The sequence below is a fragment of the Pseudidiomarina xizangensis genome, assembly GCF_052541995.1.
The window spans coordinates 172,609-220,281 of sequence record NZ_JBOBQA010000003.1; the positions used below are offsets into that span (position 1 = coordinate 172,609).

32 protein-coding genes (1 of these 32 only partly in view) are annotated in these 47,673 nt (G+C 50.7%); 19 read left to right on the forward strand and 13 right to left on the reverse strand.

All coding sequences use genetic code 11. The annotated features are described in order from the left end of the window. The 4 genes from ACQ5ES_RS09260 to ACQ5ES_RS09275 form a co-directional block, all read right to left on the reverse strand. On the reverse strand, positions 1-1,263 hold the 5' portion of the coding sequence (locus ACQ5ES_RS09260; protein ID WP_445016114.1) for a Ppx/GppA phosphatase family protein. It extends 291 nt beyond the left edge of the window; only the first 1,263 of its 1,554 coding nucleotides appear in the window; its start codon is at positions 1,261-1,263; the stop codon falls past the left edge of the window. Next, the gene (ppk1, locus tag ACQ5ES_RS09265; protein ID WP_445016116.1) at positions 1,263-3,323 is read right to left on the reverse strand and encodes a polyphosphate kinase 1; all 2,061 of its coding nucleotides are present in this window, start codon (positions 3,321-3,323) and stop codon (positions 1,263-1,265) included. Before ppk1 ends, ACQ5ES_RS09260 begins: the two co-directional genes overlap by 1 nt. A gap of 92 nt (positions 3,324-3,415) precedes the next feature. After that, the gene (locus tag ACQ5ES_RS09270) at positions 3,416-4,231 is read right to left on the reverse strand and encodes a UDP-2,3-diacylglucosamine diphosphatase (RefSeq protein ID WP_445016118.1); all 816 of its coding nucleotides are present in this window, start codon (positions 4,229-4,231) and stop codon (positions 3,416-3,418) included. A gap of 90 nt (positions 4,232-4,321) precedes the next feature. Continuing rightward, positions 4,322-6,280, reverse strand: a complete 1,959-nt coding sequence (locus ACQ5ES_RS09275; protein WP_445016120.1) for a CHASE domain-containing protein — start codon at positions 6,278-6,280, stop codon at positions 4,322-4,324. A 196-nt stretch (positions 6,281-6,476) separates the two neighbouring features. On the opposite strand from ACQ5ES_RS09275, the gene upp reads away from it, so the two are divergent. The 3 genes from upp (at position 6,477) to ACQ5ES_RS09290 (ending at position 8,645) form a co-directional block, all read left to right on the forward strand. Further along, complete coding sequence (upp, locus tag ACQ5ES_RS09280) at positions 6,477-7,106, forward strand: uracil phosphoribosyltransferase (RefSeq protein WP_445016122.1); 630 nt, start codon at positions 6,477-6,479, stop codon at positions 7,104-7,106. Positions 7,107-7,174: 68 nt separating this feature from the next. Beyond that, entirely contained in the window at positions 7,175-7,600 is a 426-nt protein-coding gene (locus ACQ5ES_RS09285; RefSeq protein WP_445016124.1) for an OsmC family protein, read from the forward strand. A gap of 70 nt (positions 7,601-7,670) precedes the next feature. After that, the gene (locus ACQ5ES_RS09290) at positions 7,671-8,645 is read left to right on the forward strand and encodes an LLM class flavin-dependent oxidoreductase (protein ID WP_445016126.1); all 975 of its coding nucleotides are present in this window, start codon (positions 7,671-7,673) and stop codon (positions 8,643-8,645) included. Positions 8,646-8,678: 33 nt separating this feature from the next. On the opposite strand, the gene ACQ5ES_RS09295 is transcribed toward ACQ5ES_RS09290, so the two are convergent. Further along, positions 8,679-8,873 (reverse strand): zinc ribbon domain-containing protein, encoded by a 195-nt coding sequence (locus ACQ5ES_RS09295; protein ID WP_445016128.1) that lies wholly within the window; start codon positions 8,871-8,873, stop codon positions 8,679-8,681. Between the two features lie 130 nt (positions 8,874-9,003). On the opposite strand from ACQ5ES_RS09295, the gene ACQ5ES_RS09300 reads away from it, so the two are divergent. Next, positions 9,004-9,519, forward strand: coding sequence for a GNAT family N-acetyltransferase (locus ACQ5ES_RS09300; RefSeq protein WP_445016130.1), 516 nt, complete (start codon positions 9,004-9,006; stop codon positions 9,517-9,519). 23 nt (positions 9,520-9,542) lie between these two features. On the opposite strand, the gene ACQ5ES_RS09305 is transcribed toward ACQ5ES_RS09300, so the two are convergent. Beyond that, the gene (locus ACQ5ES_RS09305; RefSeq protein ID WP_445016132.1) at positions 9,543-9,983 is read right to left on the reverse strand and encodes a hypothetical protein; all 441 of its coding nucleotides are present in this window, start codon (positions 9,981-9,983) and stop codon (positions 9,543-9,545) included. Positions 9,984-10,263: 280 nt separating this feature from the next. Between ACQ5ES_RS09305 and ACQ5ES_RS09310 the strand changes: the two genes are divergently transcribed. The 6 genes from ACQ5ES_RS09310 to ACQ5ES_RS09335 are packed head-to-tail and all read left to right on the forward strand — an operon-like array spanning position 10,264 to position 28,061. Then, entirely contained in the window at positions 10,264-12,924 is a 2,661-nt protein-coding gene (locus tag ACQ5ES_RS09310) for a hypothetical protein (RefSeq protein WP_445016134.1), read from the forward strand. After that, positions 12,921-16,157 carry a poly-gamma-glutamate biosynthesis protein PgsC/CapC gene (locus ACQ5ES_RS09315; RefSeq protein ID WP_445016136.1) on the forward strand — a complete coding sequence of 1,079 codons (3,237 nt, stop codon included), beginning with the start codon at positions 12,921-12,923 and terminating at the stop codon, positions 16,155-16,157. The genes ACQ5ES_RS09310 and ACQ5ES_RS09315 overlap by 4 nt, the downstream gene beginning before the upstream one ends. Continuing rightward, entirely contained in the window at positions 16,154-18,556 is a 2,403-nt protein-coding gene (locus ACQ5ES_RS09320) for a hypothetical protein (RefSeq protein ID WP_445016138.1), read from the forward strand. The genes ACQ5ES_RS09315 and ACQ5ES_RS09320 overlap by 4 nt, the downstream gene beginning before the upstream one ends. Then, positions 18,543-19,427: a hypothetical protein gene (locus tag ACQ5ES_RS09325; RefSeq protein ID WP_445016140.1), complete on the forward strand. Its 885-nt coding sequence runs from the start codon at positions 18,543-18,545 to the stop codon at positions 19,425-19,427. Before ACQ5ES_RS09320 ends, ACQ5ES_RS09325 begins: the two co-directional genes overlap by 14 nt. Next, on the forward strand, positions 19,424-23,890 hold the full coding sequence (locus ACQ5ES_RS09330) for a hypothetical protein (protein ID WP_445016142.1): 4,467 nt from the start codon (positions 19,424-19,426) through the stop codon (positions 23,888-23,890). Before ACQ5ES_RS09325 ends, ACQ5ES_RS09330 begins: the two co-directional genes overlap by 4 nt. Continuing rightward, positions 23,880-28,061: a hypothetical protein gene (locus ACQ5ES_RS09335; RefSeq protein WP_445016144.1), complete on the forward strand. Its 4,182-nt coding sequence runs from the start codon at positions 23,880-23,882 to the stop codon at positions 28,059-28,061. Before ACQ5ES_RS09330 ends, ACQ5ES_RS09335 begins: the two co-directional genes overlap by 11 nt. Positions 28,062-28,093: 32 nt before the next feature. Here the strand turns inward: ACQ5ES_RS09335 and ACQ5ES_RS09340 are convergent, their stop codons facing one another. Then, the gene (locus ACQ5ES_RS09340) at positions 28,094-30,010 is read right to left on the reverse strand and encodes a GGDEF domain-containing protein (RefSeq protein ID WP_445016146.1); all 1,917 of its coding nucleotides are present in this window, start codon (positions 30,008-30,010) and stop codon (positions 28,094-28,096) included. A 202-nt stretch (positions 30,011-30,212) separates the two neighbouring features. Here ACQ5ES_RS09340 and ACQ5ES_RS09345 point away from each other — a divergent pair, with 202 nt between their 5' ends. Beyond that, on the forward strand, positions 30,213-30,443 hold the full coding sequence (locus tag ACQ5ES_RS09345; RefSeq protein ID WP_445016148.1) for a helix-turn-helix domain-containing protein: 231 nt from the start codon (positions 30,213-30,215) through the stop codon (positions 30,441-30,443). 97 nt (positions 30,444-30,540) lie between these two features. On the opposite strand, the gene ACQ5ES_RS09350 is transcribed toward ACQ5ES_RS09345, so the two are convergent. After that, a complete protein-coding gene (locus ACQ5ES_RS09350; protein ID WP_445016150.1) occupies positions 30,541-31,683 on the reverse strand; it encodes a DUF819 family protein in 1,143 nt (380 codons plus the stop codon). After that, positions 31,680-32,780, reverse strand: a complete 1,101-nt coding sequence (locus tag ACQ5ES_RS09355) for a mandelate racemase/muconate lactonizing enzyme family protein (RefSeq protein WP_445016152.1) — start codon at positions 32,778-32,780, stop codon at positions 31,680-31,682. The genes ACQ5ES_RS09350 and ACQ5ES_RS09355 overlap by 4 nt, the downstream gene beginning before the upstream one ends. A gap of 166 nt (positions 32,781-32,946) precedes the next feature. Between ACQ5ES_RS09355 and ACQ5ES_RS09360 the strand changes: the two genes are divergently transcribed. From ACQ5ES_RS09360 to ACQ5ES_RS09370, 3 genes are read left to right on the forward strand one after another with little or no spacing between them, the layout of a single operon-like run. Continuing rightward, a complete protein-coding gene (locus tag ACQ5ES_RS09360; protein ID WP_445016154.1) occupies positions 32,947-35,211 on the forward strand; it encodes a TonB-dependent receptor in 2,265 nt (754 codons plus the stop codon). Between the two features lie 22 nt (positions 35,212-35,233). Then, a complete protein-coding gene (locus tag ACQ5ES_RS09365) occupies positions 35,234-36,280 on the forward strand; it encodes an N-acetyltransferase DgcN family protein (protein ID WP_445016156.1) in 1,047 nt (348 codons plus the stop codon). Beyond that, the gene (locus ACQ5ES_RS09370; protein ID WP_445016158.1) at positions 36,270-37,403 is read left to right on the forward strand and encodes a hypothetical protein; all 1,134 of its coding nucleotides are present in this window, start codon (positions 36,270-36,272) and stop codon (positions 37,401-37,403) included. Before ACQ5ES_RS09365 ends, ACQ5ES_RS09370 begins: the two co-directional genes overlap by 11 nt. Here the strand turns inward: ACQ5ES_RS09370 and ACQ5ES_RS09375 are convergent. Continuing rightward, the gene (locus ACQ5ES_RS09375) at positions 37,357-38,028 is read right to left on the reverse strand and encodes a GntR family transcriptional regulator (protein WP_445016160.1); all 672 of its coding nucleotides are present in this window, start codon (positions 38,026-38,028) and stop codon (positions 37,357-37,359) included. The genes ACQ5ES_RS09370 and ACQ5ES_RS09375 overlap by 47 nt on opposite strands. Before the next feature lie 222 nt (positions 38,029-38,250). Here ACQ5ES_RS09375 and ACQ5ES_RS09380 point away from each other — a divergent pair, with 222 nt between their 5' ends. Together ACQ5ES_RS09380 and ACQ5ES_RS09385 are read left to right on the forward strand one after the other, a co-directional pair. Then, positions 38,251-39,795 (forward strand): amidohydrolase family protein, encoded by a 1,545-nt coding sequence (locus ACQ5ES_RS09380; RefSeq protein ID WP_445016162.1) that lies wholly within the window; start codon positions 38,251-38,253, stop codon positions 39,793-39,795. Positions 39,796-39,812: 17 nt separating this feature from the next. Continuing rightward, complete coding sequence (locus tag ACQ5ES_RS09385; RefSeq protein WP_445016164.1) at positions 39,813-41,786, forward strand: serine hydrolase domain-containing protein; 1,974 nt, start codon at positions 39,813-39,815, stop codon at positions 41,784-41,786. 16 nt (positions 41,787-41,802) lie between these two features. Here the strand turns inward: ACQ5ES_RS09385 and yjjJ are convergent, their stop codons facing one another. The 3 genes from yjjJ to ACQ5ES_RS09400 all read right to left on the reverse strand — a co-directional run bounded on the left by yjjJ (position 41,803) and on the right by ACQ5ES_RS09400 (position 43,946). Continuing rightward, the gene (yjjJ, locus tag ACQ5ES_RS09390) at positions 41,803-43,155 is read right to left on the reverse strand and encodes a type II toxin-antitoxin system HipA family toxin YjjJ (protein ID WP_445016166.1); all 1,353 of its coding nucleotides are present in this window, start codon (positions 43,153-43,155) and stop codon (positions 41,803-41,805) included. Between the two features lie 153 nt (positions 43,156-43,308). Then, positions 43,309-43,728, reverse strand: a complete 420-nt coding sequence (locus ACQ5ES_RS09395; RefSeq protein WP_445016168.1) for an SgcJ/EcaC family oxidoreductase — start codon at positions 43,726-43,728, stop codon at positions 43,309-43,311. Continuing rightward, positions 43,728-43,946: a DUF1653 domain-containing protein gene (locus tag ACQ5ES_RS09400; RefSeq protein WP_445016170.1), complete on the reverse strand. Its 219-nt coding sequence runs from the start codon at positions 43,944-43,946 to the stop codon at positions 43,728-43,730. Before ACQ5ES_RS09400 ends, ACQ5ES_RS09395 begins: the two co-directional genes overlap by 1 nt. 71 nt (positions 43,947-44,017) lie before the next feature. Between ACQ5ES_RS09400 and ACQ5ES_RS09405 the strand changes: the two genes are divergently transcribed. The 3 genes from ACQ5ES_RS09405 (at position 44,018) to ACQ5ES_RS09415 (ending at position 47,627) form a co-directional block, all read left to right on the forward strand. Then, entirely contained in the window at positions 44,018-44,584 is a 567-nt protein-coding gene (locus ACQ5ES_RS09405; RefSeq protein ID WP_445016172.1) for a hypothetical protein, read from the forward strand. A 94-nt stretch (positions 44,585-44,678) separates the two neighbouring features. Further along, complete coding sequence (locus ACQ5ES_RS09410; protein WP_445016174.1) at positions 44,679-46,322, forward strand: class I SAM-dependent methyltransferase; 1,644 nt, start codon at positions 44,679-44,681, stop codon at positions 46,320-46,322. A gap of 183 nt (positions 46,323-46,505) precedes the next feature. Next, positions 46,506-47,627 (forward strand): integrase catalytic domain-containing protein, encoded by a 1,122-nt coding sequence (locus tag ACQ5ES_RS09415; RefSeq protein ID WP_445016176.1) that lies wholly within the window; start codon positions 46,506-46,508, stop codon positions 47,625-47,627. The last annotated feature ends 46 nt before the right edge of the window (positions 47,628-47,673 follow it).

Below are 47,673 nucleotides of genomic sequence, written 5' to 3' on the forward strand. Positions count from 1 at the left end.
TTTACGATAGTTACGCACCAAAGCTGCAAGCAACGCCTGCTCTTCTTTACTAAAACCTGGCATGTCGGCATGCGCGACAATATAGCCGGAATGGTTTTGCAACGCACTGGCGTTTATCTGTAAACCAATCTCATGCAAACGCGCGGCCCAGGTGAGCTTATGTTTCCATGCTTTACCCTTCAGCCCCCAAGGCTTAGCAACTTTACCCAGTAAGTGAATCGCAGTTTTTGCCACTCGCGCGGCTTGTACTTCATCCACCTGATAGCGCGCTGCCATACCGTCGATCGTGCGTTGTCGCACATCGCGATCACTAATCACCCGCTCCGCCAGCTCATACAATACACCTTCACGTAAGGCAGCATCGTGCGCGGTAATCGTGGTTATCTCCAACTCATCTAAAACTCCGATGAGAATTGCAAGTCCTGCCGGTAAGCTCGCCAATCGATCTTTATCGATGCCGTCGGCACTAAATAAACCTATTGCTTTGTGTTGCAACACTTCTGCCATGCAGGCATCGAGTTGTTCGCGCAGCACTACGTCTGGCACAGACTGATCGCGTTGTTGCACCCATTGTGTAATGGCCTTCACGGTGCCTGAGGTACCCAGCACCTGAGCCGGTTTGAACTTACGCAACTTATCCGCGATGGGCTCAAGCTCACCACGCGCTGAAGTTTGCGCTTTCTTGAAGCGTTTTTCTGAGAGTTTACCACCAGTGAAAAAGCGTTCGGTAAAGCTGACACAACCCATTGAACGTGAGCTTATTAGTACTGGCTCGAATTCTTGACCGGCAATAATCTCAGTACTGCCACCACCAATATCAATGACCAGACGTTTACCTTGCGACGAGCTGGTTTCTGCGACACCGCGATAAATAAGCCGGGCTTCCTCGTGCCCCGAGATAATATTAATTGCAAACGGCAGAACACCTGCTGCTCGAGATAAAAATTCATCACGATTTTTCGCTTCCCGCAGGGTGTGCGTAGCCACCACATGAACCTGACTCGGATCAAAGCCTTCTAACCGTTGCGCACACAAGGCTAAAGCCGCCAAACCTCGTTGTATCGCTGCCTCATTTAGTTTGCCGTTGCGTTGCAAGCCTTCCGCTAAACGCACTTTTTGCTTGAACCGCAGCAAGGGTTGCAGGTGTTGGTCGATTACCCGAGCGGTAATCAAGTGGAAACTATTTGAGCCAATGTCGAGTGCGGCAAACTGAGCCCCATTAGGATAACTGGTGGTAAGGTCATGTTCGCTGGGCTCACTCATTAGGCGCCATCCTCACTTGGTTTTGCTTGTTGTAGCAAATAGTCATAGATAGCCAACTGTGAACGAATTTTCTTACGATTACCACGTTTGCGATAGTGATTCAGCTGCTCCGCATCGATCACACGTGCTTTGCTGGTATCTTGCCACTGCATTTCCATTACGGTTTTAATCTGTTGCTGCAGATCCGAGGAATGGATTGGACAACTCACTTCAACGCGCTCATCAATGTTACGCGTCATAACATCGGCGGAAGAAATATAGATACGCTCTTGTCCTCCGTTATGGAACCAGTAAACCCTTGGATGTTCTAAGAAGCGATCAACAATACTAATAATTTCAATGCTGTCACTCACTCCTTTGATGCCTGGACGCAACGCACACATTCCCCGCACAATTGCACGAATTCGCACACCAGCGCGCGATGCGCGGTAGAGTTTAGTGACAATCGCTTCATCAACAAGATTATTAACTTTAAGGAAAATCTCCGCGCGCTTGCCGGCAACAGCATTGGTTATTTCGGTCTCGATCATTTCTTCCAGGCGCTCTCGGGTATTCACCGGTGATACCAACAAATGATTAAACTTGAAACGACGGTAAGGCGCATCTAAATACTGAAAAACATGTTCAACATCATCACAGACGCCATGATCTGCGGTAAATAAACTGAAATCTGTGTACGTTTGTGCAGTTTTTTCGTTAAAGTTTCCGGTGCCAATGTGGGCATAGCGCTGCATCGCATTGTGCTCTTTGCGCTTAATTAAGATAAGTTTCGAATGCACTTTTAAACCTTGAATACCGAACACCACCCGAATCCCCTCCTGGGTCATGTGTTTAGCCCACTCGATGTTCGCTTCCTCGTCAAAGCGTGCTTGTAACTCGACCACCACCGTTACTTTTTTGCCATTATTCACAGCCTCAACCAGCGAGTGTACGATGCGCGAATGGGGAGCAACCCGATAGATACACACCTGAATGCTTTGCACTAAAGGATCATAGGCAGCCTGGCGGATAACTTCCGTCACATGAGCAAATTTATGGTAAGGGTAGTACAACAGAATATCTTGCGCGGAAATGGCGTCGAACACGCTGCGGTGAGCGTTAAATTGTGGATGCTCAATAGCTTTAAGTGGCGGATTCAGTAAGGATTTATGGCCCCAATTGTGGAAAGTCACAAAGTCGCGCGTGTTGCGATACCGTCCCCCTGCAACCAAAGAGTCGTGAGTAGTTAAGCCCAATTTTTGATGCAAGAAGTAGAGCATCGGTTTGGGCATATCCGCATCGTAAACCAGACGCACAGGTTCTGCGTCGAAACGCTGACGAATACCTTCTTCCATTCGCACCAAGATACTTTGCTCAATATCATTCGGCAGTCGATATTCGGCATCGCGCGTCAGCTTAAATGAATACGCATGCAATGATTCAAACGGCATAATGCCTTTGAATAACTCATCAATACACAACCGGATGACGTTATCGAGCATGATCACCCGTTTCGTGCGTTTGGCATTTTTAAACGGTAGCTTCAGAAAGCGCGCAATTTCTTCTGTTGGTACTTCAATTGCCGCATAGCGAATACTCTCACCTTGCTTAATCTCAACACAAAGGTAGGTGGCATCCTGATTGACGGCCTTGATCAAGTCGGTGGTAGGGCCAATCAGTAGCGGCACGATATAACGTTTAATTTTCTCGTGGAAAAACTTTACCAGCCATTGTTGCTCTTCCAAAGTTGCCTGCTGCTCATCAATGACCGCGATGTTTTTCTTAGCTAGAGCTTTCAGGACATCTTTATAGATCAGCTCGAATTGCTCTTGCTGACTGACAACTTTCTGCTGAATGGCCGACATTAATTTTTCAGCATTATTATGCTCAACTGGCGTGTGCGCGTAAAAAATTCGGCGCCGTACATCTGCCACTCGCACCCGGAAGAACTCATCCATATTGCTCGAGAAGATGCCTAAGAAGCGCATCCGCTCCACCACCGGTACTTTTTTATCAGCGGCTTCTTGCAGCACACGCTCGTTAAACGCTAACCAACTGAGTTCTTTTGGGAAAAACTTCATACGGACCTCACAACTTATGCCTAGCCGTTACTTTACGGCATCAGACCCGCAGAATTATGACGGTTTTGTTACCTTCGCTACTGATAAAAGAACTAGGCGACAATTTGCATCAAATTTTTTGCCGACAGGCGACAACGCAGCCAGGCATGCACCTCGAGTAGCTCCATTGTGCCGGTATGATGCTCTACAATTGCGGTGCAAGAGTCTTGCCAGTCACCGGTATTTAGGTAATGAATTCCTCTGATTTCGGTGCACGCCGGCACATGAATATGACCACAAATGATGCCATCAAAGCCCTTGCGCGCCGCATAATCTACTGCCGCATCCTGGTAGTCCTCGATGTAGCGTATGGCCCGTGCTGATTTTGATTTGACCGCCTTAGCTAAACTCCAGTAATGCTGACCCTGACGCGAGCGACGCAAGTTTAACCAGCGATTGGCAACGAGTAGTCCGCTATAAACAGTGTCACCGAAGCGATTCAACCAACGGTGGCAGCGCACTTGATTATCAAACTGGTCACCGTGCACGACAATATAACATTGCCCGTCTCGACTTTGATGAAGGTATTGATTACACAGCGTAATGTTGGCAATACCCTCATCGAACGGGTAGTCCTGCAAAACTTGGCGAAACGCGGCATCGTGATTACCCATCACATAAACCACTTCGATTCCTTCGCGAGCCATACTTAGTAACTTCTTGACGACATTAAGCTGGGTTTCGCAGAGTCCCCGTCTCTTCGCTTTAATCGCCCATAAATCAATAATATCACCCACTAACACGACCTTTTTGCAGTCGGTCACGGCAAGAAATTCGAGCAAGGTTTCAGCGTGGCAGGAAACTGTTCCAAGATGAATATCGGAAAGAAAAAGCGTATCGATGACGAGCTGATCTTTGGCAAATCGCATAAGCACCTCCGTGGTCGGATGGCGCTATAGTGAACCGTGCAGGTGACAGTTAAGTGACGCGCAATTTACATTTACGTGAAGGGTGTTAGGTTAATCGAGAATATGAAAGCTGCCGCGTTCAGTGTTCTTCGCGATATACATTGCCTCATCAGCGCGGCGCAATATGTCCGGCCCGCTACGCGGCTTTTCCGCATCGAAACGTACTATACCTATGGTTGCACTAACTTGTAGCTGATCCCCTTTGAACCCAACCGGTGCTGATGCCGCTGCAATTAAGCGTGAAGCTAACTGCTTCAGAATATCATCTCCATTGCCAATGTGGTTGACTACCGCCACAAATTCGTCGCCACCAACACGAACAAGATGATCATGTTCGCGCAGTTCGGCCAACATTTTTTCGGCGACTCGACATAGCACAACGTCTCCTGCCTCGTGGCCAACCGTGTCATTAACAGGCTTGAAACGATCAAGGTCAATGTAAAACACCGCAAATTTAAGTTCTCGGTTCGTCGCCTTGCGAATAATTTCTGGCAGAATCCGCTGTAGGTAGGCTCGATTGGGGAGCCCGGTCAACTTGTCAGATTCCGCGGCAATAGTTAACTCATCGCGGTGCCGTTTTTCCGTGCTGATATCCTCCACCGAACCTATCATGCGTAATGGCCGCTCATCACCACTGTAAGCGACAACGCGTCCGCGGTCGTGCACCCACAGCCAGTATCCCGCTTCATGCTGCATCCGATACTCGTGCTCATAAGAACTTTTTTTACCGGCCAAATGTTGCTGAATCAAATCAAACACTTCGGCTTTATCCTCAGGATGAATACGCCTTTTCCATTCAGAAAGTTCGACTGCGTCGGCATCTTGAGCCAAACCGAAGATATGTCGCCAGCCTAGAGAATAGTAGACTTCGTCGGTTTCGATGTTCCAATCCCATACACCGCTGCCCGTCGCATCTACGGCAAAATGCCAGCGCTCCTCAGTTTCGATAAGTTGCTGAGTTCGTTCACGTAAGTCAGAAGTTAATTTTTGGGCTAGCGCCTGTGCACGGTTACGGGCGTTACCCACACTAAGTAACAATCCCGTCAATACAAAGGTCAGCAGCATTCCACCGAGGGTAAAAATAAGTGCGTTTTCAGTGCGGATCACTGCTTTTTCATTTTTATGAGTAAAATCTAATAGCCAGTGCGTACCATTGAAGTCAATCACCGCTTGACGATGCAACTTACGATCCTCAGTGTCTCGGGCGAAATTGCCATACAGCTGCGTTTCTTGATTTGCCTGTAAGCCGTCGTAAATAGTCAGTTCAATAGATGCCCCTTCAGCCGCCGTCCAATCATGTAGTATGCCATCGACCAAATCCTCCATCCAAAATGGACTGTAGGCCCAACCGAGAAGTTTTTGCATACGCTCATCCCGAGGCGGTAGTGCACTGTCTTTATAAATAGCGACGTACATCAATGTCCCTACCTGTCGAAATTCGTCAGTTTCCTGCACCAATTCGACTTTGCCGGTGACCGCAGCGCGTCCGCTCCGTGCCGCACGCTGCATAGCTTCGCGGCGCACCGGCTCGGAATACATATCGTAGCCAAAAGCGCGTTGATTGCTTTCATTGAAAGGTTCGAGGTAAGTTACTGAACTGTAATAGTCGCGCTCACCGGCAGGGAAAACCTGATAATCTGGAAAGCCTTCCGCACGGGTCTTATCCTGATGTGGTCCAAGTTCGGCAGCAGCCATAAACTTGGCAAAACCTATGCCTTGAACTTGAGTAATAGACTCATTAACACGAAGTTTTTCGGTGTAGCGCTGCCACTCCTGCCGAGTGACATTTTCTGACACGCTGATCAAACCAGCAGCACCACGCAAAACTAAAGCGTAGCTTTGTAAACGTTCAGCTAACTGGGTTTCGACTTGTTCAGTATTAAACAAAAAAGTCGCTCGAGCCCGTTCAAGTTCAGCCGTATAACTGAAGTAGCCGACAGCTAAACTAAACAGACTGCCCAATATCACCACGACTAGGGATGCGTATTGATTAATGAATAGTTTTCGCATGTACCCCACCGCCGCGGCTGTTGATGTGTTTTTGGCGTTTGCCACCATTAAACGTAAGTGCTAGGTAGTCTTTTGTCGAATTATTTGATCGTTAATAAATAACCAATCACTTTCAATATTATTTTTCTCTTCAATCTTGACTAGCATCAACTTAAACTTACGTTAACTTTTAGCAAACAGATTACGGGATAAAACCATGCCTCTTCATGTGATCGATCATCCGTTAGTGCAACATAAACTTGGGTTAATTCGCGAAGCCGGTATCTCCACCAAAAGCTTCCGCGAACTTGCCAATGAACTTGGTAATCTGCTGACCTACGAAGCCACTCAAGATTTCGCCTTAGAGCCGCAACAAATAACTGGTTGGGACGGTACTTCAGTCACCGTAAAGCGCCTGCAAGGCAAGAAAGTCACGGTCGTACCTATTCTGCGAGCCGGTATTGGTATGCTTGACGGTGTGCTTGGTCTGCTTCCCAATGCCAAAGTCAGCGTTGTCGGTCTATACCGCAACGAAGAAACCCTGGAGCCCGTTACCTACTTCGAAAAGCTCGCTGGTGAAATCTCCCAGCGCACCGCACTGGTCATCGACCCGATGCTGGCGACCGGTGGCACCATGATTGCGACGCTGGATATGTTGCAGCAAAAAGGCTGTAAAGATATTCGCGTACTGGTATTGGTTGCCGCCCCTGAGGGGGTTGAAAAAGTAACTTCAGCACATCCCGATATTCCAATCTATACAGCGGCTTTGGACGATCATTTGAACGAAAATGGTTATATCGTTCCTGGGCTTGGCGATGCCGGCGATAAGATCTTCGGCACCCGCTAAGTGATCCCTAACTTGACCGATGGTCTATACTAATAAGTACATTCACAACAATTAGTTGGAGGTGCTTAGTGAAACGCACAGCAAATGCACATTGGGAAGGCGGACTAAAAGACGGAAAAGGCACAGTTTCAACGCAAAGTGGTGTCCTGGACAAGCAACAGTATTCGTTCGGCACCCGCTTTGAAGATGGCAAAGGCACCAACCCTGAAGAACTTATCGGTGCAGCGCATGCAGGCTGCTTTTCGATGGCGTTGTCGATGATCCTTGGTGAGTCCGGTTTAACAGCAGAGAGCATCGACACCAAAGCCACGGTGAAGCTGGAAGAAGAAGACGGCGGCTTTGCTGTCACCCATGTTCACCTTGACCTGAAAGCACGTATTCCAGGCGCTGATAAAGAAACCTTTGAAAAAGCGGCAAACGCAGCAAAAGATAATTGCCCGATATCGAAGCTGTTGACGGCGAAGATCACTTTGGATGCCGAGTTAGAGTCATAACACTCATTCCAGCAATCACAGCTCGACGTTTTTCTCGACTTCGAGCTGCCCCCCCCTCCCAGGAGTCTCCATGGTTGCCCTTTCCGTACTCGATCTCGCGCCCATTACTGAAGGCAGTTCAGCAGCGGTGTCACTGAAGCGGTCAGCTGAACTGGCGCAGCATGTCGAGCAGTGGGGCTACCGTCGTTTCTGGATGGCGGAGCACCACAATATGACCGGTATCGCCAGCGCGGCCACGGCAGTGGCACTGGCGCACATTGGCAGTCAGACCAGCAGCATCCGCATCGGTGCCGGCGGCATTATGTTGCCGAATCACGCACCGCTTGTGGCAGCGGAACAGTTTGGTACATTAGCGGCGCTGTATGGCGATCGTGTTGACCTGGGGCTGGGCCGGGCACCTGGAACTGATGGCGCAACCTTGCGCGCACTGCGTCGCAGCTACGACAGCGCCGACCGCTTTCCTGACGACGTACAGGAATTGCTCGAGTACCTCGATGACCCTGCACCCGGGCAGCGCATAAAAGCAGTTCCCGGTAGTGGCTCGAAAGTGCCAGTGTGGATTCTTGGCTCCAGTTTATTCGGCGCCCAGCTGGCAGCTTTATTAGGTTTACCCTATGCCTTTGCTTCGCACTTTGCGCCCGATCATCTGCATGCTGCACTTGAGGCTTATCGCAATAATTTCCGGCCATCGAACTACCTGGATAAACCTTACGCGATGGCGGCAATCAATGTATTCGCTGCCGATAGCGAACAGGCCGCCAAACGCATGAAGAGTTCCATGCAATTGCAGTTTATCGCGTTACGTCAGGGCAATCCCGGACCTTTGCCTGCCCCCATCGACGACATTGAACAGCAGGTTGATCCGATGGCCCTGGCAGGCGCCAACCATGCGTTAAAATATACGGCGTGCGGCACACCTGAACAGGTCCATGCCTACCTGGATGATTTCGTTGCCGCAACAGCTGTCGACGAACTCATGTTGACGTGCCATGCTTATGATCATGACGCACGTTTGCGCAGCTTTGAGATTGCGAGCAAAAGCTAATGCTTAACCGCTGGGCCAGCAGCGGCTAAGTCCTCACTCGTCATCGGTGCGGGCAATCACCTCAAAGTCGCCATCCATACCTTCACTGATAATAACTTCGATAGGCTGACAGCAGATCTGACAATCGACAATTTGTTGCTGCTGAATATCATTCACGGGATCGATTTCGATGCTGTTGGGTGCCATGCAATACGGGCAACTGAATTCAGCTTCATGAGTCAGCGACATGCGACCTCCTGTTTTAATCTGGCGACTGCAAAGTGGATGAATTTTTAAGTAGTCTATATGATTATCTCAAGTCGCCGAGGTGTCGTCGACTTTGATTGTAGCAATCGTTCATTAACTGAGGATAGTGTTTATGTTCAGTATTCGCGAGGGGAAAGAAGAAGATGCTAAGCAGTTGTCAGAACTGGCTGAAAGGACCTTTATCGAAACTTTTGGCGCAGTGAACTCAAAAGAAAATATGCAGTTACATTGCGAGCAAACGTATAGCGAAGCGAAACAGGCAGCAGAGATTACCAATCCCAAAATGCGGACATTGCTGGCTGAGCAAGACGATAAACTCGTAGGCTTTGTGCAGCTGCGCTTTGACCATGCACCTGAATGTGTCACCGCTAATAAGCCCGGTGAGCTGCAACGGCTTTACATTGACAGTTCCTGGCATGGCAAAGGCATTGCGCAAAAGCTGCTGAACGCGAGTTTAGATGTTTTACGCGAGCGTGGCTGCGATGTTATGTGGTTAGGCGTCTGGGAGGATAACCCGCGTGCCATCCGCTTCTACGAAAAAAATAAGTTCCGCGAAGTCGGCTCGCATGTGTTCCCGCTGGGTACCGATCCGCAGCGCGATATTTTAATGCAACGCGCTGTCAACTGATCACCCCGACGTTGTGGGGCTTTTTATTGCCCCTCGGGTACGTAAATGGCGACGCCTTCAGCGGTTTTATCAGTTAAGCCGAAGGTCTTACCCAGACTGATACCAAAATCAACGTTGCCGGAACTACGACCGACGCCGGTGCCAATATGTACCGAGTCGTCCTGTTTTTCGCCAGTGGCACGCAGCAATACGCCGTTTGCGCCGACTTTGCCGGCTGCCTCTTTCAAGCGCGACAGTACGGCTTCCATTTTCGCTTCATCGGTCAACCGCCAGGAAGCATCGCTGGTCGCGGTGATCAGCGCGATCGCCTCAAAAGTTTCCGGCTCCTGGGTGTAAATGGTCACCTGCTCGGGCGCGATTGCTGGGCGGGTCTTGCCTATTACGTTTGTGGTGTAAGGTGAAGCGCAGCCCACCATTAAAATTGCTGCGCAAACTGCAACACAGGTTCTTAGCTGCCAACTCATTGAATAGCACCCCTAATGTTCTTTTCATGTGTCAACTTAATCGTGCTACTTGGACAGCAGCGCGGCAAACTGATTCAACCCGCTTAACGCTATTGGTGACGAGCGTATGTTTTCTTTTTTACTAATGACTTAATCAACAATTGTATCGACTGACCAAACATTATAATGTTGGTTAAATATAAGTAAAAATTAGCGTCGAAATTAAAGCTACGTTTCTGTCTATCGCACCATCTAATGGTAGCGTTAATTTCAGGTCGCACTCTGGTACCCGAGGTGTCTTTTGAGAATAAAAGGCTTTTTAACTGATGTAGCAATCGGTATTGTTGCCGTCCTTGCGATTCTGGCGCTGTCGCTGACAACGCCTTTAGGTATCTTTAATGCAAAGCTTACTGATGCTTTTTTGTATATCTCTCCTGCTCCCGACTTTGTGCCGACAACTTTTACGCTAAAAAACACCGGCGGCGCAGATCTAACCGACAGCGAAATTAATTCCCTCGTGCGGCAATTAAACAACGCCGGTGCGTCCCATATCCTGATACTGGATAATTACTCTCGCTCGACGACAAGGGCTTATAACTGGCCCGATAATGTTCATGTGACCTCATCACGGGGGCAGGACTTTTTAAAGGCATACCCGGACTCACTTCAATTATTTGAGCTCAACTCCGATAACGGCAACTATCGCTCTTTTAGTCTTGCGAGTACGGATAATTCGATACTGGCACTACTCAATCGAAATAAAAACTTCACTGAAGTCTCCGATACTGACGACCAGCGGTTCTTTAATTTCGCGATACGCCCAAGCCTACTCCCAAATATCACTGCGCAACAGGCATTGAATGGCGACATTATCAAAAGTCTGGTCGCTGATAAAATCGTGTTTATTCAAGTCAGTCCTAGCAATCGCTATGAACGATTCTACGTTGCAGAATCGCTTGAGAAAAACTATCTAACCTATGTCGAAATGCAGGCGTTAGCAGTAGAGACCATCGTTCAGCAACTGGACTTAGAGCCATTGCCAGCGGTGGTTGTCGTACTCCTCTTGCTGAGCGCTTACTTCGCTGCGTTCTTTTTATTACAGGTATTTAATACCAACGGCATTCTACTCTTTGAAGGTACGCAGCTTACTATTGCTTTACTGCTCTCCTATCTACTGTTTGTCAGCTTTCAACTGGTATTCCCCTTTGGGGAGCTGTTTCTGACGCAACTTATTGCTTTGCTTCAGTTTCTGATCAGTGAACGCCGTCGTGAAAACCAAATCATGTCGTCCAGGACCGCAAAACTTCAGACAAGATTAAATCAAAGAATGCTCCCTGGCTCATTCCTTCAGGCTGAGGACCCATGGAAGAACTTACATGTTTTTATCGATCAACACCTCAACATGCAACGTTCTATTTTGCTGGATCGAGTAGCACAAGATCATCGTTTAGTCGCAATTCACTCACTCAATTGCACCATCAATGATATTGAGGAGCGTCGGCGCGACTTCCAGCGCGCACCCTATAACGATGCCCTGCAAACCCAACGCCCCCTTCGGATAGAAGGCAAAAACTACTTTAAGAATACCAGCAAAAGCGAAATCGAATACGTTGTCCCCTTGGTATTCGCAGGCGATGTATTGGGCTTCTGGGCATTAACTGTCGAGCCTGATGAACAGTGGAACGCTAATATCTTTGAACAGAACCTGATTAGCTTTTCACGCGAGTTAGCAGAACTTCTTTATCACCGCAGTAAATTTGTCGAGCGGACGACACAAGAGAATCGCTGGCTACGGCAGGTCATCAACCTCAACTACGCAGTAAAGGAACACCGTGAGCTTGATTCCGCCATCGAATTACTGGAGCGCCGATTAGGTCTGCTGCAGAATGTTTTTAACCGTAATACTTCAGCCTTAGCTCTGTACAATTTGTTTGGCCAGGTACTGACATCCAATCAAAAGATGGACAAAATTGCCAATGCTCTTGATTTGAAGATTTTTACCATGAGTGCCCACGATTTGCTGGTCGAATTGACGGGAGAGCAATCTGCCAATATAAAACGGCTCATGCTGCAGATCACGCTGCACCAACGAACGGTCGAATGGCCAATCTCGAGCCCGAAACTGGAATCAGATTATATTCTTCGCGTGTTGCCAATTGAACGTGAAAATAATCGCAATGACGATATGTCACCCTTCCTGCTTGCTGGTATTTTATTTGAGTTTATAGACATTCACTCAGTACAACAGGTTGTTGAACGCAAGCGCGAGCTCTATCAGTATTACTTCAACAAGTTGCCCGCTGATTTCACAAGTATCAGGCAGGTGACTGAAGAGTTAGCTGAAGTGACCGATAAGCAGCATCAGCACTACCTCAAACAGCTGAGGTCAACGTTGGATAAGGCATCAAAACTCCGTGTTACCGTTGAACGCATGCTGGAATTGCAGCAACACAGTAGCGAAATCATTCCTGCAAATCCGGCGCGTCTGATCACCAACCGGGTTCGTAAATTAGTAAAAACTCCAGAGAGCAAAGCGACCGAATTCGACTACGAATGGCCCGAAATCATACCTCTGGTCATGGTTTCACTTGACCCGTTCCGACAGCTTCTCGACGCCATTCTTAATCTACTGGTAAAGGATGCCGATACCGATGCCGGCCTCATTAAGGTAGCGATGAGCGAGGATGTATATAAAGACAGCGGCCGACGTACACAAATCCTGTTCACCAATAACGGTTACGGTGTTCCGCAAGAGCGTCTGGATAGCCTCCACGAACTGACCAACTTTGAGTTATTCAATGAGGGTAGCGAACTGTTCACGGTCATTTATCTCGGCAGACAAATAGAAGACTGGGGCGCGCAGCTTGAACTTTCTACACAGTTAGGCAAAGGGTTTCAGGTTAAGCTCCTGCTGCCAACCTTTGACGCTGACCTGAACGATCGTGAAAGGCCTCCGCAATGATGGATTGGTTGCCGTTGGAACTGTTCCCCACGGGAGGATTAGCAAGTTCTGTCGTCACCACCGTATGGATTGGTGTCATTGTTGTGGTATTCCTGAACCTGCGGTTTGGTACCACCTTATCAGGTCTGGTCGTGCCCGGTTATATCGTTCCCTTATTACTGGTCAGACCCGGCTCAGCCGTTGTCATTATTATCGAAAGTATCGTCACTTATCTGTTAGCGCGCGCTCTGGCTGATCGGTTGTTGGTGCGCTTTGGCCTTGGCGAGTTATTTGGCCGTGACCGATTTTTTATTCTTATCTTGGTAAGTGTCTTGGTACGGGTGGTATTCGACGCTTATTTACTCGTCGCCCTGGACGAGTATTTATTACAACGCGGCGTAGAATATGAATTCCGCAGTAGCCTGCATAGCTTTGGCCTGATCATCATCGCGCTAAGTGCCAACCAATTTTGGAACAGTGGGATCAAACGTGGGTTGTCGACGTTATTGGTTCATCTGGCAATAACCTATGCCATCATCAGCTACATACTCATACCGCTTACCAATTTTAATATCAGTACCTTAGGTTACATGTACGAGGACGTCGCCAGTAACATCCTCGCGAGCCCGAAAGCTTATATCATCCTGATCACTGCAGCATTTTTATCGTCAAGACTGAACCTCAGATACGGGTGGGATTTTAACGGTATTCTCATTCCCAGCTTGCTGGCTTTACAGTGGTATAACCCGATCAAGATCCTGACCACCTTTGTTGAAGCTTTCGTCATTCTGTTTTTTGCTATCTGGCTTCTCAAACTGCCCTTGATACGCAATCGAAACATTGAAGGCGCGCGCCAGCTGTTAATGTTTTTTAATATCGGCTTCGCTTACAAGTTAATTCTCGGTTACATCATTATCACCTGGTTTCCGGAGCAAAAAATAACCGATCTTTACGGTTTTGGTTATTTGTTAGCGACTTTGCTGGCGATAAAGATGTATCAAAAAAATATTGCCATAAAATTGACCCGAACGACGGTGCAAACATCACTGGTGGCAAGCGTGGTGGCAAGTCTTATCGGCTTTTCGCTGACACTGTATAATCCAGTAACCGACGTCCCCACGGTAACGTCGACACAGTCGAACATGATCACGGTGACACAGCGATCCTTGTCGGCCGTCGTCGAAGAATCCAGGCGCGCAAATTTTGCTTCGGAATCGATGAAGCGCGGTGTCACCATCTCACCCCTAGCACTCAATCAGTTTCGCCAAACTCTTTTAGCGATCGATGCGTTCGGCCCATCCCCGTCCCCAGCACAATTAAATCAAATTGCCGGGTTGGCCAATGACTATGGGTATGAGGCAATCTGGACGGAATCACGCTATCTGGTATTGCGCGATACGCAGCCTGAGCGTGGTTGGGGATTCTTTGTTGTCGACCTGACGCAAAGCACTGAGCTGGCATTGCAATTTCCTACCGTAATGGATGAAAGCCTGACGGCCCTGGTGATGGTGCCATTGTTTGAACGGCTCAACGCAAGATACCTGGCTGTGGCTTCAGCCAGGGCAAAACGGGCGCAAGACGGGAGTGACCAGTTACTGCTTAACTCGCAGACGCTCTTTCAGGTTTTTCACCAGACTTTAGCGCTTAACAACACCATACAAGTTCGCGAGTATTCGCAAAGTCTCGCCCGCCAGTTGCTGGGACAACGCGCCTCGACAGGTGTTCTTGATATCGGCGCCAGTGAAACCAAAATGTGGGTGAAGGATCGCCCGCCCGCCGATCTATCATTGGCAACGCTCGAACAGTTAACTTCAGGTTATCAGGTCATCTGGGATACGCCGGATTTTCAAAACCGTCAACGCGAGGTCTCGCGTTACGGATTCGCCGAACTATTCCTGACCCAATCGGCGGTGCTTTCGATCCTAACAAATGCAGCCGTGAGTGATGACATCCAGACGGTCGCCAACGAGCAACAAATTGCCGGTTACTTGCTTTCTTTCCTGCAAGAGAACAAACGGTTGCTTGCGGCAAAGAACTCCCAGGATTACGTGGTTCCGCAGCTGTCTGAACTGCTTTATTTTGATCAGACGGTACTCAAGCCTCTGTTTATGGTTATCGACCAATACGATGCAGGAGAATGGATGATCCGAGCCAGACCGCTGATTAATCAAATTGCGGAGTCAGCTGCACAGTTGGGTTACCAAATTATTCTGTATAAACATATATCAAGCGGATCTGAGTATTTTATACTGCGGGAACAAGTAGATATAGAGACGAACCAACTGCGGCATTGGGGAACCTTCGTTTTCAAATTAGGCGCAACAACCCCTTACGTGATTGAAGCACCGTCGCCGCTATTTGAAACAGGTAGTTTTGAGTTTGCTGGCACATTATTTCAGCAAATGGAGTCCAGCGCGTTGCTGGTAAGTGGCGCACACCCAATGGCAAATACCGATGGCTCGGCTCGAGTCGTTGCCAGAAATAATCCAATGTCTTTATTCAACCTAATCCATCAGGCAGCCCTGAGACATCATGCGGATGAGGGTGTCACCGCCGTGCAAGTCAGGGGTTACAGTGCTGATGATGAAGATGATGCGAATCACGTCAGACTAAGTTTTTATGAGTTAAACAAGCCCTTCGCAGCACAACATCCTGGCTTTGTTGAACTGCGTCATTATTTGCAGTCGTTGCTGGCGGGCGCCGGCATTGCAGCTGCTGATGATCTGATCGAAACTGCTCCGCCAAGTTATACCGCGCAAGCTCGCTTTACCAAATTTATACCGTCAGCGCATTATGCAGAAATATGGCTGCCTCGCGGCATCCGCGAGAGTTTCAGGACCCTTGCCTCAGACTCTGTGTTGTATCAGCAAATGTTGGCGCTGGGGATACCGATGCGTGACTACGATGTGAAGCTGGCATTAAATCAGCAATCGCTGGCATCGATGTCGCGATCAAAGTTACACATCGTCAAACGTTTGCTTAATCAGTTTGAACAATCACAAAATATTCAACTGCTGGCGACTCTGCAACAACGCTTCCCGGAGCTTAAGCTCGAGCTTTGGCAAGACAATGAGTCGTTACAAAGCTACTTTGTATTACGTAATGCTGAAAATGAGATTATTGCAGTGAAGAATCTGACGCCCTTATCAGACTCAACCCTTGAGCTGGCTGCCGATAGCATGCAAATCCAACCCATGGTTAATGAATTCGTGCGTACTCGTCTTCAATGGTTACACCGGGAGGCCTCAGAATGAGAGTAATCGGGCGACTCCTGCTGCTATTCACGCTGCTAACAGTTTTAATTGTCATCGGCTATGCGGTTAGTAATTTAACGACCTTTGCCGTACGCGACGTACAACCTTGGGAAGAACGCTATGCGCGATCGATTGTTTACATTCTCCGCCCCGGGGAAACCTTAAACTTCGACGTGCCGAATGAGGCCACCCAGGTACGTATCTTACATACTCCCGTCGGCGTTCCAGCCGCTGATGAAGAGGCTGAGCTGAGATTTCAGGCCCGGCCAGACACTGAACTGAATCAAACTTACACCGTCACTATGCATGGTGACGACGAACCAATCGGCGCGAATGAACTACCGCCCCGCTTCTTTGACTCACCTCAGGATGACCGCGCAGGTCTTACCCAGCTGCATGTGGTTAGTTTCACAGATCGCCAGCAACTGACCGAGTTCGCATTGACTTTAACTGCTGCCTCGCGACCGTTAGCTATTCGCGTTGCGGTACTCGAACGCTACGATGAGAAATCGGTAACACGCACTTGGCAACGGCTTAACGACGAGCAAAGAGCAGCCTATTTTGAAGACCATATTTACCCGGTCGAACTGATTCCGGAACGCGAGCGCACCGCGGCACTAATGCAACGCTGGCAACCGATTGGACCTTCATCAGCCAGCAACGGCGACATCATCTCGCGTACCCTATTCGTGAACGAAAACGTGGAAATCTATAGCGAAGAGCCCGGCGTCGTCGACGAACTGGCAGTGATCGGTCCGCAACGCTGGCTAACCATTGATACCCGTATACAGCGTACTATTTCGGAATTCAGCTGCGCCAGCCTTACACCTGTAGAAGCTGTGAATCTGCAGCTAAGCAGAGTCAGTCAAAACGAAGCTCTGGTCGTCACTCCGTTACAGTTGGATTCAGCAACCGAGCGGCTGGCTATGCCAGCCGAACCGAACCTTTACCGGTTTGCTGCCGACCAGCGCTGTGAATTGAGTTTCTTTGATGCGCGCGGCGATGTCGTAGTGCCAGAGTATCACTATTTGCGCAGCGCCGTAGTACGGGAAAATAACGTGCTAACATTCGCCTTAGTCAGTGAATCAAAACAGTTGCAACCGCTGCGGCTCGACGCCCGGTGGCTGACCAGAGATGCCACAAATTTGGCCAATGATGCCGGACTGCAATGGACGGTTGTCAATGAAGCGGGCGAACAGTTGCTGTCCGGTCAGTTAAGACCTGAATTTGGTGTGAACCCCTATCAAGTGGCGGTTGACTCAAGTCTGGCGGCAAAGGTTCATCACAAATCGTCACAATACATTGTGGCACCTGCCACTGCGGCAGCGCTCAAAGTGCGTCTGATGACCTCAGAGCCCGCTGATGCAGCGGATGTGCTGGTCAATGTCTACACGCGTCCGGCAGATATGCCTTATCGCGTTGATCCCTCGGATGAGAATGAACCCGATCAACAACAGATTCCAAAGTGGTTTTTAACCCGGCCGCTGAGCACCTCAGAAGCAACGGTTCCAGTGACACGATTGTTATCCTGGCAGGTGCCGCTGGCGGAGGTAGCGACTCTTGATGACGGCCTTGAAGGCGAGCACTGGTATAGTCTGAGCAATCTGGAAGATGCCCCTTATTTTGAGCTGTTTATGGCTGCGGATAAAAGTGAACTAAGAACGGATGTGACAGAGCGGCCAGCAAACCTGCTCTATTACCCCATCAACACCGTTGATGCGGACTATACATTAACTGCTCCTGATCACGCTCAGGAAGTGCGGCCACAGCTGGTTTATCAAAAAGCGAATGCGGCACCACTTGCTATAGAAATTGCGATAGACGGTAAATTACTGCAACGCGACTGGCTTAATGCGCAAACAGGTAAATTATTTCTACCAGCGCTGCCGCAAGGCAACTACCAGTTATCAATATCGCCCCCGGATTCAGTGCGTTGGTTCAGCAACTACCAGTCCATGTCGGGTCAGCACCCCTTCCGTGTCCGTAATGCATATAAACTGAAGAATCAGCTGTCATTTGAGCTGCAAAAACGCACTGCCGAAGAGTGGGTAACATTTAATTATTTTCCGGCTATTGCCGAACCACACCAAGTGACTCTAACATTAGTGAAGGAAGAACAAGTGGGAGTGTTCACCGACTATACTGTAAGCACGCGGATGTTTCCGATAGACAAAGCAACAGCTGCGCCGCAAGTACTGTTGTTAAATCAGAATCAGCCTGCGCTTTGGCAACCAACACGACTACCCTTTCTTTTGGGTCGCGATTTGAACGACAGCAGCTACCGAATCATCGTTAGCAGTTCAGTCCCGAATTCCGGATATATTCAAGCTGGATATCTGGCTGAAGCCCCTAATTATCAAGTTGAAATTTATACGGAGGACGGCAATGCGTTATTTTAAATTTTACGGTGCTATCGGTTTGTTACTTCAAGCGTTACCGGTCCAGAGTCAAACTCTCGAAGTGCCATGGTTTGATAACGTGCCGCGCAGTGATTACTACCAAAGGGTTTCTTCACCGAACCAGGCGGCCTTAGAAGCATCATTTTTGTCATTATTCCGTGACCAACGGGAAGATGGCCTGACGGAGTTTTACCAGTTACAGCGTGAGCAATGGCAAAGTCTTGAAGTTATTTTGGCCTCCAGCAAAACAAAATTGGGGTGGGGTGCATTCGGTTATCGGCCAAGTAGCGAAAATGCACTGTTCCTGCAAACACCGCATCGCTATTTTGACCTGCACACGGCGGCTATCGCCGAAACCGCCTGGCAGCACGACCTTGCCCAGGTGTATATGTCCAACTCCATCCATCGTTATGCCGGACAGGAGCAGAAGCCCAAGACTAACAGCGATATTTCCAACGCCCGTCGCAGCCCTTTGCTGGCAGCATCAGAAGCATGGATGGCAGAGCAGCCGGACGGTGTGATTGTGCAGTTGCATGGCTATGCCAAGAGTAAGCGAGTGACGGAAGCCGGCCGCAATGCTGATATTATCCTCAGCCACGGCACCAGCGAACAATTCATGCATGAGACGCGCCTGCACGACATCCAGTCCTGCCTGGCAGCACAGTTAAATGTAACTGTTTTACGTTACCCGGAAGAAGTTGGTGAGCTTGGCGGCACACAAAATAACGTCGCGCAGGCACTGGCCCGCTGGGGTAAATCAGAGCACTTTGTTCACGTTGAAATGAGTCGCGAGGTACGCGACAGCCTGGTTAGCGATAAAGACAAAACCCTCCGCGCGATGCAGTGCATCCTAGGAGCCGCCAGCGAATGATTCGTGGTGTAGTCCTCGGCATTGCACTGCTAATTTTGCAGTCCGCAGCAGCACAGCCTTTCAGTCGTACGCTCTGGTATGAGGTCGATGTGACGCGGCACGATGCGTCGCACGTCAAACTCGAAGTCGCACCAAGCGAATGGTGGCGACTTCGGGTTTATCATAATGCTGGCGACACTGCGTCACAAATGCCGCAGGTTTGGTCATCGGAGGGTAATGGTGTCTTTATCAGTCATGACCCGCTGGATGCGCACTCCGAAGAGGACTTTACCGATTACTTTTATCATCTGCAGACATCTGCCGAACGCATAGTGCTGCTGGAAACTACTGACGCTGAGCAGTTAGCGATGCAGTTTTATCGTTCCGAAACAGAGGCCATGCCAGAACACACCCGGGATGCCCGGATCAAGTTGAGCGACGCGCACGACACTAGTGCTTTAAAACGCGAACCGGGATTCGAGTCTCACGAGTTTCAGTTCATCCACGCCGACACCAACTACGCTATGGAGTTTGCCGAGCCGGGACTTTACCACCTTGAAGTAAAGCTGCCCTGGGATGCTTCGTATCAGTTGCGGGAAGTGCTGACAATGGCAGCTGAGTCAGCTGGATTCGCCAGCCCAAAAGAGTTTCAGCTGGAGGCGCAACTCGATACCACAACCCGCTACAACGATAGTTTGAGTCCGGGCACTCAATTGCTGTCCCGCTCGATTTTACTACCTTTTTATGTCGCCGCAGCTGAGCAACAGATCACCATAGATCTTGATCGCAACGCCTATCTGCGTTGGCTTGAAACTGATCCCAAACATCAGTTTTTGTTCCAACGCAATGCCCCGCGGCCCGTGGATCAGGCAGAGCAAAAACAATCGGCGCTGGAACCATACCCCTTGGTGACAACCTCGTTTTTCCGCAGCCTGCCCCCAAATCAGACGCTGCAAACCGATGCTTTTGTGCCGCTGACCGGCAATATGCGCGAGGACCGGGAGACGTTCCTGCCCATTCCCCGGGAAGCAACCCGCGAGGTTGATTATTTTTATCAGCTGCCAGCGACCCGGTCGGCAACTTTTGAATTGCCGAAGCAGACGCAACAGGCACCGGTGCGGGTGACGCTGAAATGGCCGAATCAACGAACCTCACTTACCATTCGTTCGAATGATGGTGAGCAACAACGGATCCGCTATTTACCGGAGTTTCGGCTTAACCAGCGCTGGCAACTGGATAGTTCTTCACAATTAGCTGTAGCCACCAATCCTGAGCAACCCAGCCACAGAGTGACTGAGTTGGTGCTACCTTTTCAGAAGCCTTACAGCTCGATCACTGTGCAAAACACTGGTGAACACGAAGCATGGCTACGACTGGATTACCAGGTCGAGCGCCGCGAACCTCCCACTGAAACGACCTGGCTGGACCTGTCCGCCGCTGAACACGCCCTGCTGCTAGAGGCGCTCCTGTCCGGTGAGGCTGAACCGCTTGCGGAAAATGCCCTGAAACATGAAATTCTGGAGCAATGGCGACCTCGCCTGGTCGCGCGCGCAAACCAATTCGCCCAGCGTTACGCCAGTGAGTACCTGACCCAGCAAAAAGGTTTGGGTATGGCCGAATTCGCTGCTATCAAAGCATCACTGACAGCGACTTTCCCGGCGCAGTTGAACACAATTGAAGATGTTTACACCCACATCATGGAACTTGGCTACAATTTTACCGCGCGCCAGCTGTTGGTTGATTTTGCCGTCAGTCCTGAATCAGCGTTGCAACATGAAGCCGAAGCTGTGTTGTTACACTATTTTATCGAGCAGGAGCGTTGGTTTGATGTCGAGGGCTACTGGGCCTGGCGCATGTTGCAACGCAATGATGAGCAGGCGCTGGTGGAAATAGCCCGAAGCTGGGCATACCAGAATCGCAGCCATGAAGCGGCACAGCTGTTCTGGCTGCTGAATCAAAGTGGTGCGTTTACCGGTGTTGACGCCGAAGCACTGCGCGCCGCCTGGCAGTCCGATCAGTTCGCCTTGTTTCAGGAGTGGTTCCTGCAATTACCGGGGCCGACCCAGGTTGCCTGGCCTCGGGTTATCTACGAGAACTCGGCATTAGCAGGCGCTTACAGCTGGGTCAAACGCCCCGCAGAACTCGAAGGAATGACACGCCAAGCGCTGATTTATAATCAGGATCTGGACCAGTATTTATCGACTTTTTATTTACAGGATTCAGCACCGGTAAGCACCCGGATCAGCAATTCACCACGACTTAAGTTGACCCTGTATCCGGTATTGAAAGACCTGCCCACTGGCACTGAGCCGGTCCGGGAAGTCACGGTAACCATTAATCAAAAAACCTATCCGCTAGCCATTCGTCTGGATCGCAGCAGTGACAGCCTGGGCTGGTCACAACGTGACGGCGGTTATGTCGGCCTACCGCAGAGCTACACACTTGAGCTTGATGCCGGACAACCAAATTCTATAACTGTGCAGACTAAAGGTTTTGACGCCGGAATTGTTATCGAAACCGCCGAACCTTTTTTGCATAGCGAACTTAATGACGGTGCCAGCGCACTTAGCCAGCATAGTCATCCTCCAGCAGCAGCCACACCAGCTTTAACCCATCGACTTGCTGAGTTGTTACTTGAGCACCAAGAGGCTCCGATTGATGCCAACGAACTCAAGCACATTAAGGCTGAGACCCTGGGTACGGTGTTAACGGATGAACAACATTACTTGCTAGATCGACTCACCTCAGACTTCGGCTGGCAACGACTGGATACCGTCAGTGCCAGTGATGGTATCGCTTTTCTCGAAACAGCGCGCTGGCAACCCAGCTCACCCTGGCTACAGCTGCGGCGCGCACTTATGCTGACGGACGTTAAACCCGGAGAGCGCCGCTTAGCCGATGACGAGAGAGCAGAAATTGCGGTTGAGCTGCGTGATGCCATGAAGCTTGAGTTACAGATCCGTAAAATCGAAGAGATTACCGCACCTGCCATGCCGGTAAGTGTCCGCATCGACACGCCAAATGGACAGCGAATACTGGCTCTCACCGGTCAGCAACAGTCGTTAAGCCTTGAGCTAGCTGCGGGCCGCCACCTGATCGGGATCGAACTCACAGAGCCTTCCCCTGCGTTGGTTCTGTATCGACTGGTGGATCAAAATGGCACTGCAGTGACCCCGGCGGCTCAGGTAAAAACCTTTCGTGCCAGCCAGCAGCAGGATATCGAACTGTTTATTCCGGCCAATAGCCTGATCCGTATCGACCACTACGAAGGCCGCGATGATAATGCCAGTCAGAGCTACCAGTGGTTTGCCGAAGACACCTTCTACCAAGTTGCCCACCGCGGTGACAGCGTCTACAGCTATTATCGCTTCTTCATTTGGCAACAACAGCCATTATCCAGCGGGACTGAAGCTGTCACCACTGAGCAAGTTGCGATCTCGCGTGGTGAGGAAAAGCCACCGACAATTTGGCCCCTTGACGCTAAGCGTGGTGTCTATGCGGATGACCGTTATGCGCTCAATGAACAGGACGACGGCACCTGGGGATTTGATGTAGGCTACCGCGTCCGTAACAACTTTGATGAAGACATTCGGGCCGAACAAGAAAAGTTCATCGATGCGCGATGGAACTACCTGCGCAAACTTGAAGACCTCGATGCTTACTGGAATAGTTCAGTGCAATGGCGGGCGCACAATGGTACCGGGCTGCATACTCTGATCAGTGACAATCAGGCCTACTGGCTACCTAACAAATATTTTGATGCGGAAGCCAACCTGAACCTTTACTATCAGGCAAGTGCGCGCGATACCGGCGTGGAAGGAGCCTGGTCCGCCTACGCGTCACTATCAGGACGCTGGAAGCACTTCTGGAACAACCGTGCCCGCAACGATGTTGAACTGCAGGTCTTTGGGCGTGAGTTGTCGGAACAGCAACTCACTGCCTCCGCAATTGATGACGACATTCTGACCCAGTACAAATTGGATCATCGCTACGGAGTGACGCTGCGTGATAGCTTCTTCTACCAGCCCTGGCGGGATTCACGTGTGCATGTTGAAGCAGAGCTTACGTTAAATGAATTTGGCCAGAATCAGTTGCTTGATCACTGGTCAGTAGAAAGTGGCTGGCGTCAGTATTGGAAACCCTGGCGTTTCGGTTTTGATTTACGTTACACACGTTATCTGGAAGATGAAAACCGTGTGCGCGGTCTGTCTTCGACTCAGGTTGGGCTAAATCTGGATTATGAATTATGGCAATCAAACGGCAACTTATGGCAGTTCAGTTTCGATGTGCGCCATGACATTGTTCGTAACTCCACAGGCGCATTTTTTGGTATCAGCTGGAATCATACCGACGGCCAGGGCTACAACGATTTCGCTCCGCAGAACCGCATCTTTTCATCGTTACGCCAACGCCATTCGCTGGAGATGATTGACACCAACGATATTACCCTCAACGACCACAGGGAACCTGCCGATGAGAACTAATTCAGCATCGACACACTCGTTGTTGCGTTCAGGGCTGGATAACCTTTGGCAGAAAATTTATGCCAAATCCCTGCGCGAATGCGAACGCGGCCTGCGAAAGTGGTCCGCTGCGGCGCAGCAGGGAGATCAGGTCAAGAAGGTAAATACTGAAGCCCTGCAGCTGTTCCTTTATCTTAAGAACGAGCTGCGCGAACGCTTCAAGCAGATTGAGCGATTACGTACGCGGCAGGCCGAGTTTAATTACAATTACTTACACGCTGCTTCGGACACGGAACGCACTGAACACATGGTATCAGCGGCCAAATTTTTGGGCTATCCATCCCGCATCATAAGAAAAATCGCAAGAAACAAGCTGGAGTGGATTGATGACGCGGCACTCAGTGAGTTCTTCGAGAAAAAGGCCTCTGAGCAAGAGAAATTTATTGTATTCCTGCTTGGCCGCATTTGTGAACTTTCGCGAGTCATGCTCGAGCAACTTGAAGATGACAAAGAGTTAAGCCGCCATTGGCAGATTATGGCACTGCCGGATACGCTGACCGAAAGCTTGAGTTATCAGCCTCAGGCTAATATTCGTATTACTGCGTGCCGGGGCTTGCGGCGCGTCCTGCAAAATATGCCGGAGGCGATTCGGGATGCGGTTCCGGACACGACCATCCGTTACGTTTATCGGGTCTGTCTGGACGATGATATGCACATCTGGATGCGGGCCGAGATGATGATGCTGATCGCGGTCACCCAGCCGCAGCAATATCTGACTATCTTCAAGCACGTATTTACCGTTGAGCCTGATGCCGACATTTTTCTGAAAGGTCGCATGGTGGAGTCGCTGCTGCGCTTCCTGCCAGCTAAGGTACCAGCATTGCGGCATGCGTTAACTGCATTGCGAAGTGAGTCGTCAGAGTATGTACGCCAACGCTTTGCGGAGTCCACCAAGCACGTAGAAAGCGGTTTTGCCTTACGTTTAGGTCTTCGCTTGTTGCAAGGGGATCCATCCAGCAAAGTGAAAGCAGAGTTCCTGCTAACTTTGCTGCATCACGACTGGTCACAAGAGCAGCTCAATACCATTTTTGATAACCTCATCGTGCTATTGAAAAGTGACGCCGATGTGTTTTTACTGCGCACCGTATTGCACCTTCTGCCGCAGCTAATGCATAAGTACACGCCACAATTGACCATCAATGAGTTGAGCCTGGAACAGATCGATACTCAGCTGACCTGGCTGAATCACCACCATCCGGAAACGCGCGTAAGGCGCTGGGCGGCGGAATGCCGTGAGGCCATTTTCTTCTATACCAGCGCGCCATTATTCAACACAGAGCAGCGACAGGATTTAATGCGGCTGCCGATGGAAGAGCGCCTGAAACTCAAGGTAACTGCAAGCGAACGAACCGAAGCCTGGTACCGACAGCTAGGCTTCATGGCAGCGAAACGCTTTGGTTTTAATGTACGCTTCCGTGGCAGTAAGGCTGATGTCTGGTCCGGCTTTCGATTCCGACCGCGTTTGTGGCGCATCATTCATGAATGGCGCAAACCGGCGACCGACAAGCGACAAAACCACAACCACATTAAAGGTCGGGTCTATTACGGACTGGAGCAATTTAACAGCCGTATCGTTGCGGAGCAGAGCATCACCAAGGTTCCGGGCGAGCCAATTTATATTAACGAAGAAGGCGGCGAGCGTAATTATCTGCCTCTTGTCGATCAGCTGATCTCCTGCCTTGATCAGGGTTGGCCAACCGAACCCATGCGCATCTACAGCAGCGAAGGGGTGACCGAGGTTACGCCACCGAGCTCACTGCTGGCACGCTTTAAAGCGCGTTGGAGCATCCAAATGCAATTTGCCAGACTTTCGCGCCTGCGCAACTGGCAGGAAGGCGATAGCTTTGATGCCAATGCTTACCTGAAAAAAGTTTCAAAACTGGGTTTTAAGCTGTCTATTCGTGGCTATGCAGATCCAAAGGGCGGCAAGTACCCAATCGAACCGAGAGTGAACCGTTTCTTTCCTTCGGTGGCACTGCCTTTCACGCTGCCATCGATGAACGACGCTTATAATTATTTTTATTCGGTTTACCAAAATACCATCACCCAGCTGCTGGCCTTTACGTCGGTGTTTTTCGTTGGTTTTCTGGCAAATCACATCCGTCAACTTGTTGATTTACGCCGTCACCGGAAGCGCTTACCGCTGGTTATCGGCGGTTGGGGCACACGCGGAAAATCGGGAACTGAACGACTGAAAGCCGCAGTCTTTAATGACCTTGGTTTAAGTGTGCTATCAAAAACCACTGGCTGCGAAGCTATGTTCCTTTACGGCAATTCCAATCGCCCTATGAAAGAGCTATTCCTGTTCCGGCCATACGACAAAGCGACCATCTGGGAACAGGTGTTCTTAACCAAATTTGCAGCCAAGCTCGGTACCGATGTTTTCCTTTGGGAATGTATGGGGTTAACGCCGCGCTATATCGAAATTTTGCAAAGTCAGTGGATGCGTGACGATATTTCGACCATAACTAACTGCTACCCTGACCATGAAGATATTCAGGGACCAGCAGGCATTGAGATTCCAATTGTGATGCAGAATTTTATCGCCAAAAATGGTCATATTTACACCACCGAAGAGTCGATGCTTCCTGTGCTACAAGACGAAGCGCACCGCAAACAAGCAAACTTGACGGCAATTGGCTGGCTGCAGTCAGGCCTTATCACCAATGACGTGCTGGAGCGCTTTCCCTATGCCGAGCACCCCAATAACATCGCGCTGGTGCGGACCATGGCAGAGCGCCTTGGCGTGCGTAACGACGTTGCGGTAAAAGCCATGGCGGATAATGTAATTGCCGACTTAGGTGTACTGAAGCTTTATCCACAGGTACCCGTACAAGGTCGCCATATTGAGTTCGTCAACGGTATGTCCGCGAACGAACGTCTCGGCGCATTAGGAAACTGGGAGCGGACCGGCTTTGCGGACCATAATTTAGACACCAGTCCTGAAGTATGGACCGGAATTGTGGTAAATAATCGGGCCGACCGCGTCGCCCGCTCGCAGGTGTTTGCCGAGATGCTGGTGACAGACATTCAGGCCGACCGCTATTACTTTATTGGGGATAACCTCGACGGTCTGCAAACTTATATTCAGGAAGCCTGGCAGAATTTTATTGCGCAGTTTAAGGAAGGCGAACATCAGGACTTGGAACAAAAACTTAGCGCGCTCTGCCAGCGTTTTCGTATCGCTACAGCGTTAAAGCCCATTAAGGATCGCGTTGCTGCGGCGTTAAAGGGTCTTAACGTTGCGGAAGAAGTGGTCGATAACTTCGTTTCCACTGACCATAATTGGCAGAACCAAGCGCAGCTCCAGGCAGCATTTGAAGGTTTGACTGAAGCGACTGATAGCCCGGCAGCGCTGATTAATGAAATAGCACAGATGGCGACGCGCATGTACGCTGAATACTGTCATTGGCGAAATCTGGAGGCAGCTGGCAAATTAATCTCAAACGAAGCGTTGGGTGAAGTGCTAAGCTGGATTTTTGCTTGCTTCAAACAGCGCTGGGTGGTGGTGGAGAACTATTACTCGACCGGTAATGAAACCGTACAAACTCTGATTAATACCACCGCTCCAGGCCTGCGCGCACGGATTATTGGCGTGCAAAATATCAAAGGTACCGGCTTAGATTTTATTTATCGCTGGCAAGCCTGGGACAAGGTTCACAGCTACGGCGTCATCCTGCGTAACTCACGTAATGGCAACGATGTGCAGATTGCCGCGCGCGCGCTGGCAACCTGGCAAGAGTACGGCGTGCTCGATAAAGAGTATGTCACGCAAACCATCGCCATTGCCCGCGAGCGTCAGATCTGTCAGCAGGAAAGCATTCAAGCTGACCTTACCATTATTGAACAGCAACTGAAGCGCCAGCTCGCTGAAATGGAAAAAGCGCTGGAGCAGGGCTCTATCGACTCAGGTTGGCGCTACAAAGTATTGAGTGCCATCGAAGCTTTTCTTGACTCCGGCAATGCGATAAAGCGGCGGAAGAAGTCCAACGCGGTATATAAAGCCATGCTGGATAATGTCATCAGTACGGACCGCGCGACAGCGGAGCTCGCGGAGTTGAATAAAGCGCAAAAAGGCGACTGGCTGATTCGATTACTTAAGCGCCGATTCGCGGGTAAGAAGGTTTCGTAAGTTCGTAGCAACCGAAAATCTTACCGGAAGCGTTAGTTGATATCGCTGACTACGCGATTGCCGCCCTGCTGTTTGGCCTGATAAAGCAACTTGTCGGCGCGCTGAATCAGGGTGCTTGCCTGCTCACCTTCACGAATCTTAGTATAGCCAAAACTAACTGCTAGTAATGGATGACTGCGGAGCCCGTATTGATGTTCAATCGCTAAACTTTCAATGCTTGCCAGCAAATCTTGCAGGCGTTGCTCGACCTGTTCGGGGCTCTCGGCTTTTATGATCATCGCCAGCTCTTCGCCACCGTACCTATAGGCTCTGCTGCCTTCCACAGTTTCGAACAATTCGCTCAGCGCAATTAGCGCCTGGTCACCAGCTTCATGGCCGTAGTTATCGTTAAATGGTTTAAAGTCGTCAATATCTGCCATAACAAAATAATAGTTGTCGCCTTGCTGGCGTAAGCTATCCTCCAGGTCAATCTGGAAAGCGCGGCGATTGCGTAAGCCGGTCAAACCATCAAGGTGGGCGAGTTTCTCCAGTTTTTGATTGGCCGAGCGTAAATCTTTAGTGCGCGCATCGATACGGTTTTCCAGTTCTTCATTGGCTTCAACAAAGCGCCGTGCCATAACCCGAAACGCATTCATGACCTGCCTGACCTCCCCGTAGCTGCGCACTTTTGCAACGTTATTCTGTTCAATCGCACGGTAGTTCTTTTCATTTACCAGGGCTGCGATATGCGCAAGCTCGCGCAATGGCCGTGAGATGTCGCGCGTCACAAAAAACGCTACTGCGATCAACAGGACAATGATCAGAATGCTGCCGAGAAGCGCCAGCAACACCGGAATCTCCATAGCCTCACTGGTAATTAAATGCTTGGGATAAACCGAGAAATACCACCAGTTGGGTGTCTCAAGATGCTGCACAAGGACAAGATAGTTCTCATTAACATCGTCCCAAACTTCCTGTTGGATTGGCTTTTCGGCTTGCTGGAGACGCGCGGCTAACTGTTGGTAAAGGGGATCATGATAATTCTCCGGGGTCAGTGTATCCGGTTCACCGTCCTCGCCCTGACTTTTCACCCCGTTCGCAAGCGTTGAGCTGGCGACCAGATGGGCCTTTGCATTCAAAACGTAGCTTTCAACACCGGGTTCAGCAACCTGGCTCAGATCCTCAGTCATTTTGCGCAGACTTACGTCGAAGCTTGAATTAATAAGATGCCGGCCGTCGAGATCCACCGGCTGTTGATAAGTGATGGTCCAGAACCCCGCCGAGTGATCAAAGTACAAGCCGGTCCAATTGGGCTCTCGTTCTGGATTCTCTGAGTGCAGGGTCGAGCGCACCGTCGAGAAGTCAGTAATCACCAGATCTTTATCGGCCAACGCGCCCCATGCAGAATCAGGTGAATATAAAGTGATGACGTTTTCCGGCATCGAGAAGTGCGTGTTGGTGACTTCGTTCTGCCAGGCCGGAGCCAGTTCATTGAGCACCAGCAGGCTCAGGGTGATGCGTACTTTCATTTCGTCGTTCAGAGGAGAGGGGCGGGGCCCGACAAAAGCACTAAGGTGCTGAAAAATATGGTTAGCTTTGGTTTGCTTGTTGAAAAATGCCTCTTTCAAACGGAAGACGCCAGGTGAAGTTTCAATAAACCAGTTGTCGAAATGCTCGACAAAGGCTGGATCGTCACCAAAGGCTTTATACCGCTCGAGGAAAGCTTCACTCAGCACGTTCCCGCGGTACTCAATACTTGAAAGCACCTCGTCATTGTACGCTAACGTCTGGGCAACATCGGCCTGCAACTTGGCCACGACATCCCGCTTGGCTGCCGGGTACGTCTGCCAAAATGTCGCCACTACGGTAATGAGCAGCAAGATGAACGCGACCATAATCACATGCCACAACAAGCGAGTGGTCAGCTTGTTGCGGGGCTCTTGCCGGCGCTCATTACTGGTATCAGTCATACTTCTCTCTTAACGTGATTTCTACCTTAGGTTAACCCTTTAAATATAAGAGGTCACTACTTAACCCAAGAAAAGTTACCACCACTGCAGAAGGGGCAGCCCCCTCTCTTTTTTTCTGCCTACCGCAGAAGGGGCAGCCCCTTCTTTGTGTTTTATATTGTTTTGTGTATATTTAAATATACGCTTATCAATATAATGGCTTATGAGACTCAATCATTCGGAAGACATTGGTGCTGCGGTGCGGGCTGCGCGCAAGGCTTTGGGCTGGTCGCAGACAGAGCTGGCCGAGAAGGCGCAGACCACCCAGGCGGTTATCTCGAACTTCGAGAGTTCGGGAGACGGTCGAATCGATACCTTGCTGCGAATTACCCAGGCACTGGATCTGCAGCTATTGCTGCTGCAAAGGAAAGAAAGCTCGCTGTGGGAGGATTAAGCAGGGGCAGCCCCTTCTGATATTGCGTGTTAAAAAGAAGGGGGGCTGCCCCTTGTGATAATGCGCGTTAAAAAGTAGGGGGGCTGCCCCTTCTGTTTTAGCGCAGGAGGTTGGTGAGGGTGACGCCGATGAAGGTGGCGACGGCGTAGCCGAGGACGCCGACCAGCATGCCGGGCGTGACCAGGTGTCGCCAACCTTTGCTGGCAGCCAGGGCGGCAGCGGCAGCAGGTCCGAGAATGCAGGCGCTCGAGGCGATCATCATCTCAGCCAGGGTGAAACGGAACCGCGCTCCTAACCAGGCCAACAATACAATGTGCACCAGCACCAGAATCACCAGGAACAGCAAAATAGGTATAGCCGCTCCGGCGATGCTGCCAAGGTCAGCTCCTAAGCCTATGGTCGCGAAAAAGACGTACATGAAAATCGTCCCTAACGGGTAGTCGTATTGAATACTCTCTTTCATGCGCGCAGGTGCAAGATTAGCGATCAACAACGACAGCACCGTTATCGAAATAATAAAAGTACCTTCGATTGGCAGCCAGGAGGCTATCAACACTCCCCCGGCGCATACTGCGGCTGATAACAATAGCGCAAACACCACGCCGCCTTCAGCTGGGGCAGAGGTCACTTCTTGGGATAAAGGGGCAGCCCCTTCTGTAGGGGCTGCCCCTGCTAATGCAGCCCCGGTTTCCGGGAACCTGTTAGCGACGAAGCGGATGGCAGGCAGAGCCATCAACAGCGTAAGAAAGAAGATGGCACCCATGGCATCTGCAGTGAGCGCTGCGGTGTACAGCGACGAGTCAGCGAAGCCAACGGCCTCGGCGGTGGCAACGAAATTGGCGCTGCCGCCGATGTAACTGGCGGTCAACACACCAACCAGCGATGGCTCAAAACTGCCCATATCGACCAGGCTCACACCAACCAGGGCACCAATCACGGTAAACAGAGTCGCTAAAACAAAGGCCAGTACCATACGCCGGCTTTCGCGAAACACGACACGTAAGTCAGCACTAAACAACAATAACGGAATCGCCAAAGGCACCAACACGCCCTGCACAACGCTATAAATAGGTGCAGAAGGAGGTAATACGCCGAGATTTCCAACTATAAAGCTCAGCAACAGAATAATTAAAGGCGCTGACAATGCAGCGCCCCACTTGGTCTTCTCACTTATATATCCGACCCAGACTAACAACAGAAGACAGGCCAACAACCCAAAGGTGTTATCGGCGCTAATCATGACGACACCTCGAACATATCTGTCAGGGCACCAGGCTCCAGCGACGCCCCCAGGCCAATACCAGAACCCAGCGAAATCTCACCGCCTCTACCATAAGTTAAGCCGCCAATCACCGGATCAGCACTGAAGTGCAGCGCCGAGTCCAGATCGATAAAGTGAATATTCGGCCGCGCCATTGCCAGATGTGCTGCTGCGGTCAGGCCAAGCCGGCTCTCGCCAAAGCAGCCAATCATGCAACGCACCCCGGCAGCCTCCGCCACCGAATTAATTTTCAAAGCAGTATTCAAGCCACCCGACTTCACCAACTTAATATTCAAATAATCCACCGCGTCGGCACGTAGCAAGCGCATCGCATCCGTATGGGTAAACACACTTTCGTCCGCACACAAAGGCAACACGCCCCGCGCACGCAAACGCGCAAAGCTATCCACATCCCACACCGGGAACGGCTGCTCTAAATACTCCACGCCAAGCTCCGCCAACGCCGGCAGCAAACGCAGCGCCTGGGGATAATCCCAACCCTGATTGCAGTCAATGCGTAAACTAATATCAGGCCCAACGGCAGCACGCACCGCAGACAGATGCTCCAGATCCAAAGTGCCAGGTCGCCCGGTTTTCAATTTAATGGTGTCAAAGTCCGACTCAACCAAATGCAAGGCCATGGCCACCGTCTCATCCACCGTCTCCTGGTTGCCAATGGTGTGGTCCGTACGCAGTGCGCGTGCGCCGCCGCCTAAATAAGAGTACAAAGGCATACCCGCGGCCTGGGCCGCCAGGTCATACAGCGCCATATCAAAAGCACACAATATGCTCGACCGCGAACAATAACGCCGCAGCAACGCCAGACACGACTCCAGCGCCACCGGCGACTGGCCAAGCAATAAAGGCGCCATCTCTGTACCTAACGCGTAGGCACTCGCTTGCGAATCATAGGTAATGGCCGCCATCGGACTGGTTTCCCCCCAGCCCACCAAGCCACAGGACGTCTCGATACAAACGACCACATTACGTGCAGCAGAAATCTCTCCAATGGGTGTTTTAATCGCCTGATGCATCTCAACATCGAGCTTAGAAACCTTAACAGCGCTTATTTTCATTTTTATACCTGCTCAAAAATTGTTTTAACGACTATAAATCCGTCTTAATTAAAAATAAAGCTGTACAAGAAGAAAATCGTTGATTATTGTTTAATCAACAAACGAAGAAGGCGCCTCTAAGTGCCTCTACCCCACAAAAATAACAAAAGGTGAGAGAAGGCTTGCTATGAACAGTAAAATCAACTACTTAACCCGCAGCATTCGAGTTCTTGTCTATGGTATGTCGGTCGTTTCCATAAGTGCGATGGCGCAACAGCAAGGCGAAACAAACGAACAAGAAGAAAGTGCACAGAACAATGTCGAAGTCATCGAAGTAACTTCGTCGCGTCGTGTGCAATCGATTCAGGATGTTCCTGCATCGGTCTATGCCGCTGATCCGGACGACTTTCTTGAGCGCGGCATGACCTCACTTGCAGATGTCGTTGAAACCGCTCCGGGATTCAGCTTCCAGAGCTTTACCGGACAACAGGGCCGCGGCTCCATTGCTGCACGTGGTGTAGCTCAACAAAACGATACTGCCGTCACCGCTATCTATGTTGATGACGTGCCATTGACCAGTAACTCCGGCTTTGCTGCCGGTGGCCGACTGTACTTTGACGGCTTGCTTGGCGACGTGCAGCGCGTCGAGCTCATTAAAGGTCCGCAAGGCACCCTGTTTGGCGCTACCGCCATGGCTGGAGCCGTGCGCTACATTAGTAACGAGCCTGAGTTGTTCGAAGGACGCGGCAAGTTCACCGCCGACGTTTCTCAAACCAAAGACGGCGACATGAACCAGCTTTACCGCGGTTTCTATAGCTTCCCTATTGTGGAAGGTAAAGTTGGCCTGACGCTGGCTGCGTTCACGTCGGACCATGGCGGTTACGTTGACCAGGTCGATCCAGCTGACGGTTCGGTCATTAGAGAAAATGCCAACGATTCAGACTCAGAAGGTTTCTCAGGAGACCTTTACATTAACGCCACCGACCGCCTGGATATCCGCATTAAAGCTATGCAGCAGGAATCCTCTTTCAACATGAGCTCGGCAGTGCGTATCGCTTCACTCGACAAAGACGAAGCCTACGGCGAGTTGACCTCAGACGGTTCTTTTGGCTACGACGAACTGAAACATACGTTAGTTTCTGCCAGCGCCACCTATGAATTCGACAGCTTCCTGCTGGACTTCACCAGCAGCGACGCGAAATATGAGAGTGTCAACGCTCTCGACGTAGCCTATTTGTATGGCCCTATCATCGAAATGATTGGTGGCTTTGAGCCAGGCAGCGTCAGCGAAGCACCGCTCACGCGCGACGTGGAATCCGATAAAACCGTTCATGAGCTCAAGCTCACCTCGACCACCGAAGGTAAGTGGGAATGGATTGCGGGCTTATTCTACACCGAAGAATCAACCAACAACGCGCAACGCCTAACGGGTCAACCACAAGACTTTTTAGCACTCGACGCACGTTTTCCAAGTGAATACGAAGAACTCGCAGCTTTCGGTAACGCGACGTACTACTTCACTGACGACTTTGACATCACCGCAGGCATGCGCGTGTCAAATACTGAGCAATCCCTGCTTTGGGCAACTGAAGGTCCATTAGCCGGCGGCACAACTCTGGACGAAATGCCAACCGCTGACGAAACGGTAGAAACCTACCTGTTCGCCGCACGCTACCGTCCATCAAAAGAAACTTCATTGTACGCACGTGTTGCCAGTGGCTATCGTCCAGCGTCATCAAACCTGTCAGTGGCGGATCCGTTTACCGGCGAAACACTCTCACAACCTATCGTCGAGCAAGACGACTTGTGGAGTTATGAAATTGGTATCAAAGGTAGTGCGCTTGAAGGTCGTTTAGACTACGAGTCATCGCTTTATACTATTGACTGGGACAACTTCCAGGCCACCGCAACTTTCTACGGCGTTACCACTGGCGCAAATGCCAGAGGCGGCATCACGGTAAACGGTTGGGAGGGCAGCTTCGACTATCAGGCAACGCGTAACTTCGGCTTCCGTGCCAGTGCAGCCTACGCTGACAGTACCCTGAACGAAGACGAACCTGGCTTATTTGGCGCCGAAGGTGCACAAGTTGTACGAGTACCTAAATTGACCTACAACCTAGCTGCCTTCTACGACTATCAGTTAAACAGCAGCACCACGGGCTGGGTCACACTGAGTGCGCGCTACAAAGACGAGATGAACACGGCTTACGATGACGGCAATACTGAAAACACCGCCGTAAACCTGCAGAGTGATGACTACACAACCCTTAACTTTACTACGGGTCTGGAGTGGCAAAACTGGCAGGCGTCGCTTTATATCAATAACTTACTTGATGAACGGGCTTATACCTACTTTAACGCGTCCATGGTACCTGGTACCGATATGGTCGACGTAACCGGTATCCCGCTCGAGCCACGTAAAGTGGGTGTGTCGATCAGCTACGCATTCTAAGCGCGCCACAGGTAGGAAGCCAATGAGTACAATTCAGATAAAGTCCCCGTATGTCATCTTTTTAGGTGACATACAGGATAAGACGTTGGCGAAAACTGGGGCAGGATTGGCGAAATGGTGCGAGCCAGACGTGCTGGGACAAGTCCGGCTAAGCAACTGCAAAGTTGATCTCAACTTAGCCGATCTGACCCTCGAACAAGCGCTCGAACAAGGTGCCAAAAGCCTCGTCATCGGCGTTGCCCCAGTGGGCGGTAGTATTCAGGCAAGCTGGCTACCCACATTCGTCAAGGCACTTGAGAACGGTATGGATATTATCAACGGCCTGCACACTGATCTGGCCACGATTCCAGACTTGGTAAAAGCACAATCGCGTGGCACCGGTCGCGTCATCAATGTGCGTCAGGTGACTGAAGAAATGCCGATTGCCACCGGCCGTAAACGCCAGGGCTTACGCCTGCTTACCGTAGGTACTGACTGCGCAGTTGGCAAGAAGTACACTGCGCTTGAGCTTACCCGTGCCCTTAACGCCGAACACATCAATGCGACCTTCCGTGCTACGGGACAAACCGGCATTATGATCGCCGGCGAGGGTCTACCCATTGACAGTGTGGTCAGTGACTTCGTCAGTGGTGCAGCCGAGCTGATTTCGCCCGACAACGCAGCCGATCACTGGGACATCATTGAAGGCCAGGGGTCACTGTTCAATCCGTCGTTTTCAGCAGTCAGTATGGGCTTGCTGCACGGCTCGCAGCCCGACGCTATAGTGCTTTGCCATGACGTCGCCCGCGAGCGGGTCAGCACCTGTCCGGGTTACCCGTTGCCGGCACTGCAGAACTGCATCGACCTGCACCTGCAATGCGCCAGAATAGTGAATCCAAATGTGCGCTGTATTGGGGTTAGCATTAACACCTCGTCTCTTGAGCCACGCACAAGACGTGCTTACCTGGACAAAATACAAGCCGAACTGGGGTTGCCCTGTGTTGACCCGTTAGTAGATGGGTGCGACGCTTTGGTGACGGCGCTCTTTGAGCAATTTCATCAACCCCTGGGTCAACTCCATGCTAAGTGAACAACGCTGGTTTAACTGGTTCCGCATCTATTTAGTACCGGGACTTATTTTCCAGTCGGTGATTGTCGGCGGTGGCTATGGCACAGGCCGTGAAATCGCAGAGTTTTTCCTGGTCCACGGAGCTGCCGGCGGTCTCGTCGGTATGCTCATTTCGTGTATTGTGTGGGGCGTCATACTTGCTATTGCGTTCGAATTCGCGCGACTGACCCAAAGCTACAATTACCGCACCTTCTTCCAGGCCTTGCTGGGTCGCTTCTGGTGGCTGTTCGAAGTCATTTATTTACTGATCGCACTGCTCGTTTTAGCCGTCATCGGCTCAGCAGCCGGTGAGATTGTTGAACAACTCCTGGGCGTGCCAGCAAACGTTGGGGTACTTACCCTGATGGTCTGCGTCGGCGCGCTCGCCTTTTTTGGTAGTCGCTGGATTGAACGCTTCTTCGTCGGTTGGTCTGCACTTTTGTACCTGACGTACATCGTGCTGTTCACCCTTGCCTTTAGCCGCTATGGCGACGACATTATGCAACGTATCAGCGATGCCGACGTGGTGGGTAGCTGGGGCGTGGATGGCGTACGCTACGCTGCCTACAACCTTAACGCGTTAGCGGCAGTGCTCTTTGTCGTACCCAGATTTCGCCGTTCCCGCCATGCGCTGGGCGCAGGCGCGCTCGCAGGGGTGATCGCTATTATCCCCGGCATTTTCGTGTTCCTGACACTGCTGGCAGGCTACCCCAGTACGCTCACCGCGGCAGTGCCCATTATTGACGTGCTCGCTACGCTGAACCTGCTCTGGTTGTTTGTGATCTTCCAGGTCATGTTGTTCGGCACATTCATCGAGACCGGCACCGGGGTGATCCATGCGGTCAATGAGCGCGTGGCCAATAGCTTTAGCCTTCGTAAGAAGACTTTCCCGCAGTATTACCGGGCCATTATTGCGATCGGCTTCGTTTTCGTGGCCACCTATCTGGCCAAAGCCGTCGGCATCATCGGCTTGATTGCCAGCGGCTACGGCATGCTTTCGTATGCTTATATTGCGGTCGTTATCGTGCCACTACTTACCCTGGGTCTTGCGCGGGTGATTAAACAATCAAGTCCTGAGTATAAAACTGCTTATTCTGAAAAATAGCGTTCAGTACACGTTCTTCAGTTTGCGCAATCATATCGGTAATGCAGGTCTGGATGCGTTTGCTGTCATCGCTGCGCACCACATCGATAATAATATTTTGCTGGTCGCTGGAGTAAGGATAGGACTGTTTGGTCTTCACATAGAGCCAGTAAATACGCATGGCGGTGTCTTCCAGCTGACGAATCCAGTCGACCATCAGCGGGTAACCGACCGGCTCGCATAAGGCAAGGTTCAGCTCTTTGTTGGTCTTTAACAGCTCGAGCGCAGCGTCATTGTCGGTCGATTGCATCAAATCAGCAATCTTACTGTTCAGCTCGACGATGTGATCAAAATCGACTTTAGCGCCAGCCAGCGATATGACTTCAGGCAACAGCATGCGGCGCAGCATAAAGTTTTGGCGGATTTCCAGTAAGGTCAGCGGGGCCACCTGGGTGACACGTTGCGATAACGTGACCAAAAAGTGTTGCGCCACCAGACGCTCCATCATATTGCGGGCAATCGCGCGACTGATGCCAAAAGTTTCACTCAGAACGTTTTCTGAAACCTTCTGACTGGGCGGCAACGCTTGCGTCACAATGGCGTCCATAATCATGCCGTAAGGGTCTGAGGTATCGTGCTTGCTCATACGTGTCTGTTTCCTTCAGTAAGGCGTCAGTAAGGCGCTAAATCGGCCGTAGCGAACCCTATTTTAGTACAACCGGCGGTCATAATATACCCGCTCTTCGGAAATAGCGCAGCCATTCTGTATGAAAACACACTTTATAACAGGTTTATTTATTATTAAGGCTGTACAAATGATTTTAGGTATGGTTAATTAATCAACAATAACAACATAGGAACAAATACAATGTGGCATCCTATCAAGCACTTGAGTGTGCTTGCCCTGCTGTTTTTAGGCATTTCAAGCCCCAGCTGGGCCACGCCAGACTACGATATCGTGCTCAATGGCGGGCGCGTGATCGATCCGGAGACAGGCCTCGACGCGGTTCGAACGATCGCTATCGATAACGGCAAAATAGTTGCCGTCAGTGAACAGCCACTTAGCGGTGCGCGCACCCTTGACGTCACCGGGCTTATCGTCAGCCCTGGCTTCATTGATATGCACGCCCACGGTCAAACGATACTCACCAACCGCGTGCAAGCCTTTGATGGCGTGACTACAGCCCTTGAGCTTGAGTCCGGCGCCTTCCCAATTGACGCGTACTACAGCATTCGCGCTAAAGAAGGCCGGCCGATTAACTATGGTGCATCGGTCAACTGGTTAACCGCGCGCATTGCAGCTGTGCTCGATCTTGAACCTTCAAGCGACGCCGACTGGTTCACCCAGGCGTTAAATCGGGACGGCTGGCAGGACACCATCGCCACCCCTGAGCAATTGGCGGAAATTGAACAATTGGTCGCGCAAGGCTTAGACCAGGGCGGTCTCGGCGTTGGCTTTCTGACTGGGTACGCACCCGGCTCTGGCCACAAAGAGTACTACCGTATTAATCAACTTGCCGCTGAACGAGGCGTGCCGACGTTCACCCATGCACGCTTTCTGTCGATGGCAGAGCCGCAAAGCTCATTTGAAGCGATTCAGGAAATCATCAGTGTGGCTGCAGGTACCGGGGTACATGCCCACATCGTGCACTTAAATTCGATTAGCTTAAAAGATATCGAACTGATCCGGCCGATGATTCTGAATGCCCGCGAGCAAGGTGTAAAACTCTCAACCGAAGCCTATCCCTATGGTGCGGGTGCCACATCCATTGGTGCCGCAATGTTTCGTGGTGAAGGTTGGCGTGAACGCATTGGCGGCATCAGCGCGAACAATTTTGCCGTCGATGGCAAGCGCTTAAGCGAAGAAGAATTTGCCCAGCTGCAAGCTGAAGCACCACAAACCGATATCATTATTCACTTTCTGGACGTATCGAAACCGGACGAGCAAGCGCTTATCGATCAAGCGGTCCTCATGCCCGGTGGCGTAATTGCTTCCGACGGCGGTGGCTGGTTACTCGGCACTACACCGGTGGCGGACGATGTCTGGCCACTACCGGAAGACGCGTGGTCTCATCCGCGCAGTGCAGGAACTTATGCGCGGTTTGTCAGTGACTATGTGACGGTTCGGGAAGTTCTCACGCTGAGTGAAGCGATTGCAAAAGTCAGCTACCTGCCCGCCAAAATTTTACAAGACGCTATTCCGCAAATGCGCCACAAAGGTCGAATTCAGGTCGGCGCTGATGCCGACATCGTGGTGTTTTCACTACCGGAGTTTGATGATGCGGCAACTTATGCAAAACCAGCACAGCTCTCAAGGGGCTTAAAACATTCTATTGTCAACGGACAATTTGTCATCGAGGACGGCTTACTTGATACCTCAGCCCTCCCCGGTCAGGCCGTGCGTAACAAATAACAAAAAAGGAGAACATTATGCAGCTTGGTCACATGAAACGTGGCAATGCATTTCGCTCAGCGCTCTGTAGTCTTTCGCTACTGATTGCCGGAGCAAGTGCGCCACTTTATGCACAAGAAACAGAGCAGGATCCTGCTCCAGTCACTACCACTGAACCTGAGGTTGTTGAAGTTGCAACGCAACAGGACCCATTGCCGGGACTTGGCGCCTATATTGAAGGCACCATCGAAGCGCAAATGGCACTGGAAGATATTCAAGCCGTGACCGTTTCCGTTGTTAAAGACGGTAAAGTGGTGTACGCCAACGGCTTCGGTATGCAGGACATTGAAGAAGGCATCGAAGTCAATGCTGAAACCTCGCTGTTTCGCATAGGCTCAACGTCGAAGCTCTTCACCTGGTTAGCCGTCATGCAGCAGGTCGAACGCGGTAACCTTGACCTCGACACCGACGTGAACACCTACCTGGACTTCGAAATTCCAGCGACTTATGAAAAACCTATTACTCTTCGTCATGTCTTGTCGCACACTGCTGGCTTTGAAGACGGTGGCTTGGGGTATTTGATTCATTATTACCCCAAAAAAGGCCCCGAGCTTGCTGAAGCCATGGCCAAGTACATTCCTGAACGGGTCAACCCGCCGGGCGAAGTCTCGTCTTACTCGAACTATGCCACCGCACTGGCTGGCTTGATTGTGCAAAACGTGACTGGCGTGCCATTTAATCAGTACATCAAAGAGAACCTGTTTGATCCCCTGGACATGCAATACGCAAGCTTCGCTGAGCCTTTGCCGGATGACCTTGAACCTTTCATGACCCGTGGTTACGAGCGTGAATTGGGCGTGTGGGAAGAGCAGCCGTTCGAAATGATTAACGCCTTTGGTCCCGCCGGCGCAGTTTCTGCCAGCGCCCTGGCCATGGCGAAGTTCATGCAAGCGAACCTGAACAACGGCGAACTCAACGGTAACCGTATCCTGTCCGCAGAAATGATGGAGCAAACACACTCTGATCTGTTTACCGCTGATCCACGGGTAAATGGCATGGCGCATGGCTTCTACGAAAAAACCTACAATGGTTTCCGGGTGATTGGCCACGGTGGCGACACCATGCAGTTCCATACTGATATGGCGATCGATAAAGAGAATAATCTCGGGATTTTCGTGTCGTACATGAACACGTTGAGCAACAAGTCCCGCAGTAATTTTGTGGGTCAGATTTACGATCACTTCTTCCCACAAGACGTGGAGCCAATTGAACCGCCGTCCGACTTTGCTGATCGCGCAGACCAGTACGCAGGCTCGTGGACGTTCTGGCGTCGCAACGTAAGCACCATCGAAAAAATGTTCGGCCTGATGAGCGGCGGCATCGACGTCGTACCTACCGAGAACAATACCTTGCTGGTGACCGGTCCGTTTGCCGTGCGTCAATTCGTTGAAGTGGGTGACAACCTGTTCCGCCAGCTCGATGGCGACGAGCGTATTGTTTTCACTAGCCGGTCCGGCGATGGCCTCGATACCTTCTACTTCGAGAGCTTGCCATTTATGGGTATGCAGCGCATGCCAACGTTTGAAACCAGCTTGTTCAAGTACCTGCTACCAGGTCTGGCGCTGTTGTTATTCCTGCACTCGATTGTGAGCTGGTTCTACAAGCGTAAAGATTACAAACAACGTCCAGCAGCAAGCAAATCACTGACCTACAGCACGCTGTTGATGAGCATCGTACACCTGGTCTTTGTGGTACTGCTGGCGATTGTCATTGTTGCCTTTGGTGACAGCCTGTTCAGCGGCATTCCATTCCTGCTGAAAGCAGCTCTGATACTGCCGTTACTGGCCATTGTGCTGACCCTGTGGGCATTGTTCCGCTACGTGAAGCGCTTCGGTGATGAAACCTTCACCATCGGCCGTCGCATCTACTACGGTTTGTTAGTACTTGCAGGCGTGTTCATGTGCTACTTCTACTACTACTGGAACATGCTGGGCTGGAACTACTACAGCTAAGCTTTAAAGTACGTACTTACAAAAGCTCCCGGATGAAAATTCGGGAGCTTTTTTGTTGCCCGAGCATAAGGGCTTTAAATTCATCACTGATCAGATCATCCGCGGCTACTCGCAGCCAGAATTCCTCAGCCATGGCTTCAGCCATCTGCCAATGCACCGCGCGTACGCCAGCGTCCATGTGCGGCTTCCATACCCTGTTGCGCAAATCACCTGCAGCGCTTGGCGCGTAATGCATAGGCAACATGTCGTACACAGGTGTCAGTTCATAAGGACGCATCCCCTCATGGTAAACCGATAAATTTCCATGATGCATGTCACTATTAGCAATAAGCTGACCAAAGGCCCACGCCACTGCTGCGTCAACCATAGCTTGTTCGCTGATTACATTCTGCTGATGTAGTCGCACCGCTAGAGAGGGCCAGGCTAAGCCCGCATCACCGACAAACTCGAGGTCGAGGCTCGCTAACGAGACCACGCCAGCACGCCCATAACGTTCTGCATCCGCAGCAAACCGGTCAAACCGGACTGATTGCAAGAAGGTGCGTTCACCTACAGTGAAGCTACGATTATCGGCGGCAAAATCCGGCTTAACACGATTCATGGCCACCGCAGCATGCGCTTCACAACGCAGTAAGTCAGCCCAGCGCTGGGCGACCACGTTCACCGGCTGCCCCACGCGCCCTGAAAACTTAACGATGCTCGGCGAACCGTCAACCACAGCCACCAACTTTGGCTGTTCACCTTTTACGGAAGAATCAAAGTGCACCCCTGCCGCGACCTGTTCCGCGTGTTCGGCAACCTGCGCAGAGTTCGAGTCCCGGAGCTGCGGGCCCTCCAGCCACTGAGTATAGGCCTGCTGACCAATCAGCAAGTTGCCTACGGCATCCTGAGGTTCAGTGATGAGCACACTAAGCACATCATTTTCATTCCAGTCGCGTGGATCTGCACTCACTTGCAGACCCTTTTCCACCAACTGCTGGGCGAACTGACGCCCTAAGAAACCCTGTGGCCGCATATCGGAAAGCCACCACGGCAACGCATCATATTCACGCCACTCAATGTCATTGGCGCTACGGTGATACTCGACAACAAAGTGCTCTTGTGGATAAACAGGATAGATCACAGCAAATTGCGCACAATGACCCTCTCGCGTCACACGATAAATCGGAATTGCCGATTCATTTGCAACAGCGCGACGTGCGAAATAACGCCGAGATCTCCCTTTCCCTACAGGCAACACCTGGTCACCTAGCTTTTTCAAGTGCCGGCTTACCGTTGACCCATCCACTCGCAAGCGCGCCGCGATATCATTAGCTGAAGCGGCCTCACCTTTAAGTGTTAATAATATGTCATTTGATGTTATAGCCAACTTATTTTAAAACCTATAAAAAGGGCTTTATGTAATAAGTTTTGCATAGAAAAAATAAATAGCAACTATTATTATTTCTTATTGTTTTATATGGCTTTGTTAGAAATAAAACATGTTCAAAGAATTAATAATGCAACGAATAAGGTAAAGTGTTTAGTCGCTGGCAAAATAGTACACCCGCGCAATGCGGCCTTCAGCAAACTCATACACTGCTATGCTCGACTGCGCGCGCAGTTCGTCATCCACCTGCCACGAAGCCTGCTCAATTACCGACACCCGCGAGCCTAACACCTGCACCTCAAGTAACGTGCTGCGACAGGAAGCACATGATGCAAAATAGCTATCCATGGCGGCAACCAGAGCGTCACGTCCTGCGGTTTCTACGGCTACGGAATCGCCATTGACTGATAACCACTGCACGTCGTCCGTAACCAGGCGCGCCATCGCGGCTGAGTCCTGCGCGTTGAAGGCGGCAACGAAGTCCTCGACCAGCGCGGCGCGATCAACTTCAGCTGCTTGGGCCGCTACGAGCGAAGTAGAAAGCAGAAACGTCAGAGCCAGAAAATGTCGCATTACTCGTCCCTCAAATACTCAAACCGGGGCACTTCGTCGCTATCAACCACCACCGACTCAAAAAACATATCCAGCGGACGTACCCACAGCTTACGCTCACCGTACAGAGGGCGATAAAGCACTAGCAATTCTTCCGTTTCCGAATGCTGCACAGTGCCGATGACCTCGTACTCAGAGCCTTTATAGTGCCGATAGATTCCAGGTTTTACGTTGATCATTGAAGTCGTTCCATTGAAAGTATTTAGCTATTATAGTGAAAGCATTCTCGCACAACACACGGACTTAACGCATGACTAAATGGACCTTTGCCGCCCTCATCATTTTTACCACCTTGCTCGCTGGTTGCGCCAGTCAAACCACACCGCGCTCAGAGACCAATAGAAAATCCGATCAACAGACCGTCATTCAGGCCGCCGTTGCACAGGAGCCCGATCGATTTACCCAGGTCTATCAGTTTCAGCATGGTTTACTGCCCGAATGGGCCTTCAACTCTGATGGCAGATTCTTCGCCGACTTAATGCAAGGCGATGAGGCTTTTCTCCGCGAAACCGCGGCGGGTATGATTGACGAAGAGTACGCACAAGCCCTGCGCTTCACCCCGATGCCAGACCACAATGCCGTATTGATCGACTTTCCGCGACCTTTTGCCTCGCCGCTATGCTTTTATGCGCTCATCATTCAGGATGGCGATGGCTTCAGGTTCATCACCTACGAACGCACCCTCGAAATGGCAGGTGAAGCAGACTTTGTCGGCGTCGTCGGCTTTTGGCGCGCAGACGGCAGCCGCGGCAACGACGGTCCGCGCAGCTACTCGAGCGCAGACGATTTCGTTGACGATGTATTAGGCGAGCAATAAGTGGCTCCGGCTAGGGCTCTGGCTGGATGATGCTATCCTGCAAGAAAGTCACTATAGTGGGAACTACTCGCACAACAGAATAAGCCATCGCAAGATGAAAAAGAGTACAAAGTACTACAACCAGAACTCGGAAAGCCTGGTCGACCGTCTCGATTTCGAAGAGGCGCAGCGTGACTGGCTAACAGAGGTACCATCGGAAGGTATGGTGCTTGATCTCGGTGCGAGCTCAGGACGCGATGCCCGCTATCTGGCCAGCAAAGGTTTAAGCGTCATCGCTGTGGAATCTGACGCCGGCATTCGCGAGCAATCTCAACACTATGGGGCGGGACAACCAATCCATTGGATGGACGACAGCCTGCCCGAACTCACCCATGTCCACAAACTGCAAACCAAATTCGATCTGGTTTTGCTTGGCGCTGCATGGATGGACGTACCATCGTCCGCGCGGCAACGCAGTTTCCGTAAACTTAGCTCGCTACTCAAGCCCAACGGCAAAATGGTCGTCTCGCTGCCTGGTAGCGATAGTCCGGAGGAGCATGCAGATGAGCTCGCGCAATTCGCCCAGCAGCAGGGACTGACCTACAAACTGCTCGCCAACCGCGATGATGCCTCATCACGGCAAACCGTATTGCTCACCTTGCCAGATGACGGCACCGGCGCATTTCCGCTGATTCGTAATATCGTGATCAACGATAGTAAGGCATCAACCTACAAAGTTGCGTTGCTGCGTACCTTATTGCGCATCGCCGAAGGACACCCCGGTGCGGTACTGGAACAAACCGAGACTACTGTGGCCCTGCCTATGGGCCTGGTCGCGCTTTATTGGTTGAAACTTTATAAGCCGTTACTCGATCAATACGAAATACAACAAAGCAGCAGTAGCAAGGGTCTTGGTTTCGTTAAAGAAGATGGCTGGCAGACCTTAAAGTCTTTCACCGCTAACGATTTTTACATTGGCGCCTGTTATTTCGACCCTATCACCAGCAACAACGTCTACCGTACCCTGAAAGATATCGCCGCGACCATTAAGAACATGCCCGCCAAATACATCACCTTGCCGGGTACCAAAACCGAAGTCTTCCAGGTCGAATTGCGACGCACGCCCAAGCCCAGCGGGGCTCTCGTACTAGATTATGATTTCCTGAAGTCACTGGGTGCCTTCTACGTCCCGCGCAGTATCTGGGACGCGTTATCGCGTTTCAGCGTCTGGATTGAACCGGCTCTCGTTAATGAGTGGAGCCATCTGATGGCGAGCTACGCACTTAATCTGCAGCGCTCATTTTCGCAGGTCGACTACCTTAACGCGCTGAGATGGGAAAACCCCGAGCGCACCACCAACCGCGTACGCAAGCGTGTCGAAGCATTGCTGACCGAAGATCAGGTGCACTGTTGCTGGTCCGGCAGCGCGATCAGGCACCGAGCCTACGCCGTTGATCATGCTTTCCCGTTCGCCCGCTGGCCAAATAATGATTTGTGGAATTTGTTGCCGACGAAAACCGCCATCAACGCAGCAAAATCGGATAAACTACCGACCAATCACAAGCTACTGCAATCACGCGAATTTATTGTGCACTGGTGGCAACAAGGCTGGGAGGACTACAAAAATGAGTTCTTCACTCAGGCCAACTTCGCCTTACCTAATCTGTCGCCTCGCAATAAAAGTTACTCGGATGTGTTCGAAGCACTCGCCCTGCAACGCGATCGCATCAAACATTTGCAACAGCTGGAAGATTGGTAGCCTTTGAGCATTACCTTTATACACGCCATGGTAGACGATATAACAGACACAACACAGGAGAGGCATTCATGTATTAAGCGACAATTACGGTGGCCGGTCGCATTGACTCACTAAGAATCAAACCTAGCAAGCTCGGTTGCCTCATCTAAAATCAAACTCTACGGGAATGATATTAGGTGATTTATGACGACTACTATGAGTCTTGCCGCTCGCCGGGAAATGTTATTAAGTATCCGGCAGCGGTACTTATCAGCAAAACGCCCAGGAAAAACCAAGATCCTCGATGGTTTTGTGGCGGCAACCGGTTACGACAGAAAATATGCGCTCGTTCTGTTGTGCAAAAAGAGTTCACCAATCGACATCGTATCGCTAAAACCTAAATCCCGACCCGGGGCTCAGGTTTATGATGATCAGTTTCGCCACGTGCTCATTAAAGTCTGGAATGCCGCGAATCAAGTGTGCTCAAAGCGATTTGTTCCTTTTATACCTGATTTGGTTGCGGCCATGGAGCGACACGGTCACTTGCGAATATCAGAGGGTATACGAAAGAAGCTTATGACAGTGAGCGCTGCAACTGTTGACCGAATACTTCAACCTGAACGCTCTCGGCAAGTTCAGGGATTGAGCCAAACTAAGGCTGGTGCTCTTTTAAAAAGTAAAATTCAAGTGCGAACTTTCGCCGACTGGAATGACGTAGTTCCCGGGTTTTATGAAGTTGATTTAGTTGCTCACTGCGGAGATGATGCAAATGGCACATTTCTTAACTCACTAGTGATGGTGGACGTAAGCACCGGTTGGCTTGAATGCATGCCGTTGTTAAGAAAAAGTGCGGCGGATGTCATCAACGGCGTTAGCGTTGCTCGCTCTCTTATGCCGTTTCCGCTGTTGGGACTTGATACAGACGGCGGCTCAGAATTTATTAATTACGAAGTTTTGGATTACTGTGAGTCAAACAAAATCACATTTACTCGTTCACGGGCTTATAAAAAGAATGACCAGGCTTTTGTCGAAGAGAAAAACGGCTCAGTTGTTCGGCGCTTAGTCGGTTACGACCGCTTCGAGGGGCCTAAAGCGTGGGCAGCTCTCGCGAAGTTCTATAGTGTGTTACGGAAATACGTAAACTTCTTTCAGCCATCAGTAAAGCTACTTAAAAAAACACGTACCGGTGCCAAAGTGGCGAAACAATATGACAAAGCATTGACCCCTTACCAACGTATTTTAAATAGTCCGCACGTAAAGCAAGGCGTCAAAGATGATTTGACCGCAATGTACTTACAACTCGATCCGGTTGTAAGCATCCCTTAAAATAGGACCAGTGAATTTTTAGTGTGTCTGTGGATAATACTCTTAA

Bases quoted from the DNA above. Each gene is read 5' to 3' on its own strand.
- ACQ5ES_RS09365 (WP_445016156.1), top strand. From the start codon at position 35,234: ATGAGTACAATTCAGATAAAGTCCCCGTATGTCATCTTTTTAGGTGAC.
- ppk1 (WP_445016116.1), bottom strand. From the start codon at position 3,323: ATGAAGTTTTTCCCAAAAGAACTCAGTTGGTTAGCGTTTAACGAGCGT.
- ACQ5ES_RS09360 (WP_445016154.1), top strand. From the start codon at position 32,947: ATGAACAGTAAAATCAACTACTTAACCCGCAGCATTCGAGTTCTTGTC.
- ACQ5ES_RS09325 (WP_445016140.1), top strand. From the start codon at position 18,543: ATGCGTTATTTTAAATTTTACGGTGCTATCGGTTTGTTACTTCAAGCG.
- ACQ5ES_RS09375 (WP_445016160.1), bottom strand. From the start codon at position 38,028: ATGAGCAAGCACGATACCTCAGACCCTTACGGCATGATTATGGACGCC.
- ACQ5ES_RS09370 (WP_445016158.1), top strand. From the start codon at position 36,270: ATGCTAAGTGAACAACGCTGGTTTAACTGGTTCCGCATCTATTTAGTA.
- ACQ5ES_RS09315 (WP_445016136.1), top strand. From the start codon at position 12,921: ATGATGGATTGGTTGCCGTTGGAACTGTTCCCCACGGGAGGATTAGCA.
- ACQ5ES_RS09385 (WP_445016164.1), top strand. From the start codon at position 39,813: ATGCAGCTTGGTCACATGAAACGTGGCAATGCATTTCGCTCAGCGCTC.
- ACQ5ES_RS09320 (WP_445016138.1), top strand. From the start codon at position 16,154: ATGAGAGTAATCGGGCGACTCCTGCTGCTATTCACGCTGCTAACAGTT.
- ACQ5ES_RS09275 (WP_445016120.1), bottom strand. From the start codon at position 6,280: ATGCGAAAACTATTCATTAATCAATACGCATCCCTAGTCGTGGTGATA.
- ACQ5ES_RS09335 (WP_445016144.1), top strand. From the start codon at position 23,880: ATGAGAACTAATTCAGCATCGACACACTCGTTGTTGCGTTCAGGGCTG.
- ACQ5ES_RS09380 (WP_445016162.1), top strand. From the start codon at position 38,251: ATGTGGCATCCTATCAAGCACTTGAGTGTGCTTGCCCTGCTGTTTTTA.
- ACQ5ES_RS09290 (WP_445016126.1), top strand. From the start codon at position 7,671: ATGGTTGCCCTTTCCGTACTCGATCTCGCGCCCATTACTGAAGGCAGT.
- ACQ5ES_RS09395 (WP_445016168.1), bottom strand. From the start codon at position 43,728: ATGCGACATTTTCTGGCTCTGACGTTTCTGCTTTCTACTTCGCTCGTA.
- ACQ5ES_RS09405 (WP_445016172.1), top strand. From the start codon at position 44,018: ATGACTAAATGGACCTTTGCCGCCCTCATCATTTTTACCACCTTGCTC.
- upp (WP_445016122.1), top strand. From the start codon at position 6,477: ATGCCTCTTCATGTGATCGATCATCCGTTAGTGCAACATAAACTTGGG.
- ACQ5ES_RS09305 (WP_445016132.1), bottom strand. From the start codon at position 9,983: ATGAGTTGGCAGCTAAGAACCTGTGTTGCAGTTTGCGCAGCAATTTTA.
- ACQ5ES_RS09355 (WP_445016152.1), bottom strand. From the start codon at position 32,780: ATGAAAATAAGCGCTGTTAAGGTTTCTAAGCTCGATGTTGAGATGCAT.
- ACQ5ES_RS09345 (WP_445016148.1), top strand. From the start codon at position 30,213: ATGAGACTCAATCATTCGGAAGACATTGGTGCTGCGGTGCGGGCTGCG.
- ACQ5ES_RS09400 (WP_445016170.1), bottom strand. From the start codon at position 43,946: ATGATCAACGTAAAACCTGGAATCTATCGGCACTATAAAGGCTCTGAG.
- ACQ5ES_RS09350 (WP_445016150.1), bottom strand. From the start codon at position 31,683: ATGATTAGCGCCGATAACACCTTTGGGTTGTTGGCCTGTCTTCTGTTG.
- ACQ5ES_RS09415 (WP_445016176.1), top strand. From the start codon at position 46,506: ATGACGACTACTATGAGTCTTGCCGCTCGCCGGGAAATGTTATTAAGT.
- ACQ5ES_RS09295 (WP_445016128.1), bottom strand. From the start codon at position 8,873: ATGTCGCTGACTCATGAAGCTGAATTCAGTTGCCCGTATTGCATGGCA.
- ACQ5ES_RS09340 (WP_445016146.1), bottom strand. From the start codon at position 30,010: ATGACTGATACCAGTAATGAGCGCCGGCAAGAGCCCCGCAACAAGCTG.
- ACQ5ES_RS09330 (WP_445016142.1), top strand. From the start codon at position 19,424: ATGATTCGTGGTGTAGTCCTCGGCATTGCACTGCTAATTTTGCAGTCC.
- ACQ5ES_RS09270 (WP_445016118.1), bottom strand. From the start codon at position 4,231: ATGCGATTTGCCAAAGATCAGCTCGTCATCGATACGCTTTTTCTTTCC.
- ACQ5ES_RS09300 (WP_445016130.1), top strand. From the start codon at position 9,004: ATGTTCAGTATTCGCGAGGGGAAAGAAGAAGATGCTAAGCAGTTGTCA.
- ACQ5ES_RS09410 (WP_445016174.1), top strand. From the start codon at position 44,679: ATGAAAAAGAGTACAAAGTACTACAACCAGAACTCGGAAAGCCTGGTC.